Annotated in this window: 50 protein-coding genes and 1 pseudogene (1 of these 51 running past the window's edge); 23 read left to right on the top strand and 28 right to left on the bottom strand. The window is 61.0% G+C overall.

Annotated features, from left to right (window positions below):
- The 7 genes from ABID44_RS11690 to ABID44_RS11660 form a co-directional block, all read left to right on the top strand.
- On the top strand, positions 1 to 305 hold the 3' portion of the coding sequence (locus ABID44_RS11690; RefSeq protein WP_354151888.1) for a DUF736 domain-containing protein. Its footprint begins 40 nt before the window's first position; the window shows 305 of its 345 coding nt (coding positions 41–345); its start codon lies beyond the left edge, outside the window; it ends in the stop codon at positions 303 to 305.
- 95 nt (positions 306 to 400) lie between these two features.
- Positions 401 to 1,069, top strand: a complete 669-nt coding sequence (locus tag ABID44_RS11685) for a lytic transglycosylase domain-containing protein (RefSeq protein ID WP_354151887.1) — start codon at positions 401 to 403, stop codon at positions 1,067 to 1,069.
- A 247-nt stretch (positions 1,070 to 1,316) separates the two neighbouring features.
- On the top strand, positions 1,317 to 3,104 hold the full coding sequence (locus ABID44_RS11680) for a relaxase/mobilization nuclease domain-containing protein (protein WP_354151886.1): 1,788 nt from the start codon (positions 1,317 to 1,319) through the stop codon (positions 3,102 to 3,104).
- 15 nt (positions 3,105 to 3,119) lie between these two features.
- Positions 3,120 to 5,123: a conjugal transfer protein TraG gene (locus ABID44_RS11675; protein ID WP_354151885.1), complete on the top strand. Its 2,004-nt coding sequence runs from the start codon at positions 3,120 to 3,122 to the stop codon at positions 5,121 to 5,123.
- Positions 5,124 to 5,132: 9 nt separating this feature from the next.
- A complete protein-coding gene (locus tag ABID44_RS11670) occupies positions 5,133 to 5,558 on the top strand; it encodes a ribbon-helix-helix domain-containing protein (RefSeq protein ID WP_354151884.1) in 426 nt (141 codons plus the stop codon).
- Positions 5,559 to 5,619: 61 nt separating this feature from the next.
- On the top strand, positions 5,620 to 5,880 hold the full coding sequence (locus tag ABID44_RS11665) for an antitoxin (protein ID WP_354151883.1): 261 nt from the start codon (positions 5,620 to 5,622) through the stop codon (positions 5,878 to 5,880).
- The gene (locus ABID44_RS11660) at positions 5,877 to 6,287 is read left to right on the top strand and encodes a type II toxin-antitoxin system VapC family toxin (RefSeq protein WP_354151882.1); all 411 of its coding nucleotides are present in this window, start codon (positions 5,877 to 5,879) and stop codon (positions 6,285 to 6,287) included. Before ABID44_RS11665 ends, ABID44_RS11660 begins: the two co-directional genes overlap by 4 nt.
- 214 nt (positions 6,288 to 6,501) lie before the next feature.
- Here the strand turns inward: ABID44_RS11660 and ABID44_RS11655 are convergent, their stop codons facing one another.
- The 5 genes from ABID44_RS11655 to ABID44_RS11635 form a co-directional block, all read right to left on the bottom strand.
- Positions 6,502 to 8,478, bottom strand: coding sequence for a UvrD-helicase domain-containing protein (locus ABID44_RS11655; RefSeq protein WP_354151881.1), 1,977 nt, complete (start codon positions 8,476 to 8,478; stop codon positions 6,502 to 6,504).
- Positions 8,479 to 8,482: 4 nt separating this feature from the next.
- Positions 8,483 to 10,441 (bottom strand): ATP-dependent nuclease, encoded by a 1,959-nt coding sequence (locus ABID44_RS11650; RefSeq protein WP_354151880.1) that lies wholly within the window; start codon positions 10,439 to 10,441, stop codon positions 8,483 to 8,485.
- An 87-nt stretch (positions 10,442 to 10,528) separates the two neighbouring features.
- Positions 10,529 to 11,686, bottom strand: coding sequence for a reverse transcriptase family protein (locus ABID44_RS11645; RefSeq protein WP_354151879.1), 1,158 nt, complete (start codon positions 11,684 to 11,686; stop codon positions 10,529 to 10,531).
- Positions 11,687 to 11,877: 191 nt separating this feature from the next.
- The gene (locus ABID44_RS11640) at positions 11,878 to 13,152 is read right to left on the bottom strand and encodes a phosphoribosyltransferase-like protein (RefSeq protein ID WP_435521459.1); all 1,275 of its coding nucleotides are present in this window, start codon (positions 13,150 to 13,152) and stop codon (positions 11,878 to 11,880) included.
- Positions 13,153 to 13,467: 315 nt separating this feature from the next.
- Positions 13,468 to 16,602 carry a P-loop NTPase gene (locus tag ABID44_RS11635; RefSeq protein ID WP_354151877.1) on the bottom strand — a complete coding sequence of 1,045 codons (3,135 nt, stop codon included), beginning with the start codon at positions 16,600 to 16,602 and terminating at the stop codon, positions 13,468 to 13,470.
- Between the two features lie 496 nt (positions 16,603 to 17,098).
- Between ABID44_RS11635 and trbB the strand changes: the two genes are divergently transcribed.
- From trbB to ABID44_RS11580, 11 genes are read left to right on the top strand one after another with little or no spacing between them, the layout of a single operon-like run.
- Entirely contained in the window at positions 17,099 to 18,097 is a 999-nt protein-coding gene (gene trbB / locus ABID44_RS11630; protein ID WP_354151876.1) for a P-type conjugative transfer ATPase TrbB, read from the top strand.
- On the top strand, positions 18,094 to 18,423 hold the full coding sequence (locus tag ABID44_RS11625) for a TrbC/VirB2 family type IV secretion system protein (RefSeq protein WP_009452106.1): 330 nt from the start codon (positions 18,094 to 18,096) through the stop codon (positions 18,421 to 18,423). The genes trbB and ABID44_RS11625 overlap by 4 nt, the downstream gene beginning before the upstream one ends.
- A complete protein-coding gene (locus ABID44_RS11620) occupies positions 18,423 to 18,704 on the top strand; it encodes a VirB3 family type IV secretion system protein (RefSeq protein ID WP_354151875.1) in 282 nt (93 codons plus the stop codon). The genes ABID44_RS11625 and ABID44_RS11620 overlap by 1 nt, the downstream gene beginning before the upstream one ends.
- A gap of 10 nt (positions 18,705 to 18,714) precedes the next feature.
- Positions 18,715 to 21,240, top strand: coding sequence for a conjugal transfer protein TrbE (gene trbE / locus ABID44_RS11615; RefSeq protein WP_354151874.1), 2,526 nt, complete (start codon positions 18,715 to 18,717; stop codon positions 21,238 to 21,240).
- The gene (gene trbJ, locus ABID44_RS11610) at positions 21,237 to 22,013 is read left to right on the top strand and encodes a P-type conjugative transfer protein TrbJ (RefSeq protein ID WP_354151873.1); all 777 of its coding nucleotides are present in this window, start codon (positions 21,237 to 21,239) and stop codon (positions 22,011 to 22,013) included. The genes trbE and trbJ overlap by 4 nt, the downstream gene beginning before the upstream one ends.
- Before the next feature lie 20 nt (positions 22,014 to 22,033).
- Positions 22,034 to 22,321 (top strand): putative entry exclusion protein TrbK-alt, encoded by a 288-nt coding sequence (gene trbK-alt, locus ABID44_RS11605; RefSeq protein ID WP_354151872.1) that lies wholly within the window; start codon positions 22,034 to 22,036, stop codon positions 22,319 to 22,321.
- A 3-nt stretch (positions 22,322 to 22,324) separates the two neighbouring features.
- Positions 22,325 to 23,683 carry a P-type conjugative transfer protein TrbL gene (trbL, locus tag ABID44_RS11600; RefSeq protein ID WP_354151871.1) on the top strand — a complete coding sequence of 453 codons (1,359 nt, stop codon included), beginning with the start codon at positions 22,325 to 22,327 and terminating at the stop codon, positions 23,681 to 23,683.
- Positions 23,680 to 24,369 carry a conjugal transfer protein TrbF gene (gene trbF, locus ABID44_RS11595; protein WP_354151870.1) on the top strand — a complete coding sequence of 230 codons (690 nt, stop codon included), beginning with the start codon at positions 23,680 to 23,682 and terminating at the stop codon, positions 24,367 to 24,369. Before trbL ends, trbF begins: the two co-directional genes overlap by 4 nt.
- A complete protein-coding gene (gene trbG / locus ABID44_RS11590) occupies positions 24,366 to 25,388 on the top strand; it encodes a P-type conjugative transfer protein TrbG (RefSeq protein ID WP_354151869.1) in 1,023 nt (340 codons plus the stop codon). Before trbF ends, trbG begins: the two co-directional genes overlap by 4 nt.
- The gene (locus ABID44_RS11585) at positions 25,385 to 26,560 is read left to right on the top strand and encodes a TraB/TrbI/VirB10 family type IV secretion system protein (protein ID WP_378226824.1); all 1,176 of its coding nucleotides are present in this window, start codon (positions 25,385 to 25,387) and stop codon (positions 26,558 to 26,560) included. Before trbG ends, ABID44_RS11585 begins: the two co-directional genes overlap by 4 nt.
- Complete coding sequence (locus tag ABID44_RS11580; RefSeq protein WP_240578801.1) at positions 26,560 to 26,829, top strand: DUF2274 domain-containing protein; 270 nt, start codon at positions 26,560 to 26,562, stop codon at positions 26,827 to 26,829. The genes ABID44_RS11585 and ABID44_RS11580 overlap by 1 nt, the downstream gene beginning before the upstream one ends.
- Here ABID44_RS11580 and ABID44_RS11575 read toward each other — a convergent pair.
- The 13 genes from ABID44_RS11575 to ABID44_RS11515 form a co-directional block, all read right to left on the bottom strand.
- A complete protein-coding gene (locus ABID44_RS11575; protein WP_354151868.1) occupies positions 26,823 to 27,755 on the bottom strand; it encodes a LysR family transcriptional regulator in 933 nt (310 codons plus the stop codon). The two genes, ABID44_RS11580 and ABID44_RS11575, sit on opposite strands and share 7 nt — an antisense overlap.
- A gap of 203 nt (positions 27,756 to 27,958) precedes the next feature.
- Complete coding sequence (locus ABID44_RS11570; protein WP_354151867.1) at positions 27,959 to 28,891, bottom strand: alpha/beta hydrolase; 933 nt, start codon at positions 28,889 to 28,891, stop codon at positions 27,959 to 27,961.
- Positions 28,892 to 28,991: 100 nt separating this feature from the next.
- Positions 28,992 to 29,489, bottom strand: a complete 498-nt coding sequence (locus tag ABID44_RS11565) for a hypothetical protein (protein ID WP_354151866.1) — start codon at positions 29,487 to 29,489, stop codon at positions 28,992 to 28,994.
- Positions 29,490 to 29,528: 39 nt separating this feature from the next.
- Positions 29,529 to 29,927, bottom strand: a complete 399-nt coding sequence (locus ABID44_RS11560) for a hypothetical protein (RefSeq protein WP_354151865.1) — start codon at positions 29,925 to 29,927, stop codon at positions 29,529 to 29,531.
- A gap of 45 nt (positions 29,928 to 29,972) precedes the next feature.
- Positions 29,973 to 31,322 carry a TolC family outer membrane protein gene (locus ABID44_RS11555; protein ID WP_354151990.1) on the bottom strand — a complete coding sequence of 450 codons (1,350 nt, stop codon included), beginning with the start codon at positions 31,320 to 31,322 and terminating at the stop codon, positions 29,973 to 29,975.
- Between the two features lie 94 nt (positions 31,323 to 31,416).
- Positions 31,417 to 32,127, bottom strand: coding sequence for an ABC transporter ATP-binding protein (locus ABID44_RS11550; protein ID WP_240578807.1), 711 nt, complete (start codon positions 32,125 to 32,127; stop codon positions 31,417 to 31,419).
- Position 32,128: 1 nt separating this feature from the next.
- Positions 32,129 to 33,331 (bottom strand): ABC transporter permease, encoded by a 1,203-nt coding sequence (locus ABID44_RS11545; protein ID WP_240578808.1) that lies wholly within the window; start codon positions 33,329 to 33,331, stop codon positions 32,129 to 32,131.
- The gene (locus ABID44_RS11540; RefSeq protein WP_378226825.1) at positions 33,328 to 34,521 is read right to left on the bottom strand and encodes an efflux RND transporter periplasmic adaptor subunit; all 1,194 of its coding nucleotides are present in this window, start codon (positions 34,519 to 34,521) and stop codon (positions 33,328 to 33,330) included. The genes ABID44_RS11545 and ABID44_RS11540 overlap by 4 nt, the downstream gene beginning before the upstream one ends.
- Entirely contained in the window at positions 34,518 to 34,871 is a 354-nt protein-coding gene (locus tag ABID44_RS11535; RefSeq protein ID WP_354151864.1) for a TetR family transcriptional regulator C-terminal domain-containing protein, read from the bottom strand. Before ABID44_RS11535 ends, ABID44_RS11540 begins: the two co-directional genes overlap by 4 nt.
- A gap of 29 nt (positions 34,872 to 34,900) precedes the next feature.
- Positions 34,901 to 35,509: a TetR/AcrR family transcriptional regulator gene (locus tag ABID44_RS11530; RefSeq protein ID WP_354151863.1), complete on the bottom strand. Its 609-nt coding sequence runs from the start codon at positions 35,507 to 35,509 to the stop codon at positions 34,901 to 34,903.
- Positions 35,510 to 35,590: 81 nt separating this feature from the next.
- Entirely contained in the window at positions 35,591 to 36,715 is a 1,125-nt protein-coding gene (locus tag ABID44_RS11525) for an ABC transporter permease (RefSeq protein ID WP_354151862.1), read from the bottom strand.
- Position 36,716: 1 nt separating this feature from the next.
- Positions 36,717 to 39,449 carry a ribosome-associated ATPase/putative transporter RbbA gene (gene rbbA / locus ABID44_RS11520; protein ID WP_354151861.1) on the bottom strand — a complete coding sequence of 911 codons (2,733 nt, stop codon included), beginning with the start codon at positions 39,447 to 39,449 and terminating at the stop codon, positions 36,717 to 36,719.
- On the bottom strand, positions 39,446 to 40,474 hold the full coding sequence (locus ABID44_RS11515; RefSeq protein ID WP_240578814.1) for an HlyD family secretion protein: 1,029 nt from the start codon (positions 40,472 to 40,474) through the stop codon (positions 39,446 to 39,448). Before ABID44_RS11515 ends, rbbA begins: the two co-directional genes overlap by 4 nt.
- Positions 40,475 to 40,916: 442 nt before the next feature.
- Between ABID44_RS11515 and ABID44_RS11510 the strand changes: the two genes are divergently transcribed.
- The 3 genes from ABID44_RS11510 to ABID44_RS11500 all read left to right on the top strand — a co-directional run bounded on the left by ABID44_RS11510 (position 40,917) and on the right by ABID44_RS11500 (position 42,600).
- Positions 40,917 to 41,801, top strand: a complete 885-nt coding sequence (locus ABID44_RS11510; protein ID WP_354151860.1) for an MBL fold metallo-hydrolase — start codon at positions 40,917 to 40,919, stop codon at positions 41,799 to 41,801.
- Positions 41,801 to 42,115, top strand: coding sequence for an ArsR/SmtB family transcription factor (locus tag ABID44_RS11505; RefSeq protein ID WP_378226826.1), 315 nt, complete (start codon positions 41,801 to 41,803; stop codon positions 42,113 to 42,115). Before ABID44_RS11510 ends, ABID44_RS11505 begins: the two co-directional genes overlap by 1 nt.
- A 158-nt stretch (positions 42,116 to 42,273) precedes the next feature.
- On the top strand, positions 42,274 to 42,600 hold the full coding sequence (locus ABID44_RS11500) for a protein tyrosine phosphatase family protein (protein WP_354151859.1): 327 nt from the start codon (positions 42,274 to 42,276) through the stop codon (positions 42,598 to 42,600).
- 243 nt (positions 42,601 to 42,843) lie between these two features.
- Here the strand turns inward: ABID44_RS11500 and tnpC are convergent, their stop codons facing one another.
- Positions 42,844 to 44,127 (bottom strand): IS66 family transposase, encoded by a 1,284-nt coding sequence (tnpC, locus tag ABID44_RS11495; RefSeq protein ID WP_354151858.1) that lies wholly within the window; start codon positions 44,125 to 44,127, stop codon positions 42,844 to 42,846.
- A gap of 51 nt (positions 44,128 to 44,178) precedes the next feature.
- Between tnpC and ABID44_RS11490 the strand changes: the two are divergent.
- Positions 44,179 to 45,804, top strand: a pseudogene (locus ABID44_RS11490) (SulP family inorganic anion transporter); the annotation flags it as partial.
- Positions 45,805 to 45,831: 27 nt separating this feature from the next.
- On the opposite strand, the gene ABID44_RS11485 reads toward ABID44_RS11490, so the two are convergent.
- The 9 genes from ABID44_RS11485 to ABID44_RS11445 all read right to left on the bottom strand — a co-directional run bounded on the left by ABID44_RS11485 (position 45,832) and on the right by ABID44_RS11445 (position 56,869).
- Positions 45,832 to 46,311 (bottom strand): Ros/MucR family transcriptional regulator, encoded by a 480-nt coding sequence (locus ABID44_RS11485; RefSeq protein ID WP_354151857.1) that lies wholly within the window; start codon positions 46,309 to 46,311, stop codon positions 45,832 to 45,834.
- A 137-nt stretch (positions 46,312 to 46,448) separates the two neighbouring features.
- Positions 46,449 to 47,504 (bottom strand): 2,3-butanediol dehydrogenase, encoded by a 1,056-nt coding sequence (locus ABID44_RS11480; RefSeq protein WP_354151856.1) that lies wholly within the window; start codon positions 47,502 to 47,504, stop codon positions 46,449 to 46,451.
- Between the two features lie 247 nt (positions 47,505 to 47,751).
- Entirely contained in the window at positions 47,752 to 48,939 is a 1,188-nt protein-coding gene (locus tag ABID44_RS11475; protein WP_354151855.1) for an acetate/propionate family kinase, read from the bottom strand.
- Complete coding sequence (locus ABID44_RS11470; protein WP_354151854.1) at positions 48,936 to 50,336, bottom strand: bifunctional enoyl-CoA hydratase/phosphate acetyltransferase; 1,401 nt, start codon at positions 50,334 to 50,336, stop codon at positions 48,936 to 48,938. The genes ABID44_RS11475 and ABID44_RS11470 overlap by 4 nt, the downstream gene beginning before the upstream one ends.
- A gap of 7 nt (positions 50,337 to 50,343) precedes the next feature.
- Positions 50,344 to 52,164, bottom strand: coding sequence for a PHA/PHB synthase family protein (locus ABID44_RS11465; RefSeq protein ID WP_378226827.1), 1,821 nt, complete (start codon positions 52,162 to 52,164; stop codon positions 50,344 to 50,346).
- A 105-nt stretch (positions 52,165 to 52,269) separates the two neighbouring features.
- Positions 52,270 to 53,181, bottom strand: a complete 912-nt coding sequence (arcC, locus tag ABID44_RS11460; RefSeq protein ID WP_354151853.1) for a carbamate kinase — start codon at positions 53,179 to 53,181, stop codon at positions 52,270 to 52,272.
- A 1-nt stretch (position 53,182) separates the two neighbouring features.
- On the bottom strand, positions 53,183 to 54,184 hold the full coding sequence (gene argF / locus ABID44_RS11455) for an ornithine carbamoyltransferase (protein WP_354151852.1): 1,002 nt from the start codon (positions 54,182 to 54,184) through the stop codon (positions 53,183 to 53,185).
- 13 nt (positions 54,185 to 54,197) lie between these two features.
- Complete coding sequence (gene arcA / locus ABID44_RS11450; RefSeq protein ID WP_354151851.1) at positions 54,198 to 55,424, bottom strand: arginine deiminase; 1,227 nt, start codon at positions 55,422 to 55,424, stop codon at positions 54,198 to 54,200.
- Between the two features lie 11 nt (positions 55,425 to 55,435).
- Positions 55,436 to 56,869, bottom strand: coding sequence for a YfcC family protein (locus ABID44_RS11445; RefSeq protein ID WP_354151850.1), 1,434 nt, complete (start codon positions 56,867 to 56,869; stop codon positions 55,436 to 55,438).
- A gap of 137 nt (positions 56,870 to 57,006) precedes the next feature.
- Here ABID44_RS11445 and ABID44_RS11440 point away from each other — a divergent pair, with 137 nt between their 5' ends.
- A complete protein-coding gene (locus tag ABID44_RS11440; RefSeq protein WP_354151849.1) occupies positions 57,007 to 57,579 on the top strand; it encodes a TetR/AcrR family transcriptional regulator in 573 nt (190 codons plus the stop codon).
- Positions 57,580 to 57,671 lie beyond the last annotated feature (92 nt).

Here is a 57,671-nt window from a genome sequence, read left to right as displayed (position 1 = left end):
TCACCGGTCGCTTCGAGACGCTCGGTATCGACGCGCCGCTCACCTTCGTTTCGGCCAAACCCTCGGACGCCGACAATGCACCGGCCTACCGCATCCTGCTCGGCGGCGAAGACGGCCGCGACATCGGCGCGGGCTGGTCGCATGTCGGCGAAAAGGCCGGCGAGTTCGTCTCCATAGAGATCTACAGCCCGCTGTTCGGCTGGCTGCGCGCCAACCTCTTCCGCGACAGCGACGACGACGACACCGCCTGGAGCCTCCACACCAACGACCAGCGGACGAAGCGGGCCGAGGGGGCCGACAAGTGACGGTTCAACGTCCCGCCGGCGTCGGATGGCCTTCCGCCGTCCGACGCGCGGCACTCCTCCTTCTCCTTTCCGGCCTTGCCCTCGGCCTCGCGCCAGTGCCCGCGGTTCTGGCCGAGACCGTGCAGGCCGGACGCCCAGAAACCGGCGGTCCCTATGCAGCCGACATTGCCGACGCCGCGCAACGCTTCGGCATCCCGGTCGCCTGGATCGTCGCCGTTCTCGGCGCGGAGAGCAGCGGCGATCCGGTTGCCGTTTCGCCGGCGGGGGCGATGGGGCTGATGCAGGTCATGCCCGCGACCTGGGAGGAGCAGCGCGCTCTTCACCGGCTCGGCAACGACCCCTTCCAGCCGCGCGACAACATCCTCGCCGGAGCGGCCTACCTGCGGGCCATGTGGGACCGCTACCGCACCGTCACCGACATGCTCGGCGCCTACAATTTCGGTCCCGGCCGGTATGACGAATACCTTGCCGGTGAGCGCGGCCTGCCGCCAGAAACGCGCGATTACGTCGCCGCGCTCTCGCCTGTTCTCGCCGGCGAACCGCTCGCGCCGGGCACGCTCGCCGGTCCGTCGCGCGTCACCGACTGGCGCGAAGCTCCTCTCTTCGTCACGGCACCAGCTGGCTCGGAACATGCACGCGGCCTGCACGGCGAACGCAGCGCCGGCGCACCTTCGGATGCGCCTGCCGCGTCGCCCGATTCGCTCGCGCCGGCCCCGGCCGAGGCTCTGTTCGTCGTGCGATCCGGCTTGGGAGGCGCCCCATGAGCCGGATCGCATGGCTTCGCGCTGTAGCGGAGTGCCGGAAAGGAAAGGAAGGGTCGCGGGCCGGAAGGGGCACGGCGACTGGAATACGGCAAGGTAAAAGCGCCCGCGCAAACCACCGTCAAGCCATTGGAATGGCTTGGTGTTTTGCGCATAAGGCGGTCGGTCGTGCATACGCATGGGCGATTTTGCCAGCAAAATCAAAGGCACTTCGTATGCGCGGCTTCGCCGTGCCTCCTGGGAGGCGCGCATGAGCGGCGACGACAACGAGTTTCGCATCCGCCCCGGCAAGCCGCGCTCGACCCGCGCGCCGCGCACCAAGACCTTCATCAATCAGGTGCTGCGCGCCGCCAAGCAGGCGAGCAATGCGCCCGCCAGCGGATCAGCATCGGGATCGGGGCGCAGGAGCGGCAGCGCCGGCCGCTCGACCTTCGGCCGTGGCCGCAATGTCGTGTCGCGCAGCCGCCTGCTCGGCTCGCGTCGTCGCGTCGTCGCCAAGGCGCGGATCGCCCGGCACAGGGGCCGCGCCTTTCGCTCCGCGCCGATCTCGGCGCACCTCTCCTATCTCAAGCGCGAAGGCGTCAGCCGCGACGGCGAGAAGGGCGTCATGTTCGATGCCGACAACGACCGCGCCGACGATCTCGCCTTCGCCGATCGCTGCCAGGACGACCGGCACCATTTCCGCTTCATCATCTCCCCCGAAGACGCCGGCGACATGGAAGACCTGCGCGCCTTCACGCGGGATCTCGCGAGGCAAATGGAAGCCGATCTCGGCACCCGTCTCGACTGGATCGCCGTCGATCACTGGAATACCGACAACCCCCATGTGCATGTCATCATGCGCGGCGTCGACGAGACCGGCGCCGATCTCGTCATCTCGCGCGACTATATCAGCCATGGCCTGCGCGGACGCGCCGAGGAACTGGTCGATGCCGAACTCGGCCCCAAGCCCGAGCACGAGATCCGTTCCAGTCTCGCGCGAGAGGTCGATGCCGAACGCTGGACGCGGCTCGATCGGGAGATCGCACGCCAGGCCAACGAGCTGGGCTATATCGACCTGCGGCCCGAGGCGAAGGGACCGGACGATCCCGAAATCCGCCGGCTGCTGGTCGCCCGCCTGCGCCATCTCGACAAGATGGGCCTCGCCACCGATGCCGGCGTCAACGAATGGTTCGTCGAGCCGGGCGCGGAGCGGACGCTGCGCGATCTCGGCACGCGCGGCGACATCATCAAGACCATGCACCGCGCCTTCGCGGGGCTGGGCGAGGAACGCGGCATCGCCGACTTCACGATCGACACGGCCAAGGACGGCCCGCCCATCATCGGCCGCCTGGTTGACAAGGGTCTCCATGACGAGCTGACCGGCGAAGCCTATGCCGTGATCGACGGCACCGACGGCCGCGCCCATCACGTCCGCCTGCGCGGCATCGAAGCCTTCGAGCATACGCCACCGATCGGCGGCATCGTCGAGGTCCGCCGCTTCGGCGGTCACGACGATCCACGCCCCACCATCGTCCTCGCCAATCGCTCCGACCTCGATCTCCAGGGCCAGATCACGGCGCCCGGTGCGACCTGGCTAGACCATCGGCTGGTCGAGCGCGACCCCATGCCGCTCGGCATGGGCGGTTTCGGCCGCGAGGTGCACGAGGCGATGGATGCGCGCGCCGAACATCTCGCCGACGAGGGCTTCGCCCGCCGCGAAAGCCAGCGCATCGTCCTGCAACGCAATCTTCTGGCGACGCTGCGCCGGCGCGAACTCGACGCCGTGGGCGAGCAGCTCTCGGCCGAGACCGGGCTGTCGCATGTGAAGGCCCAGGCCGGGGAATATGTCGCCGGCACCTATCGCCGCCAGCTCGCGCTCTCCTCCGGCCGCTTCGCCGTGATCGAGGGCATCGCCCCGGACGGCGGGCGCGGCTTCCAGCTCGTGCCCTGGTCCCGCGAGATCGAACACAAGCTCGGCCAGCACATCTCCGGCGTCGCCCGCAGCGGAGGCGGCATCGACTGGTCGCTCGGCCGCAAGCGCGATCTCGGCCTCTGACGAAAGGAACCTCCCATGTCCGGCACGAAAATCCTCTGGGGCCAGATCAGCATCGTCTTCCTGATCGTCCTCGCCTCCGTCTGGGGCGGCACGCAATGGGTCGCCTTCCGGCTCGGCTTCCAGCCCCAGCTCGGCCCCGCCTGGTTCGAGGTCGCCGGCTGGCCCGTCTATTATCCGCCGGCGCTGTTCTGGTGGTGGTATTTCTACGAAGCCTATGCGCCGCGCATCTTCGCCGAGGGCGGCATCATCGCCGCCTCGGGCGGCTTCCTCTCCATCGCCGTCGCCATCACCATGTCGGTGATGCGCGCCCGCGAGGCGTCCGACATCGACACCTACGGCTCGGCGCGCTGGGCAGAGCGGTCCGAGATCGAAAGCGCCGGTCTTCTCGGCCAGGACGGCGTGATCCTCGGCCGCTACGAGCGCGACTATCTGAGGCATGACGGCGCCGAGCACATCTTATGTTTCGCGCCGACGCGATCGGGCAAGGGCGTCGGGCTCGTGGTCCCGAGCCTGCTGACCTGGCCGGGAAGCTGCATCGTCCATGACATAAAGGGGGAGAACTGGCAGCTCACCGCCGGCTTCCGCGCGAGGCACGGCCGCGTTCTTCTCTTCGATCCGACCAATGTGGCCTCGGCCGCCTACAATCCCTTGCTCGAGGTGCGGCGCGGCGAGTGGGAAGTGCGCGACGTCCAGAATATCTCCGACGTGCTGGTCGATCCCGAGGGCTCGCTGGAGAAACGGTCGCATTGGGAAAAGACCAGCCACTCGCTTCTGGTCGGCGCGATCCTGCATGTGCTGTATGCCGAGAAGGACAAGACGCTCGCCGGGGTGGCCGCGTTCCTCTCCGATCCGCGCCGCACGATCGAAGCCACACTGGATGCGATGATGGCCACGCGCCATCTCGGCGAGGCCGGGCCACACCCCGTCGTGGCGTCGTCGGCCCGCGAGTTGCTCAACAAATCCGACAACGAACGCTCCGGCGTTCTCTCGACCGCCATGAGCTTTCTCGGCCTTTATCGCGATCCGGTGGTCGCGGCCGTGACCTCGCGCTGCGACTGGCGCATCGCCGACCTCATCGCCGATCCGAAACCCTCGACGCTCTACCTCGTGGTGCCGCCCTCGGACATCTCGCGGACGAAGCCTTTGATCCGACTTGTGCTGAACCAGATCGGCCGCAGATTGACGGAAGATCTCCACGCCAAAGACCGCCGGCATCGCGTTCTGCTGCTGCTCGACGAGTTTCCCGCCTTGGGAAGATTGGATTTCTTCGAGTCCTCGCTGGCGTTTCTGGCGGGCTACGGCATCAAGAGCTTCCTCATCGCCCAATCTCTCAATCAAATCGAGAAAGCATACGGCCAGAACAACGCCATCCTCGACAACTGCCACGTCAGGGTCTCGTTTGCGACCAACGACGAGCGCACCGCCAAACGCGTGTCCGATGCCCTCGGCACCGCGACCGAGATGAAGGCGATGCAGAACTATGCCGGCAGCCGTCTTGCTCCGTGGCTCGGACACATCATGGTGTCGCGTTCCGAGACCGCCCGCCAACTCCTCACACCCGGCGAAATCATGCAGCTCCCGCCTGACGACGAGATCGTCATGGTTGCCGGTAGCCCGCCGATCCGGGCGAAGAAGGCGCGCTACTATGTCGACCCGCGCCTGACCGAACGCATCCTTCCGCCGCCCGACCCGGCGACGATCGCCGCTTCGGCGCGCCCCGATGGATGGACGGCACTGAAGCCCCTTGCGCCCGATGCCGCGCTGGTCGCGGTCGCCGAAAAGGCCGCGAGAAAGAAGGAGGAGGACAAGGCCAATTCCGGCCTGCGCCGCGAACCCGACATGCCACAACATGTCGAGATCGTCCACGAGAAGAAGGAGCCCGCTCCCGAAGACGAGTTCCGGCACCTGCTCGGCGACGATCAGGAAGACAGCGCCCGGCAGCGGCAGGTCATGCGCCGCCAGATGCGCGGCGTCGCCCGGCAAGCCGCCATGGACCCGAATGACGGCATCGATATGTGAGGAACCATCATGCGTGAACGCCTTTCCCTGACCCTTCCATCCGACCTGCTCGTCAGGCTCAACGACCTCGCCGACCGACGCAGGCTGTCGCGCTCAGCCGTTGCCGAGGCGGCGATCGCCTCATTCCTGTCGCCCGACGCGCAGGACATGCGCGAAGCCGCCTTCACACGCCGGCTCGATCGCCTGTCGCGCCAGACGGCACGGCTGGAACGCGACATGCGGCTGACCGCCGATACTCTGGCGCTGTTCATCCGGCACTGGCTGACCGTCACGCCGCAGCTCCCGCCCGAGGAGAACGCGGCCGCCCACACCAGGGGTCTCAAGCGGTTCGACGGCTTTGTCCAGACCCTCGGCACGCGGCTCCAGCAGGGCAGCAGCTTCCTGAGCGAGATTCCCGACGACATTCCCGAACACAAGGACGACGCCGATGTGTGATCTTGCTTGCGAAACTCGCGCCTCGCGCGTATATACTCCAACGTATATACAGGAGGCTGCCATGCCCCATATCGCCAAAATCTTCCAGTCCGGCAATTCGCAGGCCGTCCGCTTGCCGAAGGATTTCCGCTTCGATGTCGAGGAGGTCGAAGTCTCGCGCGAGGGCGACGCCGTGATCCTGCGCCCCAGGCCCGATCAGGGCCGGCGCTGGGCCTCGCTGCACGCCGCGGTCGAGCGCGGCTTCAGCGCCGACTTCATGGCCGAAGGACGCGACCAGCCCGAAGAGCAGGATCGGCCGGAACTGGATCAGGCGTTCCAGTGACTCTCCGGCTGCTCGACACCAATGCCGTGATCGCGCTGGTCGCGCGACGCTCTGATGCGCTGCTGCAACGGGTCGAGGCCAGCGAGCCGGGTTCGCTCGCGGTTTCGTCCGTGGTGGCGCACGAACTCTACTTCGGCGCCTATCGCAGCGAGAGGGTCGCCTTCAATCTGGAGACCCTTCGTCTCCTGTTCGCCGATCTCGCCATCCTCGACTTCGACCGGGAGGACGCGCGTGTGGCGGGCGAAATCCGGGCCGAGTTGAAACGGCGCGGAACGCCAATTGGCCCCTACGATACCTTGATCGCCGGACAGGCCATGGCACGCGGCCATACCCTCGTAACCAACAATACCGGTGAGTTTTCACGGATAGCCGGATTGCGGATAGAGGACTGGACAATAGACAGATAACCGCTGGGATAGTCATACAACGGGGTAGTATCGGAATAACGTCAGCTTCCGACCTCATCTCCGTCGTTCCAAGGTCATTGGCGGCTTCCCGAAAGCCGTCGCTCCTGGCGCTCCCAACTGTCGGCGTGGTCGGGGCTGGGAACGGACCTCCCGGATTTAGCGTGAGGGTCGTTCTAAGCGGACGTCACGCAAATAGCTTCTGTCGTCGACTTTCTTAGGACTTCAAGGTCAGATCAATGACAGTCCATCCCTGCGCCTGGGCCGCGGATACGATGGTCGCCGATTGCGACTTACGCAGCGCGAGGCCTAGCAACTCGCGCGGCCTGGTCACGCCCACGAAGACGTTTGTCGCGGCGGTGAGCCCCACCCCTGTATATGGCTGATCAGTAACGCCGAACGCCCGGGGAAGCACCGTGGTCAGGTCGATGCACTGCTCGTCTGCACCACTGCCTTTCCATATCTCGCTCTCGACGACGAGAATTCCGTCTACACTCTTGCCCTTAACCGAGTGGATCGATCCCAGCCGCAATGTGAGATCGTCGAATTGCACCTGTTTCGTGGAGCGGCGCTCGGGATCGGCGAGATCGGCCTTTTGCTCGGCGACGAAGTCGCAAAATCCGGCGATGTCGGCCTCAGCACCCGGAGGATACGGACTGAAGAGAGGCAGCAACTGTTCCATGAACGTCAGCCATGCCGCCTGCTCCCATACCGCATCGCCGGCAAGCACATGGTCCCGCAGCAGTCGACGTACAGCGCACGGCAACGCAAGGTTGCGATGCGACAAAGCCGCCCATACATTGTGCGTCGTAATCAGACGATCATTCGCCGCTTTCCAGCCATGGGCGCGCGCCAGCCCGGAAACTCCGACGGCGAGCATCTCGCCGACCTCTGCAGGAGGTCGCGCCGCGGCGTGGTGTACCGCAGCCATTTGAAGCTGCCGGCAAAGAAGGTTGGCCTTCGATCGAGATCCGCCCTCGCTGCGATATGCGGGATGATAGTCGACAAGGCTCTTCGGCTGCCACGCCCCCTTCTTGCCGGGCCGATTGTGACGTGACGCGACCGCCCAGACGTCCCGCGTGCTGCAATCATCGCCCCACAGCGCGCGCGCTTCTTCGGCGAAGGCTCCGAGAACCCCGCCGATCGTACCCTCGTCGAACAGGAACATCACCCGCGACGCAGGCCGTATGCCCAAGCCCACAATCGTCTGAGCCTGGCGTGCGGTCAGCCGGCTTGCAAAACCGGCGATATCCCCGCCGAACCTGCGGCTCGTATCAAGAGGGATGCAGCCGGGACCCGGCGTCCAATAGGCCGGGGCTGCTCCATCGTCCTCGTAGAGCGTTTGATTGCTGTCCCCGAGGCGTTGGAACGCCGTCCCGTCCTGCTTGAAGACATGCTCCAGCAGCCGGAGCTGTTCGCCATGGGTGTCCTGCGCCTCATCAAGAATCACGAGCGGGAAGCGATCACGAAGCCGTGCGGCCAGAGCCGGGTTTTCATGGAGAGCGCGCCAGGCGAGCGCGGTCATGTCGGCGTAGCGATAGAGTCCACTTTTGACCATCGAGGCCTTGAGCTGAGCCAATGCCTTACCGCAAGGCGTATCGGCGCCGTGCTGCCCCTTACGCCGGCGCACTGCCAATGATGAGGGGGATATCGCGTCGTCAGTGAAGGCAGGATCGAGATCCAGGTGAGCTATCCAATCTTCGAGCCGTCGCTTCAGCTTGAGTTTCGGATTCTTGGCCAGACCGTCGAGTACGCCCCAACTTGGATAACGTCGCAGCGCCTCGGCCGCGAAGGCGTCGTCGTCAATTTGCCGCACGCTCCAACCCAGGCCCCGGAGATAGGGCAAGGCAAGATATTGGTTGATGAAAGCCGTGACCGTGCCGGTGAAATGGGGATAGGACATCAGCCGCGCCGCTGTCGGGTTACGGGCGATCAGGTCTTCGACCTCCGTCCGTGCGGCATTGGTATGCGAGATCACGCAGACGCCCCGCCTACGGGTCAGCCAGTTACGCGAAAGCAGCGCGAGCTTCGCCGCCAGCAGCGTCGTCTTACCATTGCCGGGCGCCGCCTGGACGTCACATGGGGTGGCCTTCGCCAGGAAGTCGGTCTGGCTCGGGTCGGTGAAATCGCAACCGCCTAGCTCGTTGCCAAGTTCGGCAAGCAGTTCGGGCGTGAGCGGCAGGATCTCGAACATGACCTTACCCATCCATCGCCGCCGCGCCTTCCATCCCGGCGGCCCCGATCTCTTCGTCTTCGGCATCCGGCTCAGGAGCAGTCGCCGGCGCGCCGGGGACATAGACACCCGTCACGTAGTCGATCGCGCGCACCAGATAAGGAGGGAGCCAATCGCGCATCTGCTCAGGTGTATCCGTGCGTTTGCGCAGTATGGCAGCGAGTTGCTCGGCGACCTCGGCCTTGGAGGCTTCCTTGTCATGGACGGGCTGGTAGATCTTGACGGCGATCTCGGTCGCAGAGTGTCCAGCCTCTTTCCAGCCAGCGTAGGTTTCACTGGCCTTCTTCGGGATCTTCGCTAGCCACTCGGGCTTGCGACTGCTGGTCTTGGCGAGTTGGACGGCTTGGTGAACGCTCTCGGCAAGCTCGGGCCGGTGCGCGAGATCGAACTCAAGTGTCCAGCTATCGGCGATGAAAGCGTCGACGGGATCTCCAACGTCGCGCCGCAGCGTCTTCATCCGCGCCGCGATCTCGTCCTGGGTCAACTCGTTCTCGGTCTTGCGGTCGCCGACGAGTTCTTTCGCTTCGGGCGGCGGGATGTCCCTGTCGGGGATCAGCGCCACGGGCACCGGGATCGCGTTCCCGGCCTTACGCTGCAGAATCCGACTGTAGCGGAACAGACCACGGTGGCCGACATTGACGATCGACACGCCGTGGCGGCTTAGCGGACGGTCGAGCTTCTCGGCGATTGCCGGCAGCAACAAGTGCTCACCGTCACCCTCGACGACAATCAGCGCGCGGGCGAAGAACAGGTTGGCCTTAGTCGCGTCGAGGAACCGACGAAGGAACTCATAATCGTCCACTTCGAGCCGGGTATGGGCCGCGCCCAGCGGAAAGGCGCGGTGACCGACGATCATCGTCATGGTCTCAAGCTCGGCGCCGGCCGCGAGCTGAGGGCTATGGGTGGTGAGTAGCACCTGGACCTGCTGATGGGTCTCGCCCTTGTCGGGGTCCGGCTGGGCAGCACGGGCCGCGAGCACTTCCATGAAGAGCGTCTGGTGCTGCGGATGCAGATGCGCCTCGGGCTCCTCGATCAGCAAAAATGGCACCTGATCGGGATGGGACTGGAGCAACAACAGCTCGGCCGCCATGAACAGCAGGTTGTTGTAGCCTAGGCCGCGCTGGATGCGCTCGGTGCCCGCCTTGGCATTCAGGTAGAGTTCGAACCGCTCAAGAATCTGATCGAACGAACCGCCAGCGCCGAGGTCCAACGTCGCGACAAGGCGGTCGTCCACGAATGACAGCTTGTCGAGGAAATCCGTGTTGACGCTGCTGGCGACGCCGCCAACCGCGGCGTTGTTTCGGACGGCCACATCAGCCGCCGTGAGCGTGTCATGGAGCGTTGCATCGCCGCCCTGCGCGGCGGGTTTGCTTTGCGGCCCCATTGTGGGCATCGCGCCGAGGATTCGCGACAGGCGCGACCGGCGACCTGCTCGCATCTCGCGTTCGGCGTCTCGCAGAGGCTTGAGATAGGTGGCCTTCAGATACTCGCGCAGTTCCCCGTCGAGCGGCAGGCCTTCGCCTTCGGGGCCGGCCCGGTGCTGGCTGGAGACGATGCTGCCACCGCCAGGAGAAACGCGCCTAGCGCCCCGCATACAGACGTGGAGACGGAGCCTCCCCTTTTCATTGGTGCACCATTCGAGGAACCGAGCCTCTTCATCCGCACTGAGATCGTCAAAAGTGCATCGGACAACGAAGTCGCACCCTCGTGCGCCATCAGCGCCGACGTGGAAGTCGTGTTCGTCTGGGCGGACATAGTCGTCGCCGCGCGTCCAGAGGACGTAGCGAGCAGCATCGATGATCGCGCTCTTTCCGGCGTCGTTCGGCCCCACCAGAATATTGAGCCCCGACGAGAGTTTAAGCTGCAATGGAGCGGTCGGGCCGAAGCACCGGAAGCCGCTCGCGTAGATTTCGGAAACGTACACCGATTGCCCCACGATTCTCTACATGCTGGTCCAAAATAGCATGCTAGTCGTGGAAATACGCTATTTCCTACTTCACTCTGTTCGAATTCACCTATGCCAATCCACCTTGTTGGCTTCCGCGTAGAGTTTTGACGCATAGGCTTCGTCCACCTGATGCGCGAATGCGATCAAACCGAAGATGTGCCGGCGCATGCCAATTATGGAGGCAAAGCCGCGTTTGACGCGGTGACGTTCGGGACCGATGTTTTCGTGACTTAGCGCGTACAGATGGGTTTCGATGTTGTTCCTGAACGCCTTTGTGAGACGAGGACGGCCGGCGTCGACGGTTACCCCGAGCAAGATCTTTCTTCCACCAGGTGGCACGATCGCTGTCTTTTGACGATGCGCGACCAATCCTGACGTCTCTAGCGCCATCTCTACCCGCTTTACCAAGTGCATTGCTTGGGCACGGGTGGAAGCTCCAGCGCGAGAAAACGCGAGATCGTCGGCGTACCGCGTGTAGGTCCAGTTCTCCGAGAAAGCGAGGTGGGCCAGTCGATTGTCAAGAGTTTCGGATGCGAAGTTGGCGAGCATCGGACTGGTCGGCGCGCCTTGCGGCAAGTGTCCCATAGGATGTGTGCGGTACGGTTTGGCTTTTTCGCCGCGCCCCAAGCGATCCCTCGGGTCGCTCCGCGAGTGGGTTGGCAGCCGAGTACAGATGCGGGCCATCTGAAACGAAATCAGCGCGCCGTAGCCGAAACTGCGGAACACCCTGTAGGCAGAGTCCTCGTGGATCGACTCGAAGAAGTGCCGGACGTCCATCTTGACGAGCCACTTCGCGCCCACATGCCGCTCGGCGGCGTCAACTAAGTCGCGGTCCTTGATGAAGGCAAAACTAGCGGGATGTGATGGCATCACCTTCAAAACGTTCTGGGCAATCCACCGCTGGACTCGCATCAAGCGTGGTTCCGGCACGCATATGGTGCGGTATCTACGTGGCGGTGCAGGGACCTTGTTCGGCACACCGCGCTTCTTGACGCGAAATACACGATACGGATCGATCTTGCGGTGTGCGACTTCCTGCAGGAAATCGGAGGATACATCGGACAGATGGGCTAGATGGTTAAGCGTAAGCACCACGGGCAGGTCAGGATGGCGCCGCTTTATCGCTGACGCTGCAGCAATTGATGCCGCCACCGTTTCGGAGGAACGTCCTTTGGCTGTGGCGCCCGAGGCGAATGTCTGAGAATCCCAAGGGTGCTTCATCTACTTTAGATCGGCCCTGGCGGCGTCGCGTCGTCCATCGAAACGAGCCTCCGAGGAGGTTGCCCAAGGGGCAACGATGGATGACGCGACGTGGACCTGCATTCGAGAGCTCTTTCAACGGCGACAGGAAGCCCCGTCCCCCTAGACGGCAGGTTCGTACCCGCAGTCTTGGCCGTCTGACGACGGCATGTCTAGATGAGTTGAGCCTTCGGGATTCTCAGGGCCTCTGGATAATATGGAACCGGCGACGTTGCAATAATCGGAGTCTTCCGCTCACCTGCGCGCCCCGATTCCATAAACTTATATCCCTTGTCAGTTATCCGGCCCGAGCGCGTGATCAACTCGGTCTTTAATGCGCGCAGAAGGATGTCCATGACCGTGGGTACCGGCAATGAAGTCCTCGACGCCAACGCGACTTCCGCTCCCCGATGCCATCTCCCTTTCAGCATGCTCAGGACGAGTATAGTCTGCCGGTCTTCTTCCGTCAGCTCTCGGCCGAACACCACCCCGTTCGATTGTGCGGCGGAGATGATCGCTTGGTCGAGCGACCTGACGCCAAACAACTCGCGCAGTTCGACCGGCGCGGGTCCTACATAGAGTGGTTGCCACCCTTCCTCACCATGATGGATCATTGCAGGGGTGTTGTTGGGAAGGCGGTAGTTGAACGCGATCAGCGCACCCTCGTCCCCGAAGCCATAGCGCCCGGTGCCACGCCCCTCCGCCGGCCCGTTGTTCTCGATCAGCCGCATCCACGAAAGGACAGTCCGAAAGTCAGCGGAGGATTTCACAGTAGGAGCAATCCATTCGGCTTCCACCTGTGGTTTTAGCCGATGACGGCGCACCTTACTGAGCGCGGATAGCGTTGCTGCCGCCGCAACCACCCGGAACCTCACCATGTCGCGTGATTTCCACGAGCGTAAGGTGGGAACAGCCCAGAACTTATCGAGCATGGTGGAGACGCGCGTGCCTGACCCCAGGAAGTCGGTGACGATCACGATCTCGCCTGCCGGAGCGGTCTTCCCCCGTAGTCTGTCAGGACCAGGATGGTTCATGAAGATCTTAGTCCAGCGTTCCGTCGCCTGCGATATGAGATGTGCGACGAAGCCCTCGCTCCCAACGCGAGCATGGCCGCGAACCGGTCTGACTGCGTGTGGCCCGTTGTAACCGACCGCACGTCGACGCAACCGTCCTTTCGCGTCCCGGAGCATCTGGACCTCAAAAATCATCGAGGAGTCGAACTCGCGTTCAGCGTAGAGGGCAACACGCCGCTTGCGGTGACGTTGCCCCTCGGCGATGCGATCCAAGGCTAACCGGATCGACGTGCCGACCTGTTCCTCATTCAGAAGTAGCATTGCGTCCAGCAAGCTAGAGGCGGCTGCGCGGTCGCCGGCGGCAAACTGACCTAGCCAAGCTGCTCCAACCGTCGTCTGGCTTAATGCTCGTGGGCGAGCCAAGAACTGCTCCATATTACAGGTTCACGCGGTGACTACGACCACCCCTTCTCAAGCGGACGGCCAATTCTATCACTCTGTATGAGAAAGCGCATCTCGCCGTCCAAGCAATTCGACCTACAGTCGGGTTTCGAGAAATAGAAACTTGGCGTCAGACATCTTGGTGCCGTGCGTTTGCAACCAGAGAACCTGCTAGCCAGGAGTCCGCTTTCAGTGAAAGGGAAGTTTTCGAAAGCTGACATGGGGTAAGTAGAGCGATTAGTTATAGATCGGTATGATTTAAGAGAATATTCGTTATAGCGTCGCCGCAAGCGCGGGCCACGAATTCACTCAGAGAATTGACACGGAAACCGCTACTGGTCCCTTTCGGTTGAACCGGACTTGGAAACGCACATTAGCGCCTATGGTCAAGTCCTCGAATTCCCCGTGAGCAATATTCGACTTATGAGAAAAAATCTCCCTTGGATATGCACCTAGACGGAGAAAAAACATGTGACCCGATATTGACTGAACATATCCCGACTGCTCCGGGATTCGTTTCGTGAACAGGTTTTCTCTGTTGGCAATCTGGCGGAATGACTGAGGCGCGTTGGAGTCGATTTCGTCGAACAGAGCAGCAGCTTTCGTCGTTTCTCCGCGAACGAACAGGAATTGAGCCAGGTCGAACCGCGCTTCATAGTTTCCGTCGCCGGTGGAATACGCCCGGCGCAGGTGGGTCTCGACTTGATTGTCGTCGACGACACCTTCTGAGAGGTAATGTCTCGCCAACTCTGAATGCACACCCTTGTCATCAGGATTGCTGGCCAAGGCGTCTGTCAACACCTTCAGCGCGTCGTCCGGGTTTTTGCGCGTGCGATAGATGCGGGCTACCCGTATTGCTGCCCCGGAGCCCTTCGGATTCAGCCTGAGCGCTTTCTCCAATGCGCGGAGCGCGCGGTCCTCTTGGTCGATCACCTCGCGGAACCGTGCCTCGACCTGAACGATGTCGGCATCGTCGGGAAACTGTTGGGTCGCAAGACGAATGCGATTTTCGGCTTCCTTTACTTTCTCGGCGAAGAACATCGCCTCATGTTCAGGCGCATCGTTGCTCAGTTCGCGATTAAGTTCTGAAAGTTCGTCAACCAGCAACTTACATCGGCTGGAAACCGCAAATCGGCTATTGGATGACAACGAATTCAGGCGTTCGCGGGCGCGCCGTCGAAGCTGTTCCTTCAATAGAGTCGAATCGACCTTTGTGGCGCGTATGCGGTCGATCTCAGCCTGGGTGTGGATCACGGCCGTGTTCTTTGGCTCGATGTCGTGGGCTTGGTTCGCACGCCGTTCGGCTTCGTCGAGCGATCCGCGGGCGTGATGAAGCTCAAACAGCGCCCATTGTTGATAGAGAAACGCCTGATTCGGAGCTACGGCGATTGCGGCCTCGTAGATACGTCGGCCGGGCTGCGGTTCAGCGAATGTATCAGCGAGCGCCCGGCCCTTGGTGATTTGTTCTAGGGCGCGGGCATCTGATGAGTAGCCGAAATCCAAACCGGAAATCAGCCGCGCAAACTGATCGGCCTTTTCGTCATCTGTTGGACAGGCTTGACGAAAGACGAGCCGCGCGACCCGGGCGTGGCGGGTGCGGTAGCTATAGTCGCCAGAATATCTATCCGTCTCGGCGCGGACTATATTCTTGAGAGGGGAGAAGAATTTTTCCTGGTAATCAGCAAAAGTGATCCCTGAAATGCGCGATATCGTGCCAGCTCGTGCACTCACGGCGTACTGATGCATAGTCGCGATATCAAGATACAACTGCCTGGCCTGCTCGGGGCTGACACGCTGATGCTCCAGCCGAAGCACCTCCTCGAAGGGCTTGCCCTGCGTCAGTTGGTGAAGGGCGACCAGCAGTTGCCTTTCCGCGACCGACTCGAACTGCCGTATGCGTTCATCGCGGGTTTCGCTCGCAAGAAGTCCGAGGCAGTCATGCTTTTCCAGAAGGTCGAGGAGTCCGTTGATTTCCTTGCGAGAGAGATAGCGGACTTTCAGTTCCGGTCCCGGGAACTCGTTTTCGAGCACCCCGCAATAGGTATGCCAGTCAGCGTCCCGCTCGGCTCCGACGACGACTAACGGCAGCTTCGCCCCGCGTGCCGCCCTTAGAAGCGTCAGCAGGGGATCTACATGCAGGCCGACATCATCCACGAACAGGTAGATCGTTCGGCCCGTCAGTTCGTGCAGCTCAACGAAAGCATCCGGGCGCAATGCGCCGTCGGCGTTGAACCAGAGAACGAGGGCGTCGGAAGCCGTAGCAGCCTCATACGCGGACCGTTTGAGCGCGATGGTCTTTCCCGATCCGGCCGGTCCCTTTGCGATGATCACTACCGGACCACCAGGAGCCTCATTCTCCAAGATGGCTTTGAATAGAATATCCTCCTCGACCTGGCGGCGCACATCGAGCCTGTCGATGATCGCGCCCCAGCCGGTATCGTACCCCGAATAGAATTGCTCCGCGCTTTGAGGCTCGAACGGCATTTCTGCGTGGACGAAAGTAAGATCCTCGCGCAACGAGCGGTTGGTGTTGTCGGACTCGAGGGTCTGCGTCTTGTAGAAGCGCCTGATCGGAAATTCCGTCACGTCTGCAGATTGGCTCAGCCGACGAAAGAGCGGCGGTACGGCTTCATCGAGAGCCGCCATGAAGTCTCCGAAATAGGCCTTGATCAACTCAACATTCTTCGTCGCCCAGAACGCGATGTCCTCGTCTTCGGCATTGGGCGTTACCAGGTACCATCTTGGTCGACGGTCGGGGCCGAGACTGTAAATGAGTTCCCGAATGTGAGCGTCATCGAGCCGATAACCGACGAAGATGAACGTGTGCTCGAAAGCCATGTCGTTTAGGCGAAGGAATAGCCGCGTACGATTCTTCGAGTATGTCGAATAAACCTCTCTCGAAAGCACCGGCGGAATATCGGCATCGTGGATATGATTGAGGCAGCCATGGAGCTTGAGGTAAGGAACAGGATTGGGAAATTCCCGCAGGCGGTCGTCAATGGGTTCATCATCTTTGACGAATGGCACCGGTTGCTGAACTTTGTTCGTAGCGTCCCTGTAAGCGTCTTCAACGATCGTATCGTAGTTCGTAGTGGCGATTGCCCGCCAACTGAAGGTGGGAATAAGCTTGTGAGGTGCCTGCGGCGCGAATCCATTAAATGCCTTGCGAACTTCCTCATATACCTGAGGTCCAGAACCGGTAGTCGCGATGGCCATCTCGGCTACACCCATAACGTCGCGATTGGGCATCGCTTTCCCAAAGAAGCGGTCAGCTAGTATGTCACGGAGCTGATTTGCGTCGGGCGGCATCTTCCCCTCCGCGTTCTTGGCCTCTTTCGATGCACCTGCGCCAAGAAAGAGAACGCATCTCTGTGCCTTGACAGCTTCAATTAGTGGGATCGACAGGACAATCTTTTCTGGTTTCGCAGCCACATTGCCCCCCAATGACGATCTCCGAATCGGATCAAAGAACTTTCTATAATATTAGTGCCGACTCCACACGCTTATGCACTTCCGCACTGAGCCAATTGAGGCGCCAAACGATACTCACTTGTCTCTGAGTGGGCCAGGCATTCGAGCTATGGAAGGAGAGCGGGCTTGGTCGTGACGTTGCGACAGGCAGAACGTCCGCTCTAGCGAAATGCCTCCCTAATAGCTGACCGACCGGAAACACCCGAAGCGGCTGTTGATACGCACCAACTTTCGTCTGGTCTTGCCACGGTCGCCATCGCCTACTGAAATGCTACGGACACCGCGCTCCCAACGTAGCTGATTCGCGTTCGGGCGCTCGCCCGCTTGGGAACAATTCCGCCGTTCTCCTGTATTACAGCGCTGCACTACTACTACGACCGAAACTTGTTGAATCGGTGCGTTTTGCCGTTCTTTTAGTCATCCCAATCCGGGGACCGCCTTCGCCCTCATCCCCGGGAACGGGGACGAGATGGCTGGCCAAAATCGCAAACAGGCAACGATGGAACGCGGCGCGCGCATGCTCCGCACCGCGCTCGGGCCTGCCATCTCGGACCTGCTGCACGATCCCTCCATCATCGAGGTGATGCTGAACCCCGATGGGCGCATCTGGGTGGATCGCCTCGCCGGCGGGTTGGAAGACACCGGCGAAAAGCTGACCCCGGAAGACGGCGAGCGCATCATTCGTCTTGTTGCCCATCACGTCGGAGCCGAAGTGCATGCCCGCTCCCCGCGCGTCTCGGCCGAGCTGCCTGAGAGCGGCGAGCGGTTCGAGGGCCTGCTTCCTCCCGTTGTCACGTCGCCGACCTTCGCCATCCGCAAGCCGGCGGTCGCGGTGTTCACCCTCGACGATTATGTCGCCGCCGGGATCATGGCCGAGGCCCAGGCCGCTGCGCTACGCGAGGCCGTCGCATCCCGCGCCAATATTTTGGTGGCGGGCGGCACCTCCACTGGCAAGACCACGCTCACCAATGCGCTGTTGGCCGAAGTCGCCAAGACGCAGGACCGCGTGATCATCATCGAGGACACGCGCGAGCTGCAATGCGCAGCGCCGAACCTCGTCGCCATGAGGACGAAGGACGGCGTGGCGACGCTCTCGGATCTCGTGCGCTCCTCGCTGCGCCTGCGCCCCGACCGCATCCCGATCGGCGAGGTCCGCGGCGCCGAGGCGCTCGACCTCCTGAAAGCCTGGGGAACCGGCCATCCCGGCGGCGTCGGCACGATCCATGCCGGCTCGGCCATCGGCGCGCTGCGCCGTCTCGAGCAGCTCATCCAGGAGGCCGTGGTCACGGTCCCGCGCGCGATGATCGCCGAGACCATCGACCTCGTTGCCGTCCTCTCCGGCCGCGGCTCCGCGCGCCGGCTTGCCGACCTCGCCCGCGTCGAGGGCCTCGGCGCCGACGGCGACTACCGGCTCGCCCCCGCCCTTCCCGACCCCATCCCTACCGACCAAACAGGAGTCCCCGCATGATCCGTCGCGCCTTCCGCGTTCGCCGCCACATCGCAACCGCCGCCGCCTTCACCTGGGTCGCGCTGCTGACCTCGCCTGCCTTGGCCTCCGGCTCCTCCATGCCCTGGGAGGCCCCACTTCAGTCGATCCTCGAATCCATCGAGGGGCCGGTGGCGAAAATCGTGGCCGTCATCATCATTATCGTCACCGGCCTGACGCTCGCCTTTGGCGATACCGGCGGCGGCTTCCGGCGCCTGATTCAGATCGTCTTCGGCATCTCGATCGCCTTCGCGGCCAGCTCCTTCTTCCTGTCCTTCTTCTCGTTCGGCGGCGGGGCGGTGATCTGATGGCGGCCGTCCTCGAACAACTCGATGCCGTGCCGGGGTTCACCGCCCCGGTTCATCGCGCGCTGAGCGAACCCATCCTGCTCGGCGGCGCGCCGCGCTCGGTGGCGATCCTCAACGGCACGCTCGCCGGGGCCGTGGGCCTCGGCCTCCAGCTCTGGCTCGCCGGCATCCTGATCTGGGCGATCGGCCATCTTGCGGCCGTCTGGGCGGCGAAGCGCGATCCCCTCTTCGTGGAGGTCGCACGCCGGCACCTGCGTGTGCCTGGCCACCTCTCGGTGTGAGGCGCACGCGATGATGAACCTCGCAGAATATCGCCGTACCGCATCGCGCCTCGCCGACTACCTGCCCTGGGTGGCCCTGGTGGGGCAGGGCGTCGTGCTGAACAAGGATGGCAGCTTCCAGCGCAGCGCGAAGTTTCGAGGGCCGGATCTTGACTCCGCCGTTGCGGCTGAATTGGTCGGCGTTGCCGCCCGCCTCAACAATTCCTTCCGCCGTCTCGGCTCCGGCTGGTGCCTCTTCGTCGAGGCGCAGCGGTCCGAGGCCGGCACCTATCCGAACGACGTCTTTCCCGATCCGGCCTCGGCGCTGGTCGATGCCGAGCGCAAGGCAGACTTCGAGGAGGAAGGCAGCCACTTCGTCTCGGAATACTACCTGACTTTCCTATGGCTGCCGCCGGCAGAGGACGCTGCCCGCGCCGAAAGCTGGCTCTACGAAGGCCGCGAGACCTCCGGCGTCAATCCCTGGGAGCTGGTGCGCGGCTTCGTGGACCGCACCGACCGCGTGCTGGCGCTACTTGACGGCTTCATGCCCGAGTGCTGGTGGCTCACCGACACTGAGACGCTGACCTATCTCCATTCGACCGTCTCGACCAAACGGCACCGCGTCCGCGTGCCGGAAACCCCGATCTATCTCGACGCGCTGCTCGCCGACGAGGCGCTCACCGGCGGGCTCGAACCGCGCCTTGGCTCCGCGCACTTGCGCATCCTCACCATCACCGGATTCCCGAGCGTCACGACGCCCGGCCTGCTGGACGATCTCAACCGGCTCGCCTTCCAATATCGCTGGTCCACCCGCGCGATCCTGATGGACAAGACCGACGCGACCAGGCTGCTCACGAAAATCCGCCGCCAGTGGTTTGCGAAGCGCAAGAGCATCGCCGCCATTCTGAAAGAGGTGATGACGAACGAGCAATCGGCGCTCGTCGACACCGATGCCGCAAACAAGGCGCTCGACGCCGACATGGCCCTACAGGAACTCGGCGCGGACGTGGCCGGCATCGCCTATGTCACCGCGACCGTCACGGTCTGGGACGAGGATGCCCGCCGCGCCGACGAGAAGCTGCGGCTGGTCGAGAAGGTCGTTCAGTCCCGCGATTTCAGCGTCATGGTCGAGACGGTCAACGCCGTCGACGCCTGGCTCGGCTCGCTGCCCGGCCATGCCTACGCCAATGTGCGTCAGCCTCCGATTTCGACGCTCAACCTTGCCCACACGGTCCCTTCGTCCGCCGTGTGGGCGGGGCCGGAAAGGGACGATCACTTCGGCGCACCCCCGCTGCTCTATGGCAGGACCGAAGGATCGACCCCTTTCCGGCTTTCACTTCACGTCGGAGATGTCGGCCACACGCTCATGGTCGGCCCGACCGGCGCCGGCAAGAGCGTGCTGCTTGCGCTCATGGCGCTGCAATTCCGCCGCTATGCGGGATCTCAAATCTTCGCGTTCGATTTCGGGGGTTCCATCAGGGCCGCCACTTTGGCGATGGGCGGCGACTGGCACGACCTCGGCGGCCGGCTGACCGAGAGCGCCGACGGCTCGGTCTCGCTTCAGCCGCTCGCCCGCATCGAGCAGACGCAGGATCGCGCCTGGGCGGCGGACTGGATCGTGGCAATCCTCCAGCGCGAAGGCGTCACGATCACGCCGGAGGCGAAGGAGCATATCTGGACCGCGCTATCCTCGCTCGCGTCGGCCCCGATCGAGGAGCGCACCATCACCGGCCTGTCGGTGCTGCTCCAGTCCAACGACCTCAAGCTCGCCATCCAGCCCTATTGCGTCGGCGGTCCCTATGGGCGGCTGCTCGACGCGGAGGCTGAAAACCTCGGCGATGCTTCCGTCGTGGCCTTCGAGACCGAGGGGCTGCTCGACACCGGGGCCGCGCCCGCGGTCCTCGCCTATCTGTTCCACCGGATCGCCGACCGCCTCGACGGCCGCCCGACGATGATCGTCATCGACGAGGGCTGGCTGGCGCTCGGCGATCCGGCCTTTTCCAAGCAACTGGCCGAGTGGCTGGTCACGCTCAGGAAGAAGAACGCCAGCGTCGTCTTCGCCACGCAATCGCTCGCCCAGCTCGAAAAGAGCACGATCGCGCCGGCGATCATCGAAAGCTGCCCGACCCGGCTGCTCCTGCCCAACGACCGCGCCGTCGAGCCGCAGATCACCGCGATCTACAGGCGGTTCGGCCTGAACGACCGGCAGATCGAGATCCTGGCCCGCGCCATCCCGAAGCGCGACTACTACTGCCAGAGCCGGCGCGGGAACCGGCTGTTCGAGCTGGGCCTGTCCGAAGTCGGCCTGGCGCTCTGTGCGGCGTCCTCCAAGTCCGACCAGGCATTGATCGCCGACATCCTGGCCGAACATGGCCGCGACGGCTTCCTCGCCGCGTGGCTCAAGGCGCGCGGCGTCGAATGGGCGGCCGACCTCATTCCCAACCTCACCAACTTCGCCGTCGCGCCCGACCGGCAGACGCCCGCGCCGCAGGAGCCGGCGCCGGTCCTCGACCTCACCGAAGCCCTCGAACTCGACCCACAGGAGATCATGCCATGACCCGACACCACTTCCCCCGTATCGCGGGCGCGTCCCTGCTTGCGCTCACGCTCGCAGCGCCGCTGGCGCTTTCGCCGGTCTTCACCACCCCCGCCCACGCGCTCTTCGGCTTCGGCCGGATCGTTTACGACCCGACCAACCACGCCGAGAACCTTCTGACGGCGGCACGCACCCTTGAGCAGATTAATAACCAGATCACCTCGCTTCAGAACGAGGCGCAGATGCTCATCAACCAGGCGAAGAACCTCGCGAACCTGCCCTACAGTTCTCTTCAGGCGCTCCAACAGAATGTGCAGCGCACCCAGCAGCTTCTTGCCCAGGCGCAGAATATCGCCTTCGACGTGCAGTCGATCGACACCATGTTCCAGCAGGACTACGGCAATCTCTCCCTCAACGCCACCGACCAGCAGCTGATCGCGGACGCGCGCGGCCGATGGGAAAATACCGTGGGCGGCTTGCAGGACGCGATGCGTGTCCAGGCCGGCGTCGTCGGCAATATCGACACGAACCGCGCCGAGATGTCCGCGCTCGTCGGCGAGAGCCAGGGCGCAACCGGCGCGCTTCAAGCCACCCAGGCCGGCAACCAGCTCCTCGCCCTGCAAAGCCAGCAGCTCTCCGATCTGATCGCCGTGATCTCGGCCAATGGCCGGGCGGACGCCCTGTCGGAAGCCGAGCGCGCCACGGCCGCCGAGCAGGGCCGCATCCAGCGCGAACGGTTCCTGAGGCCCGGCTCCGGGTATCAGCCGGGCAGCGCGCGCATGTTCAACAACTGACGGGCCGGAAGGGGGACATCATGTACGGCAAGGTGCTGGCCCGGATCGCGGCCATCATATTCGTCGCCGTCGCCATCACGGCGACGATCATCGAAATGACCCGCGAGGAAACAACCGGGCCAGCGCCGGCCGTTCCGGTGCTCCAGCCCGCGGCCGATCCGCTGCGGCTGGAGCAGCGGCGGTGTCAGGAGTTGGGCGAAGCCGCCGCCAATGACGCCTCGTGCCTGCGCGTGTGGGCCGAGACCCGCGATCGCTTCCTCGGCCGCTCGCCCGCACCGGAAGCTCCCGCCCCGAACGAAGGGCGGTGAGCCATGGGCGGCACCGGCGTCATAGATAATTTCCTCGGCATCTTCACCAGCTACATCGACAGCGGATTCGGCCTGCTCGGCGGCGAGGTGGCCTTCATCGCCACCACGCTAATCATCATCGACGTGACCCTTGCCGCCCTGTTCTGGGCGTGGGGTGCCGACGACGACATCATCGCCCGCCTCGTCAAGAAGACGCTGTTTGTCGGCGTGTTCGCCTACATCATTTCCAACTGGAACAATCTCGCCCGCATCGTCTTCGAGAGCTTCGCCGGCCTTGGCCTCATGGCGTCCGGCACCGGCTTTTCGACGGCCGATCTCCTGCGCCCCGGCCGCGTCGCGCAGACCGGCCTCGATGCCGGCCGGCCGCTGCTCGAATCCATCTCCGATCTCATGGGCTGGATCGCGGTCTTCGAGAACCTCGTCCAGATCCTTTGCCTATTCTTCGCCTGGGCGCTTGTGATCCTCGCCTTCTTCATCCTGGCCGTCCAATTGTTCGTCACTTTGATTGAATTCAAGCTGACCACCCTGGCCGGCTTCGTCCTCATTCCCTTCGGCCTCTGGGGCAAGTCCGCCTTCATGGCCGAGCGCGTCCTGGGCAATGTTGTCTCATCTGGCATCAAGGTGTTGGTCCTCGCCGTCATCATCGGCATCGGCTCGACATTGTTCGGCCAGTTCACGGCCGGCTTCGGCGGCGCGACCCCGACGATCGACGACGCGATGGCCATCGTCCTCGCCGCCCTTTCCCTCCTCGGCCTTGGCATATTCGGCCCCGGCATCGCGACCGGCCTGGTCTCGGGCGGGCCGCAGCTCAGCGCCGGCGCTGCCGTCGGCACCGGCCTCGCGGTCGGCGGCGCCGCGATCGCGGCCGGCGGCGCGACCATGCTGGCAGCGCGAGGCGGTGCCGCCGCGCTTTCCGGCGGTGCTGCCCTGGCGCGCGGCAGCGCATCGGCCGCTGGAGCAGCCTCAACCGCATACACCCTCGCTTCCATGGGCGAATCCGGCGTGTCGGGCGTCGCGGCCGGTCTCGGCGGTGTCGCTCGCGCCAGTGGCGCCGCCGCGGTCTCGCCGCTGAAGCGCGCCGTCTCCCGCGCGGCCGACAGCCTCAAGTCCAGCCACACCGGAGGCGTCAAGGGCGGCTTCGAGACGACCGGCGGCACATCCACCATGGGGACGGTCGGCGGGGGAGCCTCTCCGGCCCCGGCAAGCGCACTCGCTGCCGACGGCCCGCCCGCCTGGGCGCAGCGTATGCGCCGCAGCCAGGCCCTCAGCCACGGCGTCTCGGCCGCCGCCCATGCCGTCCGATCCGGTGACAGCCACGGCGGCGGAGCCTCCATCAGCCTTTCCGAAAGCGACCGCACATGAACATCTTCAAACGACCGACCACCCACTACGGCAAAACGCCGGAACCCGTCACGCCCTACCAGAAGGCTGCCCAGGTCTGGGACGAGCGCATCGGCTCGGCCCGCGTTCAGGCCCGCAACTGGCGCACCATGGCTTTCGGCTGCCTGATCCTGTCGGCCGGCTTCGCCTCGGCGCTGGTCTGGCAGTCCGCCCGCGGCACCGTCGTTCCCTGGGTGGTCGAGATCGACCGCCACGGCGAGGCCCGCGCCGTCGAGTCTGCCGTCGCCGACTATCGGCCGACCGACCCGCAGCTGGCCTGGCACCTCGCCCGCTTCATCGAGCAGGTCCGCGGCCTGCCCTCCGATCCGATTGTCCTGCGTCAGAACTGGCTCCGCGCCTATGAATTCACCACGGATCGGGGCGCGGTGGCGCTCAACGAATATGCCCGCTCCAACGATCCCTTCACCCGCGTCGGCCGTCAGCAGGTTTCCGTCGAAGTCTCCAGCGTGATCCGGGCATCGCCCGACTCGTTCCGCATCGCCTGGTCCGAACAGCACTACGAGAACGGCCAGCTCTCCCGCACCGAACGCTGGACCGCGATCCTCACCATCGTCCTTCAGCAGCCGCGCACCGCCGAGCGCCTGCGGGCCAACCCTCTAGGAATCTATGTGAACGCGATCTCCTGGTCGCGGGAGATGTCTCAATGATCCGCAATCCTCACAAAGCCGGACCCACGGCCTTCCGTAAACCCGTGTTGGCGGCTTTGCTGGCCACCACCATGCTCGTCGGTTGCGCCAGCAACCGGACGCCGCAGTTCAGCTACGATGCCGACGTGCCGGCGCTTCCCGTCGTCAGGACCGCCGTGACCGACGGCACGCCCCGGCCGCTGCACACCCCGCCCGGCTGGACCGTCTCGCGCGGCGGCGCGGCCGCCACCACCCCGGAGGGCCGTGTCGGCAACGCCAATGCGGCCGCGCGTGTCGAGCCGCGCCGGGAAGGCTACTACAACGCGATCCAGATCTATCCCTGGTCTGAAGGCGCGCTGTTTCAGGTCTATGCCGCCGTGGGGCAGATCACCACGATCGCGCTCGAACCCGGCGAAAGCCTGACCGGCGCGGGGCCGGTCGCGGCAGGCGACACGACGCGCTGGATAATCGGCGATACCGAAAGCGGCTCGGGAACCACCCGCCGCGTTCATGTGCTGGTCAAGCCGACCCGCGCCGGCATCGCCACCAATCTCGTCATCACCACGGATAGGCGCACCTATCTGATCGAGCTACGCGCCCGCGACGAAACGTGGATGCCGGCCGTCGCCTGGGCTTATCCCGCGCCGCCGGCGTCGCAGCGCGTGACCGCGCCGGCCGCGCCGATCATCCCCGCCGAATCCGCGCGGAACTACCGCTACGGACTTTTCGGCGACAACCCGCCCTGGAAGCCGTTGACCGCCTTCGACGACGGCCGCCGCGTCTACATCGTGTTCCCGCGCGGGATCGTGCAAGGCGAGATGCCGCCCCTATTCGTCATCGGTTCGGGCGGGGAAACCGAGATCGTCAACAGCCGCATTTATCAGAACGTGCTCATCGTGGATCGCCTCTTCGGCGCGGCCGAACTGCGGCTGGGCTCCAGCAACAAGCAGCAGACCGTCCGGATCGTCCGTGTCCAGCCGGGCCAGACGGCGGCCGCGGTCTCCGAACAAAACACCGCCAAGGGAGGAGCGCCGTCATGAGCCAGAATGGCGACCGGAAAGAGGAAGGGGTGGAGCCAGCAGGGGCGGCCGATGACACGGACGGCTCGATGCGGCTGCGCGCCGAGGCGCCGCGCGTGACGCGCATCTCGCGCAAGGTCTTGATGGGCGCGGGCATGGTGGTCGGCATCGGCATCGGCGGCGCGCTGATCTACGCGCTTCAGGGCGTCGATCGCGGCGGCCAGCCCGAAGAACTGATCTCCACCGACCGCCGCCAGACCGCTGACGGCTTGCAGGGTCTGCCCGGCAGCTATGGCGACGTGCCGGTCCTCGGTCCGCCGCTGCCAGGCGATCTCGGTGGGCCGGTGCTCAAGGCGCGCGAGGAAGGTCAGCCGATCCCGGCGACCCCCATGCCTGTCCCAGCCGCCGATCCCGAAGAACAGCGCCGGCTCGCCGAGCTTGAAGCCGCTCGAACCAGCGAGTTGTTTTTCCAGATCAGGGCGGGCCAGACCGCTGCCTCGCCCTCGATCCCCTCCGTTCCCGGCCTCACCGGGCTGGCGGGCGCTGCGACGCAGGATCGCCACCTTGCCTTCCTCAACGCCGAGGTCGACCGCCGCACCGTCGCCCCGGATCGCGTCATGGCGCCGGCCTCGCCCTTCGTCCTCCAGGCTGGCGCGGTGATCCCGGCGGCGCTGATCACCGGCATCCGTTCGGATTTGCCGGGACAGATCACCGCCCAGGTGACGCAGCATGTCTATGATAGCCCGACCGGCGCGCTCCTGCTCATCCCGCAGGGAAGCCGGCTCATCGGCGAATACGATGCTGGCGTGACCTTCGGGCAAAGGCGCGTGCTCCTCGTGTGGAACCGCCTCATTCTCCCCAATGGGCGCTCGATCGTTCTCGAGCGCCAGCGCGGCGCCGACGTCTCAGGCTATGCCGGTCTCGAAGACGGCGTTGACTACCATTGGTGGGATCTGATGAAGGCAGCGGGCCTGTCGACGCTGCTCGCCGTCGGCGCCGAGCTTGCGACCAGCGACGAGGACCGCCTAGTCCGTGCCATCCGCGACGGCGCGCAGGACACCGTGAACCAGGCCGGTCAGCTGATCGTGCAGCGCCAGTTGCAGGTCGCGCCGACCCTGACGATCCGGCCCGGATTTCCCGTCAGGGTCATCGTGGCCCGCGATCTGGTCCTCGAACCCTATGGAGCGCATTGATGGCCAACCTCAAGCTCGGCCCGCTGCCCAGGCTCGGCATCGTGCGAATGACGGTCCCGATGCCGGAACCGCTGAAGGAAGAACTCGACCTCTACGCCGCCGAATACGGCCGCCAGTATGGCGAGGTCGATTCCGCCACGCTGATCCCGCACATGCTGGAAGCCTTCCTGCGATCCGACCGCGGTTGGCGCAGCCGCAAGGCCAGACTCGCCGGCAGGACCACGACGGCCGGGGCCATCAAGCCGAACGCGCCCTCGACCGATCATTGATCGCGGTGATTGAGCCGCCGAGACGCAAGCTCTCGCGCAAAACTCAGGAAGCGGCGTAGCGCCGGATTGTCGCTTGAAGGCAACCATACGGCGCTGAACGGCACGATGTCTTCATGCGCCGTCAGTGGACGCAGCGCGAGATCGGGATACGTCATATTGGTCCAGCCCTCCGAAACCAGCGTGATTCCTTCACCGATAGCGACCATGTGCATCAACGTCTCCGCATTCACTGGCCGGTAGGACACTTCCGGATAGGCGCTATAGTCAGCGACGCGCCTCACAATATAGTTATGCACTTCCGGCCCCGGCTCCATGGTCGAGACGATGAAGTATTCATCGCGCAGTTGAGGCCAATCCAGCACATCACTGCTCGCCAGTGGATGGTGAACGGCCATTGCGACATGCACGCGCTCGCGCCAGAACTCCTCGACATCGCAGCCCGCAAGCGGCGCGTTGCCAGTAAAGAAGGCGATGTCGAGCTGGCGCGAACGGATCGCGCGCAGATGATTGCGACGACCGCCATCCACAATGCCGAGATGTACGCCTGGATAGCATTGCCGATAGGCCGCGATCAGTTCGCGCAGGAAGCCGCCGCCGAGTGTGGTGATGATGCCGACCCTAACCATGCCCTCCTCGGCTCGGCCGGCCGCGCCAGCGCGCTGCAGAATCACTTCTGCCATTTGAAGGACCGGAATAATCTCATCAAGGAATTTGCATCCGGCATTGGTGAGCCGGACGCCCGACGTCGTGCGCTCGAATAGGGAAATGCCGAGGTCGTTCTCGAAGTCGCGCACACGGCGGCTGACGCTGGACACCTTCATGCCAAGCGCCCTAGCCGCACCTGAAAAGCTCATCTGCTCGGCTGCCGCCAGCACATAGCGCAGCGCCCGCATGTCGAAAGGGAGCCCCTGCGCCGGCCAGCGCACCGGGCGCTCCCACAGTGGTAGGGATGATCTTTCCGATCCAGACCGGTGCTTCTCGCTACTTATTCGCTCTGACAGTTCGCGTTCGTTTGTCACAGTGGCGGGGCACCTCCGGCGAGTTCAAGTACAATTCGAAAGAAAATTTCTATAAAAGATGATTAATTCGATTTATCATCGAATAATATACTATATATTTATTTTCACAGCTATGTAGAATATATATCTCTAATAAACTTTATTTTATCATTATTGATTGCTGATATAAGATTTATTAGAATTGAGAATCTATTATGCTTTGTCTTGTCAGGAGATCCATAATTAGACAGATCAACGATCTCAATTTTCTTGCTAGTCAGCAATTCCTGGATGTCTACGCTCTCCTTATCGATAGACCCTAGCCGTGTGCGAGAGCCACCGATGCGACCCGAGATTGCAAGTGCGCGATCATCTGTGGAACTGAGCACGATCATCGGACGGGCCAATGGCCCAATCGTATCAACCTGCCGCTTGAAAAGATCGACGTCGATATCCGGAGCGGCCAGAACCACCTGGTCTATTCGCTGAAGGACGTCTTCTTGTCCTGAAATCTTGAGCTGCCGAAGCGCCTCGACAACCAGCCAGGCACCCATGCTGTGCCCAAACAGCGTGACACGGCTTTTTGTCCGACGCTTCTTGAGATCCTGAAGTAGTTGCACCAGATCATCGCGCGCATAGGTAGCGGCATCCTTGTCCGCAACGTATCCTGTGACCGATCCTTCCGATGGCCAACTGAAAAGGATCGGCATTTCCGATAATTTTCCGTCCGACGCAACTTTTGCAGCCTGAAACAATGATTCCTGAAAACTATAATTGTACCCATGAACATAGATAAGTATATCTTTGTTTGCATTGATATCTTTGAAGGTAATATCCTGGCGTCCCAGGACGGTGTATTTTTTCAGGGGATCCGTCTGCATTTGCGACCGAGCCTCGCCTGGGTTTTTATGGCTGGCCGGCACGGCGACTGTGAAGCGTTCAAACTGCAATTGCGATGATCTTGCAGCAGTGTATCCAATACCGGCGGGATCTCGTTGGCGATCGGTCGCCGTAATGACTGTAATCGCCTGATATGGCTTCGAAGGCTCCGGCCTGACGATCAAAGTTTCGGTCCCGGGCCGTGATGCGCAGGCCGACAGTCCAACGGCTACGGCGAGCCCAATCGTCCACCGCAACGCTGCGGTCGTGGCGAACTTAAAGAGACTATTCATCAGCAGTCTGATTGTCGTTGGCCTGGCGAATATCAGGCTGGTCATTATGACTGGAACGACCGGACGACAGACCATTGCGTTCCGTTTGCGGCGCTGCTCGTGAGCGGCTTCCAACGATGGAAACGGCGCTGACGCTCCACCAGAACGCCGCTCGCAGACTCATGGCAACGACAGTTCGCACCTCATAGGCATTGCCCGCCAGTATCCAGGCGCCAAGACCAGCAAAGACGACACTGGTTACTAACGCAATGGCCGCAGCAAATGCGGGCGACCATGGGCGGAGCAGGATCAATCCTGCTCCGGTAACAATATATGCGAAGCCCGCGGCAAAGTTAAAATACAATACAAACGGTACGATCTTTGCTGCGGGCTCTGCGATCTCATGCAATACAAAAAGCGCACTTCCCCCGGAAATAAGCGTTACGATCCCGAACAGGATTGCTATCCCGCCAAGCACTTTGATGGCTGGCTTTGACACCCAGACCGACATCCTGATTTCTCCTCCCGATCTCATCTCAAAAAGGTGCGATTATCGCTCCAGTTTGAAGGCCTGTTTGTCGCCGTTCATGCCGAGATAGCCATTTCCGGTTCGGACCAGTTTCACGCATCGTTCGGGAAGCAGCGCTCCTGGCTTGAGGCACAACCCGTCTGCGGTCGGTTTCCATTTCGGGGACAAATCCATGGGTCCGCCGGTCATCTTGCCGGTGCCGTTCTGGAAAAGCACGAGGGTTCCGACGCGGCCATTCTCCATGGTAATTTTCCATGGACGTCCATCTGTGACCTTGTGGATCGCAGACCCATCGTCCGCCTTGCCCGGAGACGGCGTCGCGGAAACTATCGCGGCGGAGGCGAACGCAACTAATGACAGCGACAACAAGAACTTTATCTCTTGCCTGTCTCCACGCCGATTTCTTTCTGGCTTCTCCATTCATCTGCTCCTGAGGTTTGAATCGGGATAGGGGCTTGGTGTGCGCTACCGATCAGGAGCGCGCAGGCCGTACCATTTGTCCTTGACGGCGTTGTAATGGTCTTTGGGCTCGTATCTGGTCACATTCAGGCCGAGCCGCTCTATCGAGAGTCGACCCATCGCTTGCAGGATTGCATAGCTCGCCAGCACAAGGTCGCGTTCAGCACCGGCAATATCGATCCTGGCATTGATGACATCGGCTTGCGCATTGAGAACATCCAGGGTGGTGCGCTGGCCGACATTGCGCTCTTCAATAACACCAGCCAGTGCCAATTGCGCGGCATCGACCAAGGCGCGATTGGCGATCACACCTTCCTTGGCCGCAGCATAGGAAGTCCAGGCGGCAGTTATGGCCTGGCGCACCTGGTCGCGGCTGACATCGACCTCAATTCGCGCCTGCCCAAGAGATTCCTTCGATTTCCGTACTTGTGCCGTAGCCCGGCCGCCTTGATAGATCGGGATCGAGAGGGTAACGCCGATATTGGCCGAGTTTGAGTAGCCGTCCGAATAGTTTAGGTCGGTCGGCGACGTATTGAGATAGCTACGCAAAACGCCGGCTGAGGCCGTGACCGACGGCAACAGCGTACCCTCTGCCGACTTCACGCTAGAGGCAGCTGCATCGACCAGATGACTGGTGGCAAGGATAGCCGGATGTTCCTTGGTGGCGATGGCGACAGCTGCGTCCAGATTGGGCGGCAACAGCTTTGACAGAGGTGAAGCTGCTTTCAATGCCCCCGGTTCTTCACCGATCACCTGGCGATAGGCGGCGGCGCTGGCGCGAGATTGAGCACGTGCGGCGCTGAGTTGTCCTTCGGCGCCTGAGCGCGCAGCATCAGCCTGCGCCACATCAGTCCCGGTAGCTTCACCAACTTCCTTCCGGGCGCGTGCTGAGCGAGCCTGTTCTTTCAGGAATTCCAGATTTTGCTGCGTGAGCGCCATGACCTGTCGGTCATGGATCACATTCATGTAGGCTTGAGCCCCACTGAAAAGGATATTTTCCTCCGTGTTGCGCAAGCTTTCCACCGAAGCGCGAACACGCGCTTCGGCCGCCGCAACGTTGCTCCTGGTCTGGAAGCCGTCAAACAGGGTCTGGTTGATCTGCACGCCAAAGCTACCAGAAGTGAGACGGGTGGAATCGTTGCTGCGCCGGATTTCAGTGTAGTCGATGCTGCTCGTTCCGGTGATCGTGGGGCGGTAGCCAGACTTTGCTATGGCGACATCTTCGTCAGTAACCCTGACGCCGGCGCGTGCCGAGTTGAGCTGGGAGTTGTTGCGATAAGCCTTGGAAAGCGCGCCGGTGATCGTCTCCGCGGAAGCCCCTGCTGGCGATAGTATCGCGGCGGCAGCCATGAGCATGACAAAACTCGTCTTGCGAAAAGATGAAGCGCTGGCTTTGCGAGTCCTCGTTGCTGATAAGGAGAGATGTCGGCAATGGTGTTTGGTCGTCTGGTCAGTCAAAGCCACGTCCCTCTCCTGCTTCTTCATGGGTCACGCCATCCCGGATGTGGTAAATGCGCTTGAAGGTGGGGATGATCTTCTCATCGTGCGTGACGACGATAATGGCAGTTCCAAATTTGACGGCCATATCGTTGAGGATACGGATCACGGCAAGTGCACGCACGCTGTCAAGGGGCGCGGTCGGCTCGTCGGCAAGGATGACCGGCGGCCTGTTAACCAGCCCGCGCGCGATCGCGACCCGCTGCTGTTCTCCGCCGGAAAGCTGCGAGGGCATGGCCGCGGCGCGATGCTCGACGTCGAGGGCCTTCAGGAGATCGCGTGCCCGTCGCCGGGAATCATTATTGGGAACACCCGCCAGCATCGGCAGCAACGCGACGTTGTCGGTCACGTCCAGAAACGGGATGAGATACGGCGCCTGGAAGACGAAGCCGATCTTGTCGCGCCTCAACGCACGAAGATCACGGATCTTCCATCCATCGTCATAGATCGCCTCGTCGCCGAGGGTCATACGGCCGCCGGTTGGGTCGATGACGGCGCCCAAGGCTTTGAGCAGGGTGCTCTTGCCGGAGCCAGAGGGGCCAACGAGGCCGACCACTTCGCCGGGGGCGACCTGCATATTGACATCTTTCAGCGCATCGACCGCGGTGTCGCCACTGCCATACCGTTTCCTGATACCTTCGATGAGGATTCCGCTGCTACTCATCTTAACCACCAATCGCCACGGCGGGATCGATCTTGAGCGCCATACGAATGGCGACGACGCTGGCGAGCGCGCAGATGATGATCACGGCGACGAGTCCGATCATCGTGTCTTCGGACAGAAGCAAAACAAACTTCGGGAACAGAGGTGCGGCAAAGGTTGCCGTGATCTTGCCGACCACGAAGCCGATCAGGCCGAGCACGATGGCCTGCTGCAGGATCATGGATGCGATGGTGCGATTGCGAGTGCCGATCAGTTTCAGCACGGCGATCTCGCGGATCTTGTCCATGGTGAGCGTGTAGATAATGAAGGCAACGATAGCGGCACTGACGATCGCCAGGATGGCGAGGAACATGCCGATCTGCTTGGCCGAAGTGGCAATCAGCTTGCCAATCAGGATTTCTTCCATCTGCGGGCGCGTATAGACCGTCAGCCTCTTCCATCTTGCGATATCGGTCGCAATCTTTCCGGGGTCGTAACCAGGTTTGATTCGCACCAGAACGGCATTCACATAAGGGTTGCTGTTTTGCGAAGCGATCACGGCTTCCAGCAAGCCTGGCACCCCGGGCCGGTTGAACTCGGGGTTCTCGCTGGTGCGCCGGCGCTGGCGGACAATGGAATCGTTATCCTTGACGAATTGTGCTTCCTGGGCATCCTTCAGCGGAATGAAAACCATCGGGTCGCCACTTGACGATACTGCTCGTCGGGTAAGGCCGACGACTTTGTAATGGTTGCGCCGGATGACGATGGTGTCTCCGAGCGCAAAGCCGGTCGCGGCATCCGCAACGGCTTCATAGTGACCGCGCGTGATCTGACGCCCGGCGACAAGAAACGGCGGCCAGCCGGGAGTTGTAATATTTCCCGGCGCAATACCGACCACCATCGCCCGAACGTCGGTGTTTCCTTTTCGGACCTGCATCGTCAGATAGGTGACGTTGGCAACCCGTTCGACGCCTGGGGTCGTCAGGATCATCCGATAAATGTCGTCGTTGATGCTCGAGGATTCGGCGTAGGGGCCGAGTGTATTCTGCTGGACGACCCACATATCGGCACCGCTGTTATCGAGCAGCACCTTGCCGTCGTCGACCATGCCCCGATAGACGCCCGCCATGGTGAAGGTGACACCGATCAGCAGGCCAAGGCCGATTCCGGTGAAGACGAACTTGCCCCATGAATGCAGTATGTCGCGACCCGCAAGGCTGATCATTTGAGAAGCTCCGCGGATTTGTCCGTGATGTGAATGCGGCTCGTGCTCGTCAGCCGCGAGGCGCTGTGAACGACGATCTCATCACCGACCAGCAGGCCGTCCATCACCTGAACATCTCCGTCCAGATCGGAAGCTCCGACCCGGACGGGAACAAAGTGAACCTTGCCGTTCTCAATTTTCCAGACACCGGCTTTGCCATCGACGGCTTGAACGGCGGCGTTCGGGATCACAGGCAACGCGGGAAGCTCAGGCAGGACAATTGTTACTTCGGCCAGTTCTCCGATTGGCGGCAACGGTTCGGGCAAGGTTTCGAACTCTACCTTGGCCAGATTTTCTTCCGTAACTACGTCGGCGAGCACCTCCACGCGCGTTACTTTTCCAGGAATACTCGCCCCGCTATGAGACCGTAACGCGATCTGAGCCGGAAGGTCTCTACGCAGGCCGGTTGCTGCGATCTGATCGAACCGGGCATTGACCCACAGGTTCTTCGGGTCGATCATTTCGATAACTGCCTGACCGGCGACCATGGTCGTTCCGGGCTCCGCATTGCGGGCAGCAATCACGCCATCAACCGGTGCGCACAGGACCAGGTTTTCCCGTTGCTTGATCAACCCGTCACGGTCAGCGCGATTGCGCTGCAGATCCTGCTGTGCAGCAACGAGGTTCGATTGGGCGGCCGAGAAAGCGGCGAGCGCTACCTGACTGTCCTGCCGTTTTGTCTCGACAGCGACCTCACTGACGGTACGGCTCTTCCAAAGTGCATCGTAGCGCCTCTCCTGCGTATCGGCGTAATCCTTGCGTACCGAAGCATCTTCTACTTGCGCTTCGGCTGCCTTTATCGATGCCTCGGCGCGGCGGATGGCGGCATCGAGAGCGGCGATGCGCTCGTCGAGATCCACCGGGTCCATTTCCGCCAGGACCTGCCCGGCTCGAACCTTCTCCCCCACATCGACGTGGATCTGACCGATGCGGCCAGCGATGATGGGGCCGATCTTGTAGGAAAAGCGAGCTTCAACCGTGCCGATACCAAAGAGCGCAGGCGAAATTGCCCGAGTTTCGGCGGTTGCAGTCATGACGGCGACCGGCGCCAGCGGCCCCGATCGCAGGACGACATAACCGAACGTAGCGGCGATCGGGATTGAGACTGCCAGGAGCATCAGTGTGCGACGCTGCATAGAGGGAAGTTTCACCGGGTAGTCTCCACACAGGCACGATACGAGGCGAACGCTGCAGGCGCTGCCTCACGGATTTCATCAAGCTCATCTCTGATCAGCGCCCTGAACACCAAATGCTGGATCGTCGCAATAAACAGGTGGGCGGCGGTTTCCCTGTCCAGGGTGGCTCGGATTTCACCGCACTGCTGGGCTTCTGCTATCACACTGGAAAGTCGCTGCTCGTACCGTTGGATGAATGTCGCCATCATCAGCTTCAACGGAGACTTCGTCGTTCGCCCCAGCGCGTTGAGCAACAGCCGCGGGATATTCGGATGGTTCGCAACAAAATTGACGTCGGCCGCGAACATGGCTTCCAGAGATTGCATGGGAGATACGCCTGTTTGCCGCGAATGGATCATTTTGCAGCCTCGATTGAGCGGCGATACAATGCGAACACCCCCGGCGCACTTTCACGGATACGTTTGACGTCACCCTCGATGTGCGATTGCATTGCAAGGCCTTGGATCATGCCGACGAAGAGGGTGGCCGCCGCCTTCTCATCCAGCGAAGCCGGCAACTGGCCACGTCTCTTGCCATCCATAAAAAGGCGGCCAAGGCGGTCGCCATAAACCTGGAGCAAGGTCCGCGCCATGCGTTTGGCCAGGGTCTGTTCGGTGCGCTGCAATTCTTCAAACAACATCCGCGGTACGCCAGGATGCTCCGCGATAAAATGGATATGAGCCATGAACGCAGCCTCAATGGCTTCAAGCGGAGAAGCGGCAATCGAGGTCGCCTTATCGATGCGTGCGAGCAAGCGCTCGGAAACCCATTCCATGACCGCCTGGAGAATGGCGTCCTTCGACGAGAAGTGCCGAAACAAGGCGCCCTGGGTCACGCCCATCCGCTTGGCGATAGCATCGGTTGTAATATCTGCAGGGTTTTGTTCTGCGGCGAGATCGACGACGGTCTCAACCGTCATTTCACGCCGCTCCTCCGCTGAAAGATAGGTCGGTCGGGCGATCATTGAAAACCTCAAAGATAGTAATTACTCACTACCTATCAGGCGAAACGATGCCTTGCAAGAGGGAAACGGTGTGGAATCTTCCTAGTTGGAGACGCTCAGCGAACGTCGAAAGAGCATCAGGCTGGCTGCGAAGAACGCTGCGCCGAGTCCGGCCATCAGCAGAAGTTGAGGCCAGACTGTTCCGATCCCTGCACCGCGAAAGGCGACGGCTTTGGCAAAAGCAAGGAAGTGGCGCGATGGGAGCGCCAGTGTCAGCCGCTGCACCAGCTCCGGCTGACTTTCCACTGCGCCCATTCCACCTGAAAGCATAATCACCGGAATGATGACCATGATGACGAGAAGCGCGAATTGCGCCATGCTGCGTGCGAGAGTGCCCAGAAGCATCCCGATGGCGGCAGCTGCCCAAAGATACACCGCAGCCCCTCCCACCAGCAGCGGCGCCGATCCGGCTACAGGCACATTCAGCAGTCCTTGCACGACAAAGAGCAGTGAGCCGATAAAGGCCACAAGCACTACGATCATTGTCGCGAGAACCTTCGACAAGGCTACCTCGGCGGGAGTAAGAGGCATCACCATCAGGTGCTCGATGGTTCCATGCTCGCGCTCTCGCAACATCGCTGCGCCAGTCAGCGCAATCGTCAGAAGCGATAACTGATTCAGCAGCGAAGACATCGATTTGAACCAGACCGGATTGCCATTCGGGTTGAAGGCGCGGCGCAGTTCCAGCTGCAAGTCTTCAGGCGGCGCCTCAGGAGTACCTGATAAAAAAGCGACGCTCTCTTCCTGAACAATGTTGCGGATGTAATCTGTACCGAGCTGCGCTTGCGAGACCGCCGTGGCGTCGGCAAGCAGTTGGACGACCGGTCCCTTGCCCAGAATCGTATCCGCCGCAAAATCGGGAGGAAAGGTCAGAATGAACATGATCTCCCCGCGATCCATTGCGGCAGAGGCCCGGTTTGCGGACAGGAAAATCGGCTCCTGAAACCAGGGCGGTATCAAAGCGGATGAAATCTGCCGGGTCAGGGGCGAGTGATCCTCGTCAACAATCGCGATGGATGCATTGCGCACCGTGTCGCCTGCTCCACTGGCCTCAAGCATGACGGCTACGACGAACGACCACAGGATCAGCACGACCATCACCGGATCGCCCAAGACACTCTTCAGCTCCTTGCCGATCAACCAGAAGACATTGGAGAGCCGTTCCATCTTAACGCTCCTGCTTGCGCAAGAGTGCGATTGCGATACCGGTAAAAAGAGGGCCAAAGACCGCCAGGCGCATCATAGCCCCGCTCAGATCGACAAGACCAAGCGCCTTGGTATAGCTGCCGACGCTGATCGCCATATACCAGGTTGTGGGCCAAAAGCTGCCGAGGAGACGAGCGGGTCCATCAAGCGATGACACCGGCGTCAGCATTCCCGAAAACTGCAGGGTCGGCATGACCGACAAGACGGTACTGGCAAAGACTGCGGTAACCTGGGTCGATGACATCATCGACACCATCAACCCAAACCCTGTCGCCGCAATAGCATAAACAAGTGTCGCCAGAAGCAGGACCATCGGGTTGCCACGAAGCGGGACGCCCAAAACCAGCACGACGAGTGCGGTCAGGATCGCAAAGTTCATGAGCGTGATGCCGATATAGACAAGCTGTTTGCCGATCAGGAATTCGGCTCGACCAGTGGGCGTGACGTAGAAGTTCGTGATCGTGCCGATCTCCTTTTCCCGTGCCACACTGACAGCCATCAGGATTGCAGGGAAAAGCAGGAGCAGGAGAGGCGGGATCGACGGCCCGATCGAGGGCAGGCTCTCCATCGTCGGATTATAGCTGAAGCGGGGGCTCAATTGCACTACGGGCGGGCGGTTCGTTACAGGCAGCCCGTTCGCCGTATCGGTCGAGGCCGCCATATGTGCGCCTGTCACATAGCTTTCAATGGTGCCGGCACGCCCAGTGTCCGCACCATCGATCATGGCAGCCACGTCTACCTTGCTGCCACGGCGCAGATCCGCCCCGAAGCCAGGTGGTATCTCTAGCGCCAAGGACAACTCACCGCGGGAAAGCCGCTCTTCCATCGACAGCGCATCACGAATAGGCGCATGAACCTCGAACCAGTTTGAGGCTTCGAAAGTCGAGAGATAGGCCCGGCTTTCAGGGGTTTGATCATGATCGAGCGCAGCAAATGGAATATCGCGCACCTCCTGCGAGATGCCGAACGACATGATCAACAACAGGAGCGCGCTTCCCAGAAAGGCGAAGGCCAGCCTGACCGGATCGCGCCGCACCTGCATCGTCTCGCGCGCAGTAAAGGCCAGGAGCCGGCGCAAGCTGAATCCGGAGGCATCACCAATATTGTCCGAGCTGGAGGCTAAGGTTGTGGTGGCGTCTGCCTCTGGTGGAAGTTCAGCCGCGATATAGTCGACGAATGCGTCTTCCAGCGACGCCGCACCGCTGCTTTCGACTATTCCGGCTGGGGTGTCCGTAACCAGAACCCTTCCGGCATGCATAAGCGAGATGCGATCGCAACGCATCGCCTCGTCCATGAAATGCGTCGAAATGAAGATTGTCACCCGGTCATTACGTGACAAATCCAGCAGCAGCCGCCAGAAGTCGTCTCGCGCCTGCGGATCGACGCCCGACGTTGGTTCGTCGAGGATCAGGATTTCTGGTGCGTGGATTACCGCAACAGCGAGTGAAAGACGTTGGCGCAAACCCAGAGGCAAGTCACCCGCTCGCTGATCCAGATATTCACGCAGCCCAAAGCGAGGCACCAGGTCAGCCAGGCGTTTGTCGGTCAGTTCTCGGCCGAGATGAAACAGCCGCGCATGCAAAAGCAGATTTTCGCGCACGCTCAACTCGCCATAAAGCGAGAAGGATTGAGACATGAAACCGACGCGTCGGCGCGCGTCCATTCCCTGGGCGTCAATAGGCCGGCCGAAAATCCAGGCCTCGCCTTCGCTCGCCGGCAAAAGGCCGGTCAGCATCTTCATCGTCGTGGTCTTTCCGCATCCATTGGATCCGAGAAAGCCGAAGATTTCACCACGTGTGATTTCGAAGTTCACTGAATCCACTGCGGTGAAGCTACCGAAGCGGCGGGTCAGCCCCTGCGCCCGAATTGCAATTTCTTTCGTTTCCGGATTTGGACTGTCCGGTAAAGGTTGACTGGTCGTTCTGGCTTTGCTCTCTGCTTCCGTGCTCGATAAGAGCCGAACATAGGCCTCATCCACCGAATTGGTTCCAGTCTGTGCCATCAGGGTTGCAGGGCTGGCCGAGGCCAGCACGCAACCGGCGTCCATTGCTACCAGATGATCGAACCGTGCGGCTTCCTCCATATAAGCCGTTGAAACAAGCACGCTCATTTGCGGCCGCTCTGCCCGGATCGTGTCGATCAGATCCCAGAACTGGCGCCGGGAAAGTGGATCGACGCCGGTTGTCGGTTCATCCAGCAGCAGGAAATCCGGATCATGAATCAGTGCAGAACACAGGCCGAGCTTCTGCTTCATGCCCCCCGAAAGCTTGGCAGCGGGGCGGTCGAGAAACGGATGCAATCCTGTTGCGCGGGTTAGCCTCTCAATGCGGTTAGCGCGTTCTGATCGGTTCAGTTCAAAAAGCTTCCCGAAAAAATCGAGATTCTCGCGCACGGACAGGTCGTGGTAGAGGTTTCGTCCAAGCCCTTGCGGCATATAGGCGATACGTCCCCCCATTGCCGCGCGGTGACGGGCATCATCCATGCTGCCGCCAAGGCAGGTGACGCTGCCTGCCTGCAATCGCTTGGCGCCGGCAATCAGCCCCATGAGCGTGGATTTCCCGACGCCATCCGGCCCTATAAGCCCTACCATCCGCGCTGCAGATATCGATAGCGATACCTCTTTTAGAGCCGCAACCGCTCCATAGCGGTGGTGCACATGCTCCAGCCGGGCTACGGGTTCGGGCGGCGTCTTCATGGCTGATCCGCTTCGCTGACTGAGGTGAGGTCAGCTAACGGTGGAGTCAACGCCTCTGGCCACTTGGGCAAACTGCCATCCGCGCCCGCCAGACGCACCCATGCGACACCACGCACGCCCGTTTTTACCTGTTCAATTCGCGCCATCACCAACTCAGAGGGAATGCGCACGCGGATGCGGAACATCAGATTTTCACGTTCGCTGAGTGTCTCGACTTGCTTGGGCGTGAATTGTGCCTGGGGCGAAACGAATACGACGCTGGCCGGTATTGACAGGTCGGGCATGATATCCGCGACAATCCTGGCTTCATCGCCGATCCTGACCCGTGGGGCATCGGAGGCAGGCAGGAAGAATTCCATGTACACATTTTCGAGGCTGACCAGCGTCAGGATCTTGCCGCCGCTTCCGACGATCTCGCCTACCTGTGCGAGCCGATAGAGCACCCGTGCCGGCCCATCGGCATAAAGTGTGGCATCCGCGATCCGTGCCGCGATCTCGTCTCGGGTAGCCGCTTCGGCTTCTACAGACCGCTCCTGGGCGCGAAGCGTCGCCTGGGTGGCGGCAAGTCCCGCTTCGGCTAGCTGGGTTTCAGTTTGACGGATTTCCAGGTTCGACCGCGAGATGACATCACGCGTACTCAATGTTTCCGCACGTGCCTGCTCGCCCTTGGCTAACGCCAGCCGCGCCTGGGCTTCCGCAACGCGAGCCTGGGCAACGCCGACCGCGGCTTCGGCACTGGCAACGGCCGCCGCTGCACGAGCGAATTGAGCGCGCAGTTCAGCCGTGTCCATCACAGCCAATGTGTCTCCTTTTGCCACCAGGTCGCCTTCCCGTACCCGGACCTCGGCAATGCGCCCGGCCAGCCGCGGCGATATGTCGATGAGATCGGCTTCGATCCTGCCATTGCCTCGAGAAAATCCATCGGGCGGCAGATCGGAGGGCTTGAACAGCACGCTCCAGGCCCCAAATCCCAAAAGCCCTGCAAGTGCGATGAGGACGATCGTGATAGAAATCCGGCGTGACATCAGCTCTGACTCCATGTGTTGATGACGGGTTGCGGTTCACGGTTGAACCATTTTCCAGGTCGCCGCCGTCATGGAGCCGCTCCAGAGCAAGAAGCGCGTTATCCCGGTGGCAATTGCCGCTTCGATGAGGCTGTTAGGGTCGAAGCGCGCTACGACAGTCAAATGCGGGTCAACCGCCAACACCCAATGTTGCACACGTGACAGATGGTGGACATGTGCGCATTTTGACCCTTTCATTTAATCAAAAAGATAGTAATTACTTACTCTAATTCGTATGAGCGAGTCTCGTCAACGGTGAATCGCCCGCGATCCGCAACGATCAACGACGGCTTCCGGCATTCAGGGAAAACGATTGCTGAACAATTATTGCAAAATTTCGAATGCGATATATTTATAATGATGGTTCCTATGAGCTCTCGAAAGGCAATGTGAGGATAGCTTCATGACACCCAAGCCCGAGGTCACCGGCTTCTACGATCAGCGCACGGGGTCGATCCAGTATGTCGTTGCCGATCCCGAGACGAGGACATGCGTCATCATCGACCCGGTGCTCGACTATGACGAGAAGTCAGCTGCGACGGCGACCGCCCATGCTGACACCATTCTCAAGTTCATCACCGGCCGGGGCTATGAGGTCGAATGGATTCTCGATACGCACCCCCACGCGGACCATTTCACGGCGGCTGCCTATCTCAAGGAGAAGACCGGTGCGCCGACGGCCATCGGCGAGAGAGTCATCGACGTCCAGAAGCTCTGGAAAGGGTTTTACAACTGGCCCGACTTTCGCGCCGACGGGTCGCAATGGGACAAGCTCTTCGCCAACGGCGAGACCTTTAAGGTCGGCAACATCCCAGCCAGCGTGATGTTCTCGCCCGGCCACACCCTGGCCTCGATCACCTATGTCATCGGTGATGCAGCCTTTGTCCATGATACGCTGTTCATGCCCGATTCAGGCACGGCCCGCGCCGATTTCCCCGGCGGCAGCGCCACGCAACTCTGGAAATCCATTCAGGACATCCTGGCACTGCCGGACGAGACCCGCATCTTCACCGGCCATGATTACCGGCCCGGCGGCCGCGAGCCTTTGTGGGAATCGACCGTCGCCGAGCAAAAGGCAAAAAACATCCATATGTCGGTCCACAAGACCGAAGCCGAATTCGTGGCCGCGCGCGAAGCCCGCGACAAGACGCTTCCCATGCCCAAGCTGATCCTGCACGCCCTGCAGATCAACACCAATGCCGGACGGCTTCCGGCACCCGAGGACAACGGCCGGCGCTATCTCAAGATCCCGATGAACCTGCTCGAAGGTGCCGCCTGGGGCGGTTGATGGGCATGATGCTGCTTTTGGATGAAGCTCAGGCACTCAAGGGGAAAGTGGGGGAAGCAACCGCCTTCCTCAAGAAGTTCTCCAACCCTGATCGGCTGCTGATCGCCTGCACCCTTATCGGGGGCGAACGCTCCGTGCGCGAGCTGGAAGATGGGCTCGGCATCCGCCAACCAGGGCTGTCCCAACAGCTTTCTGAACTACGTCGAGCAGGACTGATTACCGGGCGCAAGGAAGGCAAACAGGTCTTTTACCGGCTATCCGATCCGCGCATCGAATCTTTTATTCACATCATGCATCGCCTGTTTTGCCAGTAAGGCGTGACAGTGGGTGATGCTGAAAGGACACTCAGGATGAAGGTCTATCGTATCGAGATGGATTGCGGTTTGCACAGCCTGTGCCATCGCAAGACGATATGAGCGCAGGAAGATAACAAGCCATGTGGCCCTTTAACCTCTTTGGGCAACCTCGAAAAGTGCACATCAAGCTCAGGCATGAGCGGTTTGCCACAGCAAATCAGATCAGACCTGAAGATATCCCCATGTTGGCCGAGCAGGGTTATGCCGCCGTTATTTGTGTCAGGCCGGACAATGAACAGCCAAACCAACCGACTTTTGAAGAGATAGCTGGCGAAGCCAGAAAGCGTGGGATGAAGGCATTTTACATTCCGGTTTCTTCTGTTCCAACAGTCGACCAGGCGGAGCGCTTCAAGAAAGTAATGGCAACCATCGACGGGCCGGTCCTGGGTTATTGTCGTTCGGGGACCCGCGCCGCCATTCTTTATTCGTTACTCGAACGGTAACTTACCCCCCCAACCGTTCGAGCCGGGCGCGGCCGGCCTAGCCCAATTCCGGCCGCGCCCACCCTTTCCATCCGTTCGCCAGCGTTCAGTTGATGACCAAACTCTCGAAAATCTTTCCTGTTCTGCAATGGAGCAAGACATACGATGTCAGCACGCTGACTGGCGACCTCCTGGCGGCCGTTATCGTCACCGTCATGTTGATCCCGCAGTCACTGGGTAATTGCCCACGCCCCCGGCTGCACTTCAGGCGCTGACGGTCTGGAGGATGGTCTTGAAGGCGTTGGTTCCGGGGCGCAGACGAGCGGTGTCGACGACGGTGCGGATGTCGGCCTCGCCCTTTGCGGCCCACATGGCGCGATAGCCGTTGGTGACCTTGCGCTGGATGACGGCGGGTCGCAGTGCGCGCTCGCAGCCGTTGTTGGTTGCCTCGACCAAACCCGGCCAGAGGGCAAAGGTCAGAAGCTGATCGCGGGCCCGCCGGAACTTGTGCTGGACAGCGCGAGCGAACTCGCATGACGTGGCCGTGGCCAGGATATCGTCGAGACTTCGCTCCAGCGCACGGCGCTTGGCGGCAATGGTCGATGCGGCGAGTGTTTCGATACCATCGGCCAGGGCGAAGGCTCTTCGCAGCCAAAGCCTGAGCCGCGAGGGCAGAAAGTCGTCGCTCGCCTCGTCGGCGTAAGCAACGTCGCGGGCAAGATGGGCAAGGCACGTCTGGTGCGCGTCGGCATGTCCCTGTTGCGCCACGTAACGATCGGAGCACCAGACAGCGGGGCGGTGTCCGTCCATCAGCGTCCGGACCACGACGGCGCCGCGTGTCGGGGCCGCTTGATGGACCACCGCCTGCGAGCAGCGGAACACCCATTGATAGGCGTTGCTTCCTTCGATCCGGACACCGGTCTCGTCGGAGGCGACCACCTTCGCCTGTCGCAGCGCCAAGACCGCCTTGTCACGATCGGCCGCGAAGGTCGCTTGCGCCCGGCGCAGCATGTTCATCAGGCCACCCTGGCTGATGCGCAAGCCGAACAGGTCCGCAAACGCTCCCTGGAGCCGCTCGTAAGACATAGCCTGGAAGGTCTTGAGGTAGGTTGCCACCGCGTGCAGACGCGGCCCGAACGGCGTTCCCTTCGCCGCCTTCGGCACGGGCGCGATGACCAGCTTGCCGCATGACGGGCACTGAACCGACAGACGCCGATGGCGCTCGATCATCGGCTTGATCTCGGGAAGTTCGATCTTGTCATATTGGCTGACGGTCGTGGTGGGAAGATCGCCGGGCAGGCTGATGTGGCAGCAGGGGCATTGGTCGGGATGATGATCGACAACGCGATCGAAATCCTCACTCATCGTCCGGCTGTGACCTTCATGACCGGGCTTGGCGCCGCCTGGCCTGGCCTTCTCGCGGCGTTTCTTGCGATCGCTCGAAGGCGGCTTCGAAGACGTCCGTGACGTCTTCTCAGGACGCTGAATCCTCAGCACCAGATCAATCAGCTCGTCTTTCGTCAGCCGCTGCAAATCACCACGATCCATCCCGCCATCGATTCAGAAATTCACGTCGCTGACAAGGGGTGGGCAATTACGTCACTGGCTTATGCCATGCTTGCCGGCTTGCCGGCGGAAATCGGGCTCTATGCCTCGATCCTGCCACTGGTCGCTTATGCGATTTTTGGGACCAGCCGGACGCTTGCGGTGGGGCCTGTCGCCATCGTCTCACTCATGACCGCCTCCGCAGTCGGTGAATTCGCGGCCGGAGGAACGCTTGATTATCTGACCGCTGCCACCGTGCTCGCTCTACTCTCCGGCGGCATGCTGGTGCTCATGGGGATCTTTCGACTCGGCTTTCTGGCCAATTTCCTGTCGCACCCGGTGATCTCGGGTTTCATCACTGCATCCGGTCTGTTGATCGCCGCCAGCCAGCTTCGGCATATCCTCGGTGTGCCAGGCGGTGGCAACACTGTTCCTGAGATTGTTGGGCCCCTTTCTGGTCAACTCACGGCGATTAACCCAGTAACGTTTGCCATCGGTACCGGCGTTTTGTCTTTTCTGTTTTTTGCCCGCAAGCATCTGAAGCCCCTGCTGGTTGCGATCCGCATTCCGGTGCGTCCTGCCGACATGATGACGAAGGCCGCGCCGATACTCGCGGTTGGCGTGACAGTCGCGCTTGCCACCGGCCTCAATCTCGGCGCACGGGGCGTCGCCCTTGTCGGCGAGATCCCGCAGGGCCTGCCGACGTTCGGCGTGCCTGCTTTTTCCGTCGACCTCGTCTCCGCCTTGCTGGTCCCGGCATTCCTGATTTCGGTGGTTGGCTTCGTCGAATCCGTCTCGGTCGGGCAGACGCTCGCCGCTAAGCGCCGCCAGCGGATCGATCCCGACCAGGAGCTGATCGGCCTCGGCGCGGCCAATATCGCCGCCGGTCTTTCATCCGGCTATCCGGTCACTGGTGGCTTCGCCCGCTCGGTGGTCAATTTCGATGCCGGCGCGCAAACACCGGCCGCCGGTGTGTTCACCGCCATCGGCATCGCGCTCGCCGCCCTGTTCCTGACCCCCTTACTGGCGAGCCTGCCGCAGGCAACGCTCGCGGCTACGATCATTGTCGCGGTGCTTTCACTGGTAGATTTTGGAGCCGTTCGTCGGGTATTTGCCTATTCGAAATCCGACTTTGCTGCCATGGCCGCCACGATCCTCGTCACGCTCGGATGGGGTGTAGAACTTGGTGTCATCGCCGGCGTCGCGCTTTCGCTATTGCTGCATCTTTACCGGACCAGCAAGCCGCACATCGCCATTGTCGGTCAGGTGCCTGGCACAGAGCATTACCGGAATGTCGAACGGCATCCTGTCCTCACCGCCCCGGAACTCCTGTCGATCCGAGTAGATGAAAGCCTCTATTTTGCTAACTCGCGCTTCCTCGAGGACACGATCGCGGCATATATCGCCGAGCGGCCGGACGTGCGGCATGTCATTCTGATGTGCTCGGCCGTCAATGCCATCGATGCATCCGCGCTCGAAAGCCTGGAGGAAATCAATCGCCGCCTCACCGACGCAGGCATTGGCTTTCATCTCTCGGAGGTGAAAGGCCCAGTAATGGATCGGCTGGAAATCACGCGATTCCTTCAGCATCTCAACGGAAACGTCTTCCTCAGCCAGCATGAGGCGGTCAATACGTTGACGTCCGGAGGTCTGCCGGCGATGTCCGTTCCAAAGCCATGAGCGGACAAGAAGCTACCCGCTCTGCTATCAAGTGAACTTCAGCCCAATCTTCTTGCGACTCGCAGGTGCCACGGTCTTCGCTGACTCTTTAGAGGACGTGCGCTTGCGGCCGAGGCCCATAGTTTTCGCCATTACCGATCGTTCGTTCGAATAACTGGGCGAGACCATCGGATAATCCGCCGGTAGGTTCCACTTCTGCCGGTATTCGTCCGGTGTAAGGTTATGATGTGTTGCCAAATGACGCTTCAGGGACTTGAATTTCTTGCCGTCCTCTAGGCAGATCAGAAAATCCGGGGTTACCGATTTGCGGGCGGGTACGGCCGGCAAAGCCTTTTCCTGCACCTCCAATTGGGGAGTAGACCGAAGTCCGTTTATCGCTGCGTGGACATCCGCGATAAGACCGGGAAGCTCGGCAACTGGAACCGGATTATGGCTGACATAAGCCGAGACGACATCAATCGTAAGATTGATGATTTCATTTTCAGCGACGGTGGTTAAATCGGTCATTTCTCGATCCGGATGATGTTTAATTCAGAGAGATCACAGTAATTCTCAAGGTTGTAGTATAGACTGTACGCTTGATCTTATCAGATAGCCGAAAAGACGTGGCATACGCCACGCCCTGCCTTCCTGATGTGGCTTTGTTATTCGGGTGCGCGCACCAGAATCTTGATTTGACTTTTCTCGGCGACCAGCGTCTCAAATCCTTCCGGCACGATATCATCAAGCTCAATACGTTTGGTGACCAGGCGCTCAGCAGAAAAATAACCCTGAACCATCAAATCCATCACCGCCGGGAAGACGTCACGATAAGCGATCGTGCCTTTTAGATTGCGCTCTTTGAGAACCACCGTGTTCGGCTGCACTGCAGCTTCCTTTTCCCAAATCGAGACGATGATCGTTTCTCCTTCGTAACGGGTTGCGTCGATACATTGCTGGAGCACCGAAGGAACGCCGGTAACCTCGAATGCGACATCTACCCCACCGTCGATGAAATCTCTGATGCGCTGAACGGCATCTTCCTTCGACGGATCGATGACGCTGGTTGCGCCCAATTCAAGGGCTTTCGCCGCACGCTGCTCGGATAATTCGACCACGTGAATCATCCGTGCTCCCGCAACTTTCAGTGCTTCGACGACCAGCAGGCCAATTGGACCCGCTCCGAAGACGGCAGCGGTCCCTCCTGGCTTGAAGCTCGACACGCGAACGGCATGCAAGGCAACTGCCGCCGGTTCCACCAAGGCACCTTGTTCGAAGCTCAATCCCTCCGGCATTTTATGAACCCAGCGTTCCCCAACGACCGTATGGGCCGAGAACCCGCCACCTCCACCGGAAAGGCCATGGAAGCCCAGGCTATCGCAAAGATTGTACTTGCCGTGTCTACATGCATCACAATGGCCACAGGCCAGGATCGGCTCGACGACGACGCGATCACCCGCCTTGAGACGGGTGACGCCATCACCGACCGCTGCGACCTCGCCTGAAAATTCATGCCCCATGACAATGGGTGCGACCTCGTGGCTGACGGGATGGGGCGAGCCCACCGGAATAAATATCGGTCCAGCCACATATTCGTGAAGATCGCTTCCGCAGATGCCAGTCCACTTGACCTTGATCTTCACCTGCCCAGGCCCTGGCGTAGGCTCTGCCACGTCTTCGACACGAATGTCATTGGCCTTGTACCACAACGCTGCCTTCATGGGATCTTCCTTTCATTCAACCTGAACATGGCCAAACAAGGCCTGCTCAAACTCCGACGAGATATGCTTGGTTTTACATCGTGATAAGTTTGAGGTATTTTATAACCCTCATGGCAGACAAATCCTTGATGCAACTCAACGGGCGTCCATCTCCCTGGATGTCTGCAAGCATTCATCGCGTTGCCGTGCGAGACCTGCTCGCGGATATGAGGCGCAGGAGCTTTCGACGGAGGCCTGAAAATAGCGCTCAGCAAAGCTCGCTCCCAAGCACGTGATGTGCTTCATCCGCAATGACCTGCTCTTCATCCGTAGGGACAACCAAAACTGCTATTCGGCTGGCGGGGCTGCTGATCACGGCTGCGTTCACCGCATTCGCAGCCGGGTCAAGATCAACCCCAAGCCACATCAGGTGGGCGCAAACGTCAGCCCTGATCGAGGGTTGGTTTTCGCCGACACCGGCCGTGAAAACCAGTGCATCAATACCCCCAAGCGTTGTAGCAAGCCGCGCGACCTCACCCGCGATACGAAATGTGAAAAGCTCAATCGCTTCCCGCGCCTCCGGCTCCTCGCTTTGGAGGAGTTCGCGACTGTCGGCGCTAAGGCCAGAAACGCCGAGAAGGCCGGAACGATGATAAAGCACGTCCGCCAGTTGCGCGGGTGTCTGCTGCTCCACCTCGAGCATGTGTAGTAGAACGCCAGGGTCAAGCGCGCCGCACCGGGTCGCCATGGGAATGCCATCAAGTGTCGAAAATCCCATGCTGGTATCCCTGCTTTTGCCTCCTTCGATTGCGCAAAGGCTTGCGCCACTGCCGAGATGTGCGATGACCACCTTGCCGGCGGCAATTTCGGGCGTGCGACGCGTCAGTTCGGTGGCGATGGATTTGTACGACAGGCCATGAAACCCGTAACGCTTGATGCCTCTATCGTGCATACCGCGAGGGATGGCAAACCGGCGGACAACTGCCGCATTGGTGCGGTGAAACGCGGTGTCGAAGGACGCGGCTTGCGGCAGATCAGGTCGGATTTCGCGTACAGCCTGAATCAGGCCTAAACTCTGCGGCTGATGCAGGGGAGCAAAGGGCGTTAGCGCCTCGATCACACCAATCGTGCTGTGATCAAGCAGCGTCGGCCCTGCGAACCAATCACCGCCATGCACAACCCGGTGCCCGATTGCCGCGATCCGGCCGATGTCAACATGGCTCGACAAGCAGGAAAAGGTTTTGGAAAGGATTTTGAAGAGGTCATCACCGGGATTGGCTTCGAGTTCGAAATCAATCCGGTCGGCCCCCTCTCCCAGGTAAAATGTCAGCGGATCCCTATGAAAATCGATTGTTCCGCGTGTTATTTTGACCGGCCCATTTGCGTCGATCCGGAAGACTCCGATCTTCACGCTCGAAGAGCCGGCATTAAATGAAAGAAGAGTGGCGTCGGTCACGACAACAGCCCCTCTATCGGCTGGGAGGCGGCAACCAGCTTTGCCAACGCAGCCGATGCGATGCGTGCCGAGAGTGGATCCGACCGACTGTTCAATACGATAGGGACACGGGCGCCCAGCACGAGCCCGGCGGCGGTGGCGCCCGCAAAATAGATCAACTGTTTTGCCAGCATATTTCCGGCTTCAAGGTCCGGCACGAGCAGAATGTCGGCTTGCCCTGCCACGGACGAGGCGATGCCTTTCGTTCGGGCGGCGTCGAGATTGATGGCATTGTCGAAGGCGAGCGGGCCATCGACATCTGCACCAGTGATCTGGCCGCGGGCGGCCATGACCGTCAAGGCTGCCGCGTCAAGGGTCGCCGGCATTTTGGCGTTGACGGTCTCGACGGCCGCCAGAACCGCAACGCGCGGCCTTTCTTTCCCCAGCAAGCGCATCAAATCGATGGCATTCTGACAGATATCCCGTTTGTGCTCCAATGACGGCTGGATGTTGATGGCAGCGTCGGTCACGATAAGAGGCTTATCGTAGGCGGGCACGTCCATCGCATAGATATGACTGATGCGCCGTTCGGTCCTGAGCCCGGAGCCCTGCGCAATAACCGCACCCAGCAATTCGTCCGTGTGCAGACTACCCTTGACCAGCACCGACACCTTCCCTGTCACCGCGAGTTCGACAGCTCGCGCGGCGGCGGCATGGCTGTGCTCTACCGGCTCGATCGCCAAACCATCGAGCGATATCTGTGTGGCTTGTGCCGCTGCCCGGATCTTGGCTTCTGGTCCGACAAGAATCGGATTGAGCAGCCCCTCATTTCGAGCTTCCAATGCCCCCATAATTGCGGAGGCCGAGCAAGGATGGACAATTGCAGCGCAGACCGGCTGGGCGGCACGCGCTTTCTTGATAAAGGCATCGAAGCGATCGTGCCGCCTTAACGTCACATCAGGCAGGCGCATCCGCGACCACTCAACATTGTGCTCTGGCGCAACAACCGTCGCTACGCCCCGGAGCACCTCTTCATTACGTTGGTTGGTGCAAACCGTGTCAAGTATCACGATACTCTTTTGAGCCTGCTTTTCCTTAACGGTCACCGTTGCAGTGACCGTATCTCCCAATGCGACGGGCTTGATGAATTGCAAGTCCTGACCGAGATAGATGGTTCCAGGGCCGGGAAGCTTGGTGCCCAGAACGGCTGAGATCAATGCGGCCGTCCACATGCCGTGAGCAACGACATGACCGAATTGAGTTGTTGCAGCAAATGCACCATCAAGATGAGCAGGATTGACATCTCCGGATACCGCCGCGAACAGGTCAAGATCATCACGCGCTACCAAGCGCTGGATAGAAGCGGTATCGCCAGGCTGAAGCTGATCGAATGTTCTGTTCCGAAGAAAATCGTCCATCGTCAGCTCATCTTTGCAAAACATATGTGCCTGGCGCATCTTCGATCGGCTTGTAACCTTTCTCCGCAGCACCCGGAGCAGCGGGTGGAGACACACGTTCAGTGGTGGAATTCGCGGTCAGCCAATCGACCCATTCTTCCCACCAGGAACCCTGCTTTGCCTCTGCATACTCAGCCCATTCATCCGCGCTTCGGCAAAAATCGGCGGCTCGTTTGACGGCGATGCGATAGTGGCGACGAGGCCTGCCGGGTTCACTGACGATCCCTGCATTGTGGCCGCCACTTGCCAGAACAAAGGTGATATCGGCATCGCTTAGATAGTGGATCTTGTAGACTGAACGCCATGGCGCCACATGATCGCGCTCCGTGCCGACGACAAAGATCGGGATATGAATGTTCTGAAGTGCCGCGGGGCGCCCGTCCACCATGAACCGTCCGGCGGCCAATTCGTTATCCAGGTAGAGCCGCTGTAGATATTCGGTATGCATACGGTAGGGCATACGCGTGGAATCGGCGTTCCACGCCATCAGGTCGATCATCTCGGTGCGCTCGCCCATAAGGTACTCTCGTATCAGCCGCGACCAGATGAGGTCGTTTGAGCGCAGAAGCTGAAAGGCGCCGGCCATCTGATCAGCAGATAGATAGCCGCGGTTCCACATCATGCTTTCGAGGAAATGCATCTGGCTATGGTCGATGAACAGCGCCAATTCACCAGGCTCGGTGAAGTCGGTCTGCGCGCCAAGCAAGGTGAGTGACGCCAGCCGCTCATCCCTGCGGCACGCCATGGATGCTGCGGCAATTGCCAGTAGGGTGCCCCCGAGACAATAGCCCGTCGCATGTATCTTCTGATCCGGAATGATGGCGTTGATCGCATCGAGCGCAGCCATGATCCCCTGACGCCGATAATCGTCCATCGACAGTTCCCGATCTTCAGCAGTCGGGTTGCGCCATGAAATGCAAAAGACGGTGTGGCCCTTGCCTACCAGATATCGGATCAGTGAGTTCTGCGGCGACAGGTCGAGGATATAATATTTCATGATCCAGGCCGGCACGATCAGCACCGGCTCCGCCACCACCGCATCCGTCGCCGGTGCATACTGGATCAGTTCAATAAGGTCGTTGCGATACACGACCTTTCCGGGCGTGACCGCAACGTCCTTGCCGACAATGTAATTCTCAGTCCCAACGGGCATTTGACCCGTCGCGATACGGCTGACGTCTTCCGCCCAGTTCTGCAGACCATGCACAAAATTCATGCCGCCTGTTTTGATGGTTTTATCCAGCACTTCCGGGTTGGTGAATGGATTGTTGGCGGGCGAAAGCATATCGAGAAATTGCCGGGCGCCGAATGAAACCATATCCTCATGATGTGGAGTGACACCGGGAACGGAATGCGTGCTGTTATGCCACCACTGCTGGTGGAGAAGAAAGGCTTGGGCCCAGAGTTTGAAGGGCTGCCTTTTCCATTCTTCGCCAATAAAGCGCCGGTCTCCAGGAAGCGGTTCGACGCAAGCAGGTGTTTCGGGATCAATGCTTGCGGTCATGGCATAAGACAGCAGCCGAGCTGCCTTCTGATTGGCCTTGATCGCCAGCTCCATTTGCTTGCCGGGCGCGGAGGCGAGATGTATCGACCAGTCAAATAGTGCAAGTCCGAGCGCGGCAGGCGAGATTCCGCCGTTCGACCTGGCGCGAAATGCCGACCACGTGCGATCAATCGCCTTGAAGCCCTCATCGCCGATCATCTTATCGATCAGAACCGGCGGAATAGGCCTGACGTCCTTGATGCCGCTTTGCTGAGCCGGTCGGGTTGTTCTGGTTTTCTCTCGCATTTCAAAGAACTCCATAGTTCGTGGACGGAGCCGATGGCTGGCATCCATGCACGCTTCGATCTGTCAACCGATCCGGTTGTGGCCACCACTCGCGCCGTGATAGGATCAAATCTGTCGTATGACGGTTCCTTTTCTGCCTTCCAGGATCTCGCGCGCGTCTTCAAGTCGCCCTATCCCGGCGGTGCGACCTTTGACCGATGCAAAAGCGCAGGCCGCCTCTACCTTCGGCTCCATCGAGCCGGCTGCGAACGACTGTGCAGAGAGATCGCCTGGGGTTGAGTGTCGGATCGGCTTTTGCTGTTGTGTTCCCCAGTTTGCATATACGGCATCGACGTCGGTCAGCATGAGGAAGGCGTCAGCTGTAAGTTGCTCTGCAAGCAGACCGGCGGCACGATCCTTGTCGATCACTGCCTCGACGCCTTCAAGATCGTCATCGATGTTGCGGATAACGGGGATGCCGCCGCCTCCGGCGCAAACAACCACGACGCTCTGATCAACCAGCAGCCGGATCGCCTCGATCTGGGTGATGCGACGTGGCAAGGGCGACGGCACGACCCGGCGCCATTTGCCTTTCGCCTCCTCGACCAGCGGCCAGCCATGGATTTTCCGCACGCCAGCCGCCTCGGCATCATCGTAGACGGGGCCTATCGGCTTCTCCGGCCGGGAGAAAGCGGGGTCGTTTCCATCCACCTCGATCTGGGTCAGCAACGTGGCGATTTTCGTGTTCGGCGGAAGCGCATTGGTTAACTCTTGCTCGACGAGGTAGCCAATCATGCCAACGCTTTCGGCGCCGAGTATATCGAGTGGATAGGGTGCGACGTCGGTGTAAGCGGCTGCTTGTAGGGCCAGCAGCCCGACCTGGGGCCCATTGCCATGGGCGACGACGATATCATGATGGCGAGCAAGGTCGGCGAGCGCCACTGCCGCCTTGCGTACGTTGGTGCGCTGAACCTCGGCCGTCATCGGCTCACCGCGTTTGAGCAGGGCATTTCCACCGAGTGCGACAACAACTCTCATCTTATGCACCCAACGTCGCGACCAGCACCGCCTTGATGGTATGCATGCGGTTTTCCGCCTGGTCGAAGACGATCGAAGCTTCCGATTCGAACACCTCCTCGGTGACCTCCATGCCGTCGATGCCGTACTGCTGAAAGATCTTCTCGCCGACCTCGGTTTCGCGATTATGGAATGCCGGCAGGCAGTGCATGAATTTGGCGTGGGGATTGCCGGTGCCAAGCATGATTTCGGAGGTGACGCGATAAGGCGTTAGAAGTTTGATCCGTTCCTGCCATACCGAATCCGGTTCGCCCATCGAAACCCACACGTCGGTATAGACAAAATCGCAGCCTCGCGCAGCCTCCAGTGGGTCTTCCGTCAATGTGATGGTGGCGCCTGTCTTATCAGCTATCCTTCGACTTTCCTCCACCAGCGCAGGATCCGGCCAGCATGCCTTGGGCGCCCCGAGCCGCACGTCCATCCCGATCAGGGCAGCACCTGTCAGCAGCGAATTACCCATATTGTTGCCGGCGTCACCCAGGAAGCAGAAGGCAATCTGTGACAGATGCTTGCGAGTGTATTCCCGCATGGTCAGGAAGTCGGCGAGAATTTGAGTCGGATGGAATTCGTCGGTCAGGCCATTATAGACTGGCACTCCCGCCCATGTTGCCAATGTCTCAGCCTGGTCCTGGCCAAAACCTCGATATTCTATACCGTCATAGAGCCGGCCAAGAACACGGGCGGTGTCCTTCATCGATTCTTTCTTGCCGATCTGGGTACCGGTCGGCCCGAGATAGGTGACATGCGCGCCCTGGTCATAGGCCGCCACTTCGAAGCCGGTGCGGGTGCGGGTGGAATCCTTATCGAAGATCAGCGCAATGTTCTTGCCCTTCAGCCGCGGCTCCTCATAGCCACCATATTTGGCCTGCTTGAGCGAGGCCGAAAGCCTCAGCAGGAAGCGGATGTCGTCCGGCGAGAAATCCAGCAGCTTGAGGACGCTGCGGCCCTTGAGATTGATAGCCAAGGCGTCACCTCCTTCACACTGGATCCCGGACCAATGGACAGGTCATGCAGTGGCCGCCGCCGCGCCCGCGCCCAAGTTCGGCGCCCGGCACTGTGATGACTTCCACGCCCGCCTTGCGCAGTTGCGTGTTGGTGTAGGTGTTGCGGTCGTAGCCGACGACCACGCCGGGCTCGAGCGCCACGACGTTGTTGCCGTCATCCCATTGCTCGCGCTCGGCGACATAGGCATCACCACCCGTGGGAACAATGCGCAGTTTGGGCAACCCCATGGCTTCGGCAACCACCTCGGTGAGATGCCCGGTCTCTTCGCGTACGTCGATTTGCCAATCCTGCTTACCCGGCCGCAACGAATAGGCCGTGATGCGGTCCACGACCTCCGAAAACAGTGTGACGAGGTCACGGTCGCAGAAGGTAAAGACCGTATCCAGGTGCATCGACGCCCGTTCAACCGGCAGTCTGCAGGCGATGACACGCTCTGCGGCCCCTTGTGCAAACAGTGCACGGGCAAGCTGGCCAACGGCCTGAGGCGTCGTGCGCTCACCCATGCCGACGAGCACCACGCCGTTGCCGAGCGGCATGACATCACCGCCTTCCAGGGTCGCCAGCCCGTAGTCATTCTCAGGATCGCCCCACCATACGGAGAAATCGGCATCGCGAAAATCAGGATGGAAGCGGTAGATGGCCGCAATATTGACTGTTTCCAGCTTGCGCGCATTCCATCGCATGGGGTTGAGCGTCACCCCGCCGTAGATCCAGCATGTGGTGTCGCGGGTGAAAAGATGGTTCGGCAGCGGGGGCAGGATAAAATCTTCAGGCCGCAATGCAGGCACCAGCACACCTTTCGGTTGGATGGTCAGTTCCGCTTTGCTCATGCCGCCCATGAGGATGAGCGACAGCGCGTCGGCATCGGCCTCCATCAGCATGGTCTTCAGGTCGTCGGCGAGTCCGACCCCGACCGTGTTCTCATTGATGCGCCGCTCAAGCAGCCAGCGGCGTGCTTCCATATCCTGCATCGTCTCGGCGAGGGTCTCGCGCAGGAAAACCACCTCTGCCCCGCGATAGCGGATGGCGTCGACGAAGGTCATGTGCTCGACACGAGCCTGCTTGACCCAGATGACGTCGTCGAACAGCAGTTCGTGACAATTTGACGGGGTCAGGCGAGCAAGCGCCGCTCCGGGACGGTCAACGAGTACCCGCCTGAGCTTGCCCACTTCCGAATGCACACCATAAGTAATCGACACGGTCTTCTCCTTCAGGCAATCATTGTAGCGACGCTGAGGCTCGCCATGATGATGACGGTAAGAATGACAAGCAGCGGCCACACGAAACGCAGCCAGCGCTCATAAGGCACTCGCCCGATAGCAAGCGCCCCCATAACCACCGCAAAGGTGGGATTGATGAGGTTCACCAGGCCGTTGGCTGACTGATAGGCGGTGACGACAAGGTCGCGCCCGACGCTGGCAAAATCCGCGACCGGAGCCATAATGGGCATGGACAGCACGGCAAGGCCTGACGAGGACGGCACGAAGAACGAGAGCAGCACCTCGATCCAGTAGATCACGTTAATGAACACGATCTCGGAGAGACCGGAAACCGATACCTCGGCCCAATGCAGGATCGTGTCGGTAATCTTGCCGGCATCCATAACCACGACGATACCGCGGGCAAGGCCAATGATCAGCGCCACGCCGAGCAGGTCGCGCGCACCGTTCAGGAACGCGTCTACGAACTTTTCCTCTCCAGGCCGGGAGATCACGCCCACCAGGATGGCTGAGGCGAGGAACAGGCCGCTCATCTCGCCCATCCACCAGCCACCCTTCAATACGCCCCAGATCATGACGACGAAGGTGAGACCGAAGATGGCCAGCACGATCTTGTGCAGGGTGGTAAATTCCCGTGCGACATCCTGGTGAGCCGAAAGGAAATGCGCCTCGTTTTCTTCCTTGCGGTCGTATACAAGCGACTGCTTTGGGTCGGCCCGAACCCGTTCGGCATAGCGCATCACGTAGATCACGCAGGCGAGCCACGTCAGGCCGAGGATGACGAAGCGCAGCACTATGCCTTGGGTGAATGGGACGCCTGCGGCGTCGGAAGCGATGACGGTGGCAAACGCATTAACCGTCGAACCGAGCACGCCGACGCCCGCGCCAAGCAGGATGATCGCCACGGCCGTGACAGCGTCATAGCCGGCCGCGATCATGATAGGTAGAAGCAGCACGTAAAAGGCAAGTGTCTCCTCGGCCATGCCGTAGGTGGTGCCGCCGAAGGCAAAGACCGCCATCAGCACCGGGATCATCCATTTCTCGCGACCCTTGAGCGCCCTCATCGAACTGGCAATGCCGGCATCTATGGCGCCGCTCGCCGCAACGACGCCGATAAAGCCGCCGATGATCAGAACGAACAGAGCTACATCGATGGCGTTGGCCTGATTGGTGGCCGGATCATAAAGGCCGCCGATCGGCGCCATGATGATGTCGAAGATACCCTGCGGATTGGGTTCGGTAACCTGGTAGGTGCCGGCAACCGGAACGTCGCGATCGAGCGCAGCGTTATGAATGCGTTGATACTGACCGGCGGGAATGATCCAGGTCAGCGCCGCGACGAGAATGATTAGTCCAAAAAGAATGGTGAAGGCAGTGGGGAAGCGTAATGATTTCCGTTCTGCGGTTTTCGATGCGTCGTTCACGGCGCTCTCCGTGTCTGGCGGAATCTTTTATGGCTAACCGAGGTCGTTCAAATTACAAACGCATGGTCGTTTAAACCTTGCCACGAAGCTGCCTGATCGTTAGGTAGTAGTCAATCACTATCTTTAGGAGCAACGTAATGATCTCCCGATCAGCCTATCTTCCAGCGGAGGAGCGGCGCGAAATAACCGTCGAGACCGTCATAGAACTCGCGGCCGAACAGAACCCGGCCGATATCACGACCGGAGCGATCGCCAAGCGGATGGGGGTGACCCAGGGCGCGCTGTTCAGACACTTTCCTTCAAAAGACGCGATCCTTCAGGCAGTGATGGAATGGGTTTCCGACCGGCTGCTGGCTCGCATTGAAAAGGCGACTTCGAGAGCTGCTTCTCCTCTCGGCGCGCTGGAGGCAGCGTTCATGGCGCATATTGATTTTATTACTGAACATCCCGGCGTGCCCAGGATGCTGTTTGGAGAACTGCAGCGCGCTGAGCAAACGGTAGCCAAACAGATGGCCCAAACCTTGATCCAGCGGTATGGAGAGCGCCTCTGTCTTCTCATCGCGGATGGCAAGAAACGCGGTGAAATGGCTGCCGGGTTGGATGAAAAGGCCGCTGTCATACTTTTCATCGGCACCATCCAGGGGCTCGTGATGCAGGCTCTTCTTGCCGGCGACGTCAAGCGTATCCGCGCCAATGCCCCGGGGGTGTGAGGTGGTCCCGGTTTCCGAGACAGGGGCATAAGGTGGATCGACCGATGAAAAGGACGATCCAGCATGAAGACACGCAGACGGTTCTCGGCCGA

The organism is Aquamicrobium ahrensii, assembly GCF_040545755.1.
GTDB classification, from domain to species: domain Bacteria; phylum Pseudomonadota; class Alphaproteobacteria; order Rhizobiales; family Rhizobiaceae; genus Mesorhizobium; species Mesorhizobium ahrensii.
The sequence above is the reverse complement of the archived record's forward strand: the minus strand, read 5'-3'. Positions and strand labels throughout refer to the sequence as shown.

Excerpts from the sequence above, each read along its gene's own strand:
- ABID44_RS11645 (WP_354151879.1), bottom strand. The coding sequence starts at position 11,686 with ATGAAGCACCCTTGGGATTCTCAGACATTCGCCTCGGGCGCCACAGCC.
- ABID44_RS11620 (WP_354151875.1), top strand. The coding sequence starts at position 18,423 with ATGGCGGCCGTCCTCGAACAACTCGATGCCGTGCCGGGGTTCACCGCC.
- ABID44_RS11555 (WP_354151990.1), bottom strand. The coding sequence starts at position 31,322 with ATGCTCATGGCTGCCGCCGCGATACTATCGCCAGCAGGGGCTTCCGCG.
- ABID44_RS11480 (WP_354151856.1), bottom strand. The coding sequence starts at position 47,504 with ATGAAGGCAGCGTTGTGGTACAAGGCCAATGACATTCGTGTCGAAGAC.
- ABID44_RS11550 (WP_240578807.1), bottom strand. The coding sequence starts at position 32,127 with ATGAGTAGCAGCGGAATCCTCATCGAAGGTATCAGGAAACGGTATGGC.
- ABID44_RS11655 (WP_354151881.1), bottom strand. The coding sequence starts at position 8,478 with ATGTTCGAGATCCTGCCGCTCACGCCCGAACTGCTTGCCGAACTTGGC.
- ABID44_RS11485 (WP_354151857.1), bottom strand. The coding sequence starts at position 46,311 with ATGACCGATTTAACCACCGTCGCTGAAAATGAAATCATCAATCTTACG.
- ABID44_RS11545 (WP_240578808.1), bottom strand. The coding sequence starts at position 33,331 with ATGATCAGCCTTGCGGGTCGCGACATACTGCATTCATGGGGCAAGTTC.
- trbG (WP_354151869.1), top strand. The coding sequence starts at position 24,366 with ATGATCCGCAATCCTCACAAAGCCGGACCCACGGCCTTCCGTAAACCC.
- ABID44_RS11505 (WP_378226826.1), top strand. The coding sequence starts at position 41,801 with ATGGGCATGATGCTGCTTTTGGATGAAGCTCAGGCACTCAAGGGGAAA.
- trbJ (WP_354151873.1), top strand. The coding sequence starts at position 21,237 with ATGACCCGACACCACTTCCCCCGTATCGCGGGCGCGTCCCTGCTTGCG.
- ABID44_RS11560 (WP_354151865.1), bottom strand. The coding sequence starts at position 29,927 with ATGGAGAAGCCAGAAAGAAATCGGCGTGGAGACAGGCAAGAGATAAAG.
- rbbA (WP_354151861.1), bottom strand. The coding sequence starts at position 39,449 with ATGAAGACGCCGCCCGAACCCGTAGCCCGGCTGGAGCATGTGCACCAC.
- trbL (WP_354151871.1), top strand. The coding sequence starts at position 22,325 with ATGGGCGGCACCGGCGTCATAGATAATTTCCTCGGCATCTTCACCAGC.
- ABID44_RS11510 (WP_354151860.1), top strand. The coding sequence starts at position 40,917 with ATGACACCCAAGCCCGAGGTCACCGGCTTCTACGATCAGCGCACGGGG.
- ABID44_RS11525 (WP_354151862.1), bottom strand. The coding sequence starts at position 36,715 with ATGGAACGGCTCTCCAATGTCTTCTGGTTGATCGGCAAGGAGCTGAAG.
- ABID44_RS11640 (WP_435521459.1), bottom strand. The coding sequence starts at position 13,152 with ATGGAGCAGTTCTTGGCTCGCCCACGAGCATTAAGCCAGACGACGGTT.
- trbF (WP_354151870.1), top strand. The coding sequence starts at position 23,680 with ATGAACATCTTCAAACGACCGACCACCCACTACGGCAAAACGCCGGAA.
- ABID44_RS11665 (WP_354151883.1), top strand. The coding sequence starts at position 5,620 with ATGCCCCATATCGCCAAAATCTTCCAGTCCGGCAATTCGCAGGCCGTC.
- ABID44_RS11585 (WP_378226824.1), top strand. The coding sequence starts at position 25,385 with ATGAGCCAGAATGGCGACCGGAAAGAGGAAGGGGTGGAGCCAGCAGGG.
- ABID44_RS11530 (WP_354151863.1), bottom strand. The coding sequence starts at position 35,509 with ATGATCGCCCGACCGACCTATCTTTCAGCGGAGGAGCGGCGTGAAATG.
- ABID44_RS11670 (WP_354151884.1), top strand. The coding sequence starts at position 5,133 with ATGCGTGAACGCCTTTCCCTGACCCTTCCATCCGACCTGCTCGTCAGG.
- ABID44_RS11580 (WP_240578801.1), top strand. The coding sequence starts at position 26,560 with ATGGCCAACCTCAAGCTCGGCCCGCTGCCCAGGCTCGGCATCGTGCGA.
- ABID44_RS11675 (WP_354151885.1), top strand. The coding sequence starts at position 3,120 with ATGTCCGGCACGAAAATCCTCTGGGGCCAGATCAGCATCGTCTTCCTG.
- ABID44_RS11440 (WP_354151849.1), top strand. The coding sequence starts at position 57,007 with ATGATCTCCCGATCAGCCTATCTTCCAGCGGAGGAGCGGCGCGAAATA.
- ABID44_RS11515 (WP_240578814.1), bottom strand. The coding sequence starts at position 40,474 with ATGTCACGCCGGATTTCTATCACGATCGTCCTCATCGCACTTGCAGGG.
- ABID44_RS11465 (WP_378226827.1), bottom strand. The coding sequence starts at position 52,164 with ATGCGAGAGAAAACCAGAACAACCCGACCGGCTCAGCAAAGCGGCATC.
- trbE (WP_354151874.1), top strand. The coding sequence starts at position 18,715 with ATGATGAACCTCGCAGAATATCGCCGTACCGCATCGCGCCTCGCCGAC.
- ABID44_RS11680 (WP_354151886.1), top strand. The coding sequence starts at position 1,317 with ATGAGCGGCGACGACAACGAGTTTCGCATCCGCCCCGGCAAGCCGCGC.
- ABID44_RS11625 (WP_009452106.1), top strand. The coding sequence starts at position 18,094 with ATGATCCGTCGCGCCTTCCGCGTTCGCCGCCACATCGCAACCGCCGCC.
- arcC (WP_354151853.1), bottom strand. The coding sequence starts at position 53,181 with ATGAGAGTTGTTGTCGCACTCGGTGGAAATGCCCTGCTCAAACGCGGT.
- tnpC (WP_354151858.1), bottom strand. The coding sequence starts at position 44,127 with ATGGATCGTGGTGATTTGCAGCGGCTGACGAAAGACGAGCTGATTGAT.
- ABID44_RS11470 (WP_354151854.1), bottom strand. The coding sequence starts at position 50,336 with ATGGACGATTTTCTTCGGAACAGAACATTCGATCAGCTTCAGCCTGGC.
- ABID44_RS11565 (WP_354151866.1), bottom strand. The coding sequence starts at position 29,489 with ATGTCGGTCTGGGTGTCAAAGCCAGCCATCAAAGTGCTTGGCGGGATA.
- trbK-alt (WP_354151872.1), top strand. The coding sequence starts at position 22,034 with ATGTACGGCAAGGTGCTGGCCCGGATCGCGGCCATCATATTCGTCGCC.
- trbB (WP_354151876.1), top strand. The coding sequence starts at position 17,099 with ATGGCTGGCCAAAATCGCAAACAGGCAACGATGGAACGCGGCGCGCGC.
- ABID44_RS11535 (WP_354151864.1), bottom strand. The coding sequence starts at position 34,871 with ATGCAATCTCTGGAAGCCATGTTCGCGGCCGACGTCAATTTTGTTGCG.